Genomic DNA, 57,671 nt, shown 5'->3' with positions numbered 1-57,671 from the left:
GAAATCCAAATTTAAGAAGATACTTAGTTTCTTTGGTCCAGCTTATCTCATTAGCGTGGGGTATATGGATCCAGGCAACTGGGCTACCGATCTTGCTGGAGGAAGCCAATTTGGCTATACCCTGATTTGGGTGCTGTTGATGAGTAATATCATGGCGCTGGTGTTACAGAATCTATGCGCGCGCCTAGGTATTGTACGCGGTAAAGACCTTGCGCAGTGTAACAGAGAGACCTATCCTAAACGGATGAATTTTGTGCTCTATGTGCTTGCTGAAATTGCAATAGCAGCCTGTGATCTGGCGGAGGTTTTGGGAATGGCAATCGGTCTTAACCTCCTTTTTGGAATCGATTTGCTTTGGGGAGTAATGATCAGTTTTGCAGATACCTTCTTGCTGCTCTATCTGCAGAAGCTGGGGATGCGAAAAATGGAACTCTTTATCATTGGACTTATCGCGCTTATTGGCATGTGTTTCATGGTAGAAATGTTTTTGGCGAAACCTGATTTTGCAGAGGTAGCCACCGGATTTATCCCCAGTATCCCGAATAGCGCTGCATTATATATTGCCATAGGAATTATAGGTGCAACCGTCATGCCGCATAACCTGTATCTGCATTCGGCCCTGGTGCAAACGCGAAAAATTGACAGGAATGAGGTTTCTATCCGAAAATCGCTCAAGTATAACTTTTGGGATAGTGCCATCGCCTTGAACCTGGCCTTTTTGGTGAATGCGGCAATATTGATTCTTGCAGCCTCTGTTTTTCACAAGAACGGTATGCATGACGTTGCCGAACTTGAAGATGCTTATCACCTATTGGGCAACCTTCTTGGAACGGAATGGGCCTCAAAATTGTTTGCTGTTGCCTTGATTCTTGCCGGACAGAGCTCAACGGTGACGGGAACCCTAGCTGGACAGATTGTGATGGAGGGATACCTTCGCTTGCGGATTAGTCCGACCTTGCGGAGGATTATAACGCGGCTTTTGGCTATTATCCCGGCTGTATTGGTGATACTCATTTCGGGTGAAGGTCGCGTTGGTCAGCTGCTGATCTTTAGTCAGGTGATCTTGAGTATGCAGCTCGCTTTTGCCGTCATCCCGTTGATCCATTTTGTGAGCGATAAAGTCAAGATGGGCACTTTTGCCATTAAACCGCTAACGAAAGTAGCGGCTTGGCTGATCGCGGCCATTATCGCTGTTTTGAATTTTAAATTGGTATACGACGAAGTGGTCGGCTGGATTGGTGAGGCCAACAATATTGTAGTAACCGTATTATTGATCTTGGGAGCAGTGGGCTTGTTTGCCTTATTGATGATGACCGTATTATACCCTATTTTACTTAAATCAAAACCAACGGAGCTGGAGGTGCACCCACCATTTGAGGCTTTGCATTTTGAGCATAAGGGCTCTTTTAAGAAAGTAGTGATTGCATTGGATTTCTCAAATTCAGATCAGAAAGTAATCCAATATGCTTTACAGCTGTCGCACGAGGATACTTCTTTTGTGGTTGTACATATTGTTGAGAGTGCATCGGTAAAGTATACCGGAGATTCGACAGATGATTTTGAATCGCGTCAGGATTTGGAACGACTGAAATTGTATGCAGACTTTCTCTTGTCGAAAGGTCATCAGACGGAATATGAATTAGGTTACAATAACCGGATCAAGTGCATTGCTGAAATTTGTGAAAACTATAAAGCTGATCTGTTAGTTGTAGGCAGTCATGGACATAATGGGCTGAAGGATTTTGTTTTTGGTGAGACAGTTAACAAGCTACGGCATGCAGTGAAAGTACCTGTTTTTATTGCTCAATAGGTTCTCATTGACTATCTCAAAGAGTCTCTGTCTATTCACTGTAATTTTATTGCGGAAAAAGTGAGCGGGGCGATCGCTAAGTGCTAAATAATTCTTATTTTTGCGACATCAAATCAAGATATGAGCGACGCTATTAAACACGAGTGCGGAATCGCACTAATTCGCCTGTTAAAACCCTTATCTTATTATCAGGAAAAATATGGTACGCCATTTTATGGCATCAACAAATTGTACCTATTAATGGAAAAACAGCACAACCGTGGACAAGACGGGGCTGGAATTGCAACCATTAAATTTGATGTAAAACCTGGAAATCGTTACATTTCGCGTTACAGAGCTATGGGCTCAACTGCTGTGGCAGACATATTCGAATATGTACAGAAAAAATTTGCTTCTGTTCAGAAAGCATTTCCAGAGGAGTCAAAAGATACGCAATGGTTAAAAGATAACGTAAGTTTTACGGGGGAAGTACTTTTAGGACATTTGCGCTATGGAACGCATGGAAAGAACAGTATCGAAAGCTGTCACCCATTTTTGAGACAAAACAATTGGATGTCTCGTAATTTGGTGGTAGCGGGTAACTTCAACATGACCAATGTGGACGAATTGTTGCAACAGTTATACGAGTTGGGACAACATCCAAAAGAAAAAGCGGATACCGTAACCGTTTTGGAAAAAATTGGCCATTTCTTGGATGATGAGAACCAAGATCTGTTCGATCAATTCAAAAAAGAAGGTCATTCTAATATTGAGATCAGCTCGCTGATTGCTAAAAATATTGATGTTACCAAAATATTGAAGCGTTCGGCCAAAACGTGGGATGGCGGTTACACCATCGCAGGTATCTTTGGTCATGGTGATGCTTTTGTGATGCGCGACCCAGCTGGTATTCGTCCTGCGTTTTATTATCAGGATGAGGAGATCTTGGTGGTGGCATCGGAAAGACCGGTCATCCAAACTGCATTCAATATTCCTATTGGTGCTGTAAAGGAAATTAAACCAGGTCATGCCCTGATCGCTAAAAAAGATGGTACTGTATCCCAAGAGATGTTTAGACAACCCGTAGAACAACGTTCTTGTTCTTTCGAACGGATCTACTTCTCGCGTGGATCAGATGCTGATATCTATCAAGAACGTAAAGAATTAGGAAGATTACTAGTGCCTCAGGTATTGGAATCTGTCAAAAATAACATCAAAAATACCGTATTCTCGTTTATTCCAAATACAGCCGAAGTATCTTACTATGGCCTAATGGATGGTATCAATGCCTACGTTCGGGATTTTCAAAAAGAGACGCTATTAAATCGTTCAGAAAAGATTTCTGATGAGGAGTTAGATGAAATCTTGAGTATCAAACCTCGTTTTGAAAAACTCAACGTAAAGGATGCTAAACTGCGTACCTTCATTACACAAGATGCGGACCGTACCGATATGGTACAACATGTATACGATACGACTTACGGTATTGTAAAAGATCATGAAGATACCATCGTTGCCATTGACGATTCGATCGTTAGGGGAACAACGTTGAAACAAAGTATCTTGACGATCCTGGATCGTTTGAATCCGAAAAAAATTGTGATTGTTTCTTCTGCCCCGCAGATTCGTTACCCAGATTGTTACGGTATTGATATGTCACGTATGGGTGAGTTTGTCGCATTCGAAGCGGCAATTAATCTCCTCAAACAACGTGGTATGGCACATATTATTGATGAAGTTTATCAAAAATGTGTATTGTCAATGACCCAAGATGTTAATGAGATCGAGAATTATGTTAAAGCGATCTACGCACCGTTTACGGATGAAGAGATCTCAGAAGAAATTGCTCGTATTGTAAGACCTCACCACCTAAAGGCAGAGCTTGAAGTAGTTTACCAAACATTGGATAATTTACACAAAGCTTGTCCGGACCATAAAGGTGATTGGTACTTCTCGGGTGATTATCCAACACCTGGTGGAAACAAGGTTGTTAACAAAGCGTATATGAACTGGATTGAAGGAAAGAATGTAAGAGCATATTTCAGCAGCTAAGTTCAAAATTATATTAAAGAGGGATGCATTTATGCGTCCCTTTTTTTTTATATATTCGTACCAATTAGTGTCAATATCCTAAATTAAAAAACCAATTAAAGCAAGGGAAATTGCTGTCCGTAAATAAACCGATCATGAAGCATATTTTTAAGAGTCTCTATTTTCAAGTCATCGTTGGGATACTTGTGGGGATCATCTGTGGTATCTATTACCCTGACTTCGCTGTCAAGCTAAAACCATTGGGAGACGCTTTTATTAAACTGATCAAGATGGTTATTGCGCCATTGATTTTTAGTTCCATTGTAATCGGTATAGCTGGAATGCAGGATACGAAAAAAGTGGGAAAAATCGGCTTGACTTCCATTATCTATTTCGAGATCATGACCACGATTGCCCTGATTATCGGTCTGGTCTTTGTTAATTGGATACAGCCGGGGACCGGGATGAACGCCGATCCAGCGAGCCTTGATGTATCTTCGATATCCCATTACATCTCAGAATCCAAAAAACCACATGGTTTTATGGATTTTATCATCGGGATCATTCCAGATAATGTGATTGCTGCGGTAGCGTCGGACAACATGTTGCAGGTACTCGTTTTTGCCGTACTATTTGGGATCGGTATGACAAAAATCGGGCAGAAAGCTTCCGAGCCTGTCCTCCATGTATTGCAATCTTTTCTGAAGGTGCTCTTCTCCATTATCAAAATGATCATGTACCTGGCGCCAATCGGTGCAATGGGAGCAATGGGTTTTACGATCGGTAAGTTTGGGATCCAGGCCTTATCCAAACTCGGTATGTTGATGTTGAGCTTCTACCTAACCTGTTTTATTTTCGTGGTCATCGTGATTGGAGCGGTATTGTATTTTTATCTCAAGGTGAATGTTTTTAAGTTTTTAAAATATATCAAGGAAGAAATTCTGATTGTATTGGGGACTTCCTCTTCAGAGTCCGCATTGCCTGGAATTATGCAAAAAATGGAAGATGCGGGTTGTGCCAAGCCTGTTGTGGGTCTAGTTATTCCCACTGGCTATTCTTTCAATCTGGATGGAACAAGTATCTATCTGACCATGGCAGCGGTCTTTATTTCGCAGGCCCTCAATATGCATCTCAGCCTGGAGCAGGAAATTACCTTATTGCTGGTGTTGTTATTGACCTCTAAAGGTGCTGCAGGTGTAACAGGAAGTGGTTTCGTTACCCTCGCTGCGACCTTGCCTGTGGTTGGCCATGTACCGGTGGAATCTGTCGCATTGATCTTTGGTGTGGATCGTTTTATGAGTGAAGCAAGGGCGATAACCAATTTGATCGGAAATTCAGCCGCAACGCTGGTCATTTCAAAATATGAAAATAGTTTGGACGAGGATCTTTTGCATGAAAAGCTGGGATCTAAACGCGTATAATCGGTGAGCGGAATAGGTATAGATTGTATAACAAAGGTGCTATCCAAATTCTTTGGATAGCACCTTTAATTCAAAACCCTTCGGTATCTGTTAATTCTCTTTTTTTGTATTTTCTATATCTTGAGCCAGATCGATGGCACCCATTACTTTTTCTTCCAATAGCGCGAGCTTGATCACCTGCGACATTTCAGTCACATAGTGGAACTGCATATCTTTGATATAATCTTCCTTGATCTCCAGGATGTCTTTTTCATTGGATTTACACAGGATAATATCTTTGATGTTCGCGCGTTTTGCAGCAAGAATTTTCTCCTTAATACCGCCAACAGGCAATACTTTTCCGCGTAGCGTAATTTCACCTGTCATGGCTAGTTTTTCCTTCACTTTACGTTGGGTAAACAGCGATGTCAGTGCGGTGAGCATCGTTATACCAGCTGAAGGGCCATCTTTTGGAATAGCGCCTGCTGGAACGTGAATATGGATATCCCAATGGTCGAAAACACGATAGTTAATGCCGAAATCCGAAGCGTGGGCTTTCAGGTAGGCTAGTGCAATCGACGCAGATTCTTTCATGACATCACCCAAATTACCGGTCAGGCTCAAACGTCCTTTTCCTGGGCTCAGTGAAGATTCTATAAATAAGATATCGCCACCTACGGAAGTCCAGGCCAAGCCTGTTACGACACCGGCGACATTGTTATTTTCGTAGATGTCCTTATCAAATATTGGGGCACCTAGGATATCAAGTAGATCTTGTTCGTTTATACTTGGACTGTAATCCTTTTCCATGACAATACGTGTTGCAATACCACGTACGACGGAGCCGATCTTTTTTTCTAATCCGCGGACGCCAGATTCACGTGTGTAATCCTCAATAATCTGTTCGATGATCTTCGCTTTTAACGAGACGTCCTTGGATGCCATTCCATGCATTTCGCGTTGTTTTGGCAAAAGGTGTTTTTTCGCGATTTCGATTTTTTCCTCGATGGTATAGCCATTCACTTCGATAATTTCCATCCGATCCAATAGCGCAGGTTGAATAGAACTCAAAGAATTGGCTGTCGCGATAAACATCACTTTGGAAAGGTCAAACTCCATTTCCACATAATGGTCATAGAAATGTGTGTTTTGTTCTGGATCCAATACCTCCAATAAGGCCGACGAAGGATCTCCTTTGAAATCTGCGCTCATTTTATCGATTTCGTCCAGAATAAAAACCGGATTTGCTGCCCCTGCTTTTTTCAAGGACTGAATGATACGGCCCGGCATTGCGCCGATATAGGTTTTGCGGTGTCCTCTGATTTCTGCTTCATCGCGTACACCACCCAAAGCCATACGGGTATATTTGCGTCCTAAAGCTTTGGCAATGGATCTTCCCAAGGAGGTTTTACCCACTCCCGGAGGGCCTACCAAACAAAGAATAGGTGCTTTCATATCATTTTTTAATTTCAATACCGCAAGGTATTCAATGATACGTTTTTTTACTTTCTCGAGTCCGTAATGATCTTTGTCGAGCACTTTTTGTGCCTTGTTTAGATCAAAATTGTCTTTTGTTGTTTCATTCCAAGGTAGATCTAGCAAAAGCTCAAGGTAATTGAGCTGTACCGAATAATCTGCAGCAGCAGGATTGATCCGCGATAGCTTTTCGAGTTCCTTTGTGAAATGTTTTTCTACATCAACATTCCATTTCTTTTTCTTGCCCCGTTTTTTAAGCTCTTCCAGCTCAAGATCGGGCGTATTGCCACCCAGCTCTTCCTGAATTGTTTTGAGCTGTTGGTTCAGGAAATAGTCACGTTGTTGTTTGTCAAGGTCGACACGTACTTTATTCTGAATCTGGTGCTTTAGTTCCAACATCTGGATTTCTGTCGTCAGCAGTTCCAATAAAAGTTTGGCACGGTTCTCCACTTTGGGTATCTGAAGCAGTTCCTGTTTTCTGATCATTTCGACATTGATATTCGACGAAATGAAGTTGATCAGAAACGAGGGACTTTCAATATTTTTGATGGCTATACCAGCTTCACTAGGTAAGTTTGGCGAAAGTTGGATGATCTGCAGCGCCATTTCTTTTAAAGTAGAAATTGTCGCTTTAAAGTGCTTGGTCATCTTCGGTTTCGCTTCGTTGAATTTCTCCACACGCGCCTTTAAATAAGGTTCGGTTTCGACAATTTCCAACAAGTTGAACCGTTGTTTTCCCTGGATAATGACGGTGGTATTACCATCAGGCATTTGGAGTACTTTAATGATATGAGCTACAGTGCCCACTTTATTTAGTTCTTCAAATCCTGGGTCCTCTACAGTCATATCCTTCTGAGAAACAACACCAATAGTTTTGCTGCCTTTATAAGCTTCTTTGACTAATTTGATGGATTTATCTCGACCTACGGTAATCGGAATGACAACACCGGGAAATAATACGGTATTACGTAAAGGCAAAATAGACAATGCTTCTGGAATTTCAGCATTCGCCATATTATCTTCATCCTCTTGTGTAAGTAAAGGGAAGAATTCGGTATCCTCTGCAACGATTGGAATTGCTTGACTGAAATCAAAAGTTTCGAATTTGCTCATAGTATTTATTTTGTGTATTTGGCAGTCGCTGACATGTTGACGGCTGACTTTCAAATTTTAAGCTTCTATTATTGTTTCCCCTATATTGCAAGGGAAGTGCCAATTGCTAAAAGTGAGCAAAATTACAAATCTATTTTCTAGAATAGGAAAAAAAGGCAGGTTAAATAAAATTTATCTGCCATTTGTTGGAGAAATAGGCATAATAATTGTAATATTGGAATGTGAAAGGGCACCGATGGCAGTTCTTGCGTTTAAAGAAATCAATCGGCGGTTTTTTCAAAAATGTAGAAACGATCACACGTGATCATTAAAGAGTGAATATAAAAACGTAACTAGTTAGATATGAATTTAAAATCATTTAAATTGGGTTTGTTTACTGGGGTTTTTGCCTTAGTTGCTTTTAGCGCGAATGCACAACAACCAAAACAGGCTGAGCATAGCAACGCTAATGTGAGAATGGGGCAGAAAGCTCTTTTGGATGGTGATTTCAAGAATGCCGAGTCATACTTGACAAAAGCCCTACCTCAGGAAGGGAAAGATCCGGATGTATTATACATGTTGGGATATTCTCAATTTCAAAATGGTGATTATAAAAAATCAGCGGAGACTTTTGGAAAAGTAGTTGCATTGAACGGTAAAAATGCAAATGCTTTATATTTCAAAGCGAAAGCAACAAACAACCTCGCTACTCAATCCACAAACAAAACATCTGTTGCCAACAAAGAACAGTTATTGAAAGTTGCTATTGAGGATTATTCAAAAGCAATTGCCATTACGCCTACTGATTCGAAATTCTATCAAAATAGAGCGATTGCGAATCGTGATTTAGGTATCTTGATCGGAACAGCGGGTACGCCGAATTACAATAAGGCAATGGCAACTGACGCTTATAACAATGCAATCAAGGATTATGAAAAAGTGTTGAGCTTTGATGCATCGAAGAAAGATATTCAAACTGAAATCAAAAAAGCGAAAGTATATAGAGATAACTTGAAATAGTATCGCTATAAAAGTATACAAAAGGGAATGCCAACAGGCGTTCCCTTTTTTTGTGCCTGTTGGAATCGCTGTGTTAGCAATGAGCTGCTTTTCATTTAAACGGGCTGATTTTAGCCGTTTTTGTTTTGATAAATTTCAAACGAAATCAGCGCTGAGACTGTTCTTTTCCTAAATCAAAATGAATATTATGGAAACGAATCGATTGTCAAAGGAAATGCAGCAAATTTTAATCAGTCAGATGACTAAAGAAGCTGAGGCTGCACAGATTTATTTGGCGTTGGGCATATGGGCAGATGATCAGGGTTATGGCGGGATCGCCAATTTCCTTTATAGACATGCGCAGGAAGAGCGTAATCACATGACTAAGATTATGGGGTATATACTTGAACGGGGTGGTCGTCCTAGGATACAAGCTATCGCAGAGCCGCCAGCTGACCCACAATCATTGACCGAATGCTTTAATCGCGTTTTTAAACACGAAGTAGATAATACTGAAGCGATCTATAACATCGTCAATTTGGCGTTGGCGGAAAAGGACTGGGCAACATGGAACTTTGCGCAGTGGTTTGTTAAGGAGCAGATCGAGGAAGAGAAGTTAGCATTGGAATTAATTGATAAATTGAAAATCGCCGGTGGTGACCGCGCATCAGATGAATCCTTGTTCGCGTTGGATTCCTCGTTGGAAGCCATGCCCGACGAAGTGACTTTGGCAAGAGAAGCAACGGCAGATGATCCCAAATAATTGTAAAATAGAAGAAGGCAGGANNTCCTGCCTTCTTCTATTTTACTTTGTACTAATCTTAATCGATTCGTTTGTGCTAAGCTAAATTTACTTTATGCTCAATGGCATATACACACCGAAGGTGATGTTTCTACCCATGTTATAGACACCAAAGCTCGTGTCTTCCTGTGAAAGACGTCCTGGGCGCAATCGGCTCAGTGCATCGTAATAACGTTTGTTGGTCAAGTTCGAAGCTGCTGCAAATACTTTGAGCTGTTGCGATCCGAGATGTAATGTTGTACCGATCCCTGCGTTCAATAAGGAATACGAGTTTGCCGGGGTTTCGAAGGTTTCATCAATGCGGTTCTGTTTGAAATAATTGTCCAGACCCACAGAAACGTAGAAAGCATTCAAGCCGCTAATCTTAGGCTCAAGCCGCAAGGTATTGTGTACAACACCAGCTGGAATCAATGCAAGCGGTCTGTTAAATGTATTGTTCTGTGCATGGGTATAGCTAAATGTATTATCCAGGTGTATCCAGTTCAACAAATGAAAATTTAGACTTCCTTCGACACCGTAAAGATTGGCGTTGACCTGGCCATAGCGATATACGTCGTAGGTATGCGAATCACCATCTTCACCCACCACAGTTTTGGTATCGCCTTTTGTTGTTGAGGCATAGATAAAGTTGTGGATATAATTTTCATAGATTCCGATACTTCCTGTGACGATGCTATGTCCAAACTCCAAAGTAGCATCCGCTTGGTAACTTCGTTCAGGTTTCAGGTTTTCATTTCCCACTTCATAGCGGTAAGTCCCTTCGTGCACCCCGTTTGAGCCGAGTTCAGCGGGATTAGGGGCTCTAAATGCCGAACCCGCATTTGCTTTGAAATTGAGGTCTTCGCTGAAAATATGGGTATAACCAAGCGCTCCGCTCACATTGCTGAAACTATTTTTAAAACCGGCGAACTGCTCTTCGTCTTCAATAAAGAGCTGTTTGCCTTTGTTGTTAACGTAGTCATAGCGTAATCCGACGTTAAAGGTATTTTCGCCCCAGGTTTTCTTTGCATATCCAAAGGCGCCCAATTCCAACTGATCATAAGCTGGAATTAAGAATTCAACACCTTTATTTAGACTATGCTCCTGGCTTGCACTAATGCCAAATACATGTTGCCAGCCATTTTTTTCACTCAACGAATATTTTGCGTCAAGTGAATATGTATTCAGATCAAAGAATAAGGAAGGCGTTGCTTCTTCAAGTTCCCGACGTTGATTTTTTTGATAGCCCAGATCAAGTTTTAAACTACCGGAACCGATGACAAAGTTATTGTTAAGAGCCAGTTTGTAATGACGGATGTTCTGCTTGGGGAAGTCCAATGTACGACTTTTTGAGTTGATGTAAAGCGGGTCACCAGGTTCGGCATCGTAAAAGCCGATATTATTTTTTAGGTACGAAAAATTCAGATGAGAATAGCCCCATTGCTTGTTCAGCCCGAGCATACCACTGAAATTACTGTTGTTAAAACCACTATTGCCATATCGGCCTGCTGGCGTATTGTACGAATAGGCATTTTGATAAGAACCACGACCACGCCATACAAAGCCATTTTCATTGCCGGTAAGCATAACCGAACTATTGGTTAATCCGTTGTTGGTGGAGTAGCTGCTCAGTACTTCACCTTTAATTTGCCCTGCTGTAGGAACATTTGGTTCAAGCACATTGATGACCCCGCCGATAGCATCAGATCCGTACATCAAAGAGGCTGCACCACGCAGGACCTCCACACGATCCGGTTGATTTTGGTCGATCTCGATACCATGTTCGTCACCCCATTGCTGTCCCATCTGTTTAACACCATCACTCACGGTGACGACTCGATTATAACCGAGTCCCCGTATAACAGGTTTTGAAATACCTTGTCCTGTTGTGATCTGGCTTAGTCCGGGAACTTGTCGTGCTAGTGCATCAATCAGATTCGTTGCATTTCCCTGCAGTTCATCTTTGGAAATGACAGCTACTGAGGTACTGTTGCGACGGCTCTGTGAGGTGACCAATGTACCCGTAACGACGACTTCATTGGTTTCAATAATACTTTCTGTTAGGGCGAAATCAAGGGAAAGATTTTCCGAAGTGAGATCGACGGTCTTGACAACGGACTGATAGCCCAAGAAACGGACTTCAACCAAGTAGCGTCCACTTGAAGGAAGTGATTTGAAGCTGTAGTGACCTTGCTGGTCTGATGCGGTGCTCGAACGAAGCTGTTGCAGCGCTATTGTAGCGCCAGCAATGGGAAGATTCGTTTTCGCATCCGTTATTTTACCGCTGATTGTTGCGGCGAGAGCTGGAAATATGGAGAAATAAGTGGCAAGCATAAAAATGCAGCCTATAATTTTAAGTTTCATCTGTACGAATAATTTTTACGTATATAACATCAAGGAAAACAGCAGCCCAATAACTCATCGTATGAATTCTTGAGACTGTCGAGTTCTAAAAACTTGTATGAAGTCGTTTGTCGCAATAATGAGAAGAGTATATGAATGGCATTATTGGACTTATGTAAAAATTAAGCGATGGGGGGACCACGATTGCCAGAAAGCAGTGATCGAATAACTTGATCTCCGGTGATAAACAGTCCATATTCAATCTGCTGTGTCGGAAGTATTAATTCGTGCAGCGTAAAATGGAAAAGAATTTGTGGGTGTGAGTTTTGATCACAAATGGAGCACTTGGGATGATCCGTGTGGTGTTTTTTTGCAGGACTGTCTACGATACTGAGTGCAGTTTGCGTATGGGCATGGGTATACACAATGAACTGACCAATTAAGAAGGTCAATAAGAGCATTAATGCTGCGAATTTGTTCAATGAGATACCTTTCACGCTAAAACCACTATGTTTAAACCCACGTTTTCTCTTGAGTTATTTTGTTAATCAGATCAAAGGTAAGGAAAATATAATACAAAGCAATTGTGTTGCATTTATTATTTTGAACCGATTATCGAAAGGATGCGGTTGGGGATACCCGTCGGAAAAAAAAGTGTCTATCCAAAGATTAGATAGACACTTTGCATATGATCGATAAGGTTGTTTATTTTTTGGAAGGAATAAACTTGCCTTCAATTTCATATTGATTGGCATCCAAGCCTTGGACATCTTGAAATTTGACAATTCGATAAAGCGAGTCCGTATAATAGTCTAATTTTTCTTGACTATCGTATAAGGTATTTGTTATCTTTTTATCGATATGGATGTGTTTTACCTTTTCGTTGTTATCAAACTCGATGCGTAACTTTTGTATTTGTAGTTCTTTCTTTTTAGCTGTAAATTCTGTTACACAGTCTACAGCTTTAACTTCATACAGTGATGGATCGAAGTTTTTGCTGATGTCGGCAGCTTGAAAGGCGGAAAGTTCATTTTTCCAGTTGCTAATTTTCAGTTCCTTTTGTTCTTTTTCTCCATCTTTGTTGACAGATTTTAGAACCGAGGGGTTGAGTTGCTGAAGGCGATTGACCTCGGCAGTAAAGAATGAATCAACAGAAAATATGTCTGAATATTTTTGAGGACCTTTTGTCGCGGATGGAGATCCACAGCTCCAAAAAAGCAGCGCACTGCCCATAACAAGGGAAAGTGCTCTGCCACTATTTATAAGTAAATTATTATTCTGATACCAATACATTTCCTGTCATTTCAACGGGGATATTGACGCCTAAAAGCTGTAAGACGGTTGGGGCAATATCACCTAATTTACCATCTGCTATTTTCTTATACTGATCGTCAATCAAGATACATGGAACCAAATTGGTTGTATGTGCCGTATTTGGCGATCCATCTTCATTGACCATAAACTCGGAGTTACCGTGGTCGGCCAAAATAATAAAGGAGTAACCATTTTTAAGGCCTGTCTCAACAACCGTTTTTGTACATTGATCAACAGTTTCCACTGCTTTTATAACAGCCTCAAAAACACCCGTGTGACCTACCATGTCAGGATTCGCAAAATTCAGGCAGATAAAATCAGGTTGAAGTGTTTCCATATCGTTGACGATAGCTTCAGTAATTCCTTGAGCAGACATCTCCGGTTGAAGATCGTAGGTCGCTACTTTTGGTGATGGAACCAACAGGCGGTTTTCACCTTCAAATTGCTGTTCACGACCTCCTGAAAAGAAAAATGTCACGTGCGGATATTTCTCTGTTTCGGCGATGCGCGTTTGCGTTTTATGATTTGCTTCCAACACTTCACCCAGGGTATTGGTCAAGTTATCTTTTTGGAAGACCACCCTGACATTTTGGAATGTTTCATCGTAAGATGTCATAGTCACATAATATAGATCCAAGGGTTGTAGATCATATTCTGGAAAAGCCTTTTGTGTTAAAGCGATGGTAATCTCGCGGCCACGATCTGTTCTGAAGTTATAACAGAAGACCACATCACCTTCTTGGATTGTTGCTACCGGAGTACCGTTGGCGTCAACCAATGCGATTGGTTTCACAAACTCATCGGTTACACCTTCGTCGTATGATTTTTGGATCGATGCAACAAGGTCATTGGATTTTTCACCTTCCGCTTTTACTAAAAGATCGTATGCTAATTTTACACGTTCCCATCTGTTGTCGCGGTCCATGGCATAATATCGGCCTATTGCAGAGGCAAAAGTGCCCGTTGTCGTTTTTAAATAGTCTTGTAGATCCCTGACATAGCCAATACCAGAGTTTGGATCTGTATCACGGCCATCTAAAAATGCATGTATAAATACCTGGTCACTTGTCAAGCCAGCATGTTTTGCAGCATCACATAGGCCTTTTAAGTGCTTTGTATGTGCGTGTACACCACCATCGGAAAGCAATCCGATAAGATGTACCTTTTTGTTATTTTCTAATGCATATTTAAAGGCATCTTGAATGATCGGATCAGAATTGAAAACACCGTCATTGACAGCTTTGTGAATACGTCCCAATTCTTGGTAGACGATTCTTCCAGCGCCAAGATTCATGTGGCCAACCTCCGAGTTACCCATTTGTCCTGCAGGCAGTCCAACAGCTTCACCAGAAGCCTCTAAGCTCGAGTTTGGATAAGCTTCTAATAAATGATCTAAAAATGGGGTGTTTGCAGCTTCAACTGCATTTGATTTATCATGTTTTCCATATCCCAGTCCGTCTAGGATCATGAGTGCAACTTTTTTCTTATTCATCGTATAACAAAGATAATCTTAATTTTAGAATCTATCAACGCATCTTAAAAAGTTCCCTTGTTAATCCCTAATAATTTTATAGGTTTGTGGCATAGTTTATGTTCGGTAAAAACCGGAGCTACCTAATGATTGATATGGATGATAGAAGCTGTTCTATAATATGTTGAGCTATATGAAATTTTTAAGCTATTGCGCATTTATACTTATTACTAGTCTTTTTGTACACACTGTGGCCTTCGGTCATTATTTAAGAGAAGTGAATACAGCGGTAAAGGTAGCTTTGCCTGGTGATGATGATTCTTTAGGAAGTATTTCGGAGGAACTGAAATCATATTTGAAAGAAGGCAATGCAAAAAATATGGCCAAGTATTTTGGTTCAAACTTAACCTTGTCTATTTTGGGGGAGAATGGGGTTTATACAAAATATCAGTCTGAAATCATGTTGGGTACATTTTTCAATCAGCACAAACCCAAAACTGTAAAATTAACGCAAGCCAGCAATGCCAACAATGGCTATCAATATTTTACATTTACATTATCAACGGAACAAGCCAACTACCGTGTCTTCATTAAGATCGGCGTAGGAAATAATAACCATTCGATTGAAGAGCTAAGAATCGACAAAAATTAAAGCGGGCCACGTTTTTTTTATAAATCTATTTTTCGATTAAAAAATTATTCCACATCTTAGCCCAATAAATAGTATTTATGGAGAAGGAAATCAAGGATTATTTGGCCCATTTTGTAAAACAGGCTGTCGCAGAAGATTTGGGTGATGGGGATCATACCTCACTTTCTACGATTGAAACTGGAGCACAAGGTGAAGCCAAATTGATTGTTAAGGATAATGGTATTTTGGCCGGGGTTGAAGTAGCACAGGCGATTATTGCCTATGTTGATGATAGTTTGACCTGTGAGGTGTTTATCCAAGATGGAAGTCAGGTTAAAGTGGGTGATATTGCTTTTTATGTTAAAGGAAATATTCAAAGTATTTTGTTGGCCGAGCGTTTGGTGCTGAATGTTATGCAGCGTATGAGTGGCATTGCGACGACAACCCGAAAATATGTAGACCTTCTCAAAGGTACAGATACGAAAGTTTTGGATACACGGAAAACGACACCATTGTTGCGTGTATTGGAGAAAGAAGCCGTTCGTATAGGAGGCGGGACTAACCACCGTTTTGGTCTATTTGATATGATTTTAATTAAGGACAATCATGTGGACTATAGTGGCGGTATTGTACCGGCTCTAAAGCGCGCAAATGATTACAGAAAAAGCCTAAATAAACCGATAGAAATAGAAATTGAAGTCCGAAATTTTGCGGAGCTTGATGAAGTTCTTAACTTTGGCGAAGTGGACCGGATCATGTTAGATAATTTTTCACCGCAAGATGTAGCCAAAGCTGTTCAGATTATTGACCATCGATTCAAGACAGAGGCCTCAGGGGGAATAACTTTTGACACGATTCGATCGTATGCGGAGGCCGGGGTAGATTATATTTCAGTAGGCGCTTTGACACATAGTGTAAAGAGCTTGGATCTTAGTCTGAAAGCCAAATTAATATAAGAACTGATTTAATTAATGATATCGATTTATTTAGTAACTGCAGTATTACTAGCTTATTTGTTTGGGTCCATACCTACAGCAGTATGGTTGGGACAGGCATTTTATGGGGTAGATGTTCGTGAGTATGGTAGCGGTAATGCTGGGGCGACTAACACCTTTCGCGTATTGGGTCCTAAAGCGGGGTCGATCGTGATGTTTGTAGATATATTTAAAGGCTGGACAGCAACAAACCTCGCTTATTTAATCGAATTGGGGCAAAATACGAGCGATGTCCAATTTGTCAACTTTCAGTTGGCCTTAGGCGTTATTGCGGTATTAGGGCATTTATTTCCTGTATTCGCCGGATTTAGAGGCGGAAAAGGGGTGGCAACACTTTGCGGGATGATTCTCGCGATCCATACACCGGCTGCATTGGTCTGTGTTTCTGTATTTATCATTATCCTGCTGACCACACATTATGTTTCACTGGGATCCATTTCAGCGGGATTTGCATTTCCCTTTAGTTTGGCCTTTATTTTTAAAACAACCATACCCTCTGTGCTGCTTTACGGCATAGCCATCTGTATTCTGTTGTTAATTACCCACCAAAAGAATATTGAGCGCCTGTTAAAGGGGCACGAATCCAAGATTTATCTCTTCAAGAAAAAGGCTAAGGAAAAAGAATAGGCACAATAATTGTATTTGCTAAGTAAGATTTAATAATTATTGTGAAATATCCATATGGGAAGAGCGGAAACGCGATGAACAACGTTTGGATATTCCATATGACCATGGAAAGAAAAATATAGACATATGAACGGAATGTTAAAGTATTCGGCTATCGTATTAGCATGCGTAACACTGGCATCGGGGCTGTCAGGCTGTGCAACTTCAGCTGTTACCGGCAAAAAATATTTAAAATTAGTGAGTGCTGATCAGGTTAACCAGCAAGCAGCATTGGCTTATAAAGATTTTTTATCGAAGAATGGTGCTAAAGTGGTCACTGGAACTGCGGATGCGGCGATGGTAAAACGTGTTGGTAACAAGTTGGCAACAGCGGTTAATCAGTATTTGCAGAGTACAGGTCGCGCAAATCAATTTAACTTCAATTGGGAGTTTAATCTGGTGAAGAGTGACGACGTGAATGCATGGTGTATGCCTGGGGGTAAAGTTGCGGTATATACTGGAATATTACCAGTGACGCGTACAGAAGCAGGTTTGGCAACAGTAATGGGACACGAGATAGCACATGCTATTGAAGAACATTCTGTGGCTCAGGCTTCGAATCAGATCGCTTTACAGCTGGGAGGACAGATTTTAGGTTCAGCTGCAGGCGTATCTGGAAATAGCACGCTTGGTGTTTTTAACAATCTTTATGGATTAGGAGGCAACTTGGCGCAACTGAAATTTTCGAGAAGCGACGAATCTGATGCGGATGCAGCGGGTTTGATCATTATGGCTTTGGCGGGTTACAATCCCAATGAAGCTGTAGATTTCTGGAAGCGTATGGCATCGGGTAGTCAAAAAGGGCAGCCTGAGTTTTTGAGTACCCACCCGAGTGATGAGCGACGGATTGCGGATATTCAGAAATTGATTCCAAACGCAATGAAATATTATAAAAAATAAGGAGTCAATACAATAAAAAAAGCGGAGTATCCAAATGAATGGGATACTCCGCTTTTTTTCACTTTATTTATGGCTGTATTATACCCCAGCAAAAGCGTCACTGATCCCGAGTACGACTCCAACGACCAATCCCATAAAATTGAACGCAATGGTAATAATGACCATGATTCCAATGAATTTATAGTGTTTTTTGAGCGCATCTAAGCATAATTCCAATTGGATGCTGTCACGGTTTGCTATTGCTTTTTTTGCTTTGGATCCAAAATTATACAGGAAATAGATGGGAAGGCAGAAGAAAGCAAGAAATAAAAGATAAAGTACACCAAAGGTGGATAAAGCTCCTGCTGTTACATATTCGTCGGCACCGAGTGATAATGCACTGGCTCCGAAGATGAGGCTCACCATGGTTATGGCAGAGATCCCGATGAAAATAAAACAGACAATGGCCAGAAAGTTGGCCCATTTGGCCGCTGAAGCCAAGAAGGAGAGTCCTGCTGGAGACAGTTTAATGTCTGCAGGTTCTTGAAAAGAAGAATTTTGAATACCGTCTTCCATGAAGCATAAATTAATAGGTGTGCGAATTTCTGAAAAGTTCTCGGTTTTTGAAACATTTTTTATAGAAACCATCAGGCCTATAGAATCGTTTAGATTTTTTTGGTCAGAATAGGTTACAGTGGCTCAAATTTGACAAGAAACTGAGTTATTTAATAAAATTCTCGATTGACTGGAAATTAGCTAATTTTTTTTAAAAACTTAAATCTCAATTGGAAGAATGTTGTTACAAAAGAATTTTAGCGATTTGATGTGGAAAACTATTTTAGGTCGGTCCGTATGAGGGGATATGCTGGTTTAAAACATGTTATAACGTTTTTTTTGCTAATAAATTGTATGTTAATATAGTAATTTAGGGCTGTATTTTATGAAGTATGTGTGGTTTAGTGTGTTAAGTTTATATTAAGTCCTTTGTAATTTAAAATCTCTTAGTAATTTTGCTTAACATTTTTTAACAAATCACATTATATGAAAAGATCTTTACTCTTTTTCGCTCTTGTTATGGCCAGCTATGGTGCTGTACAAGCTCAGGTTACGACAAGTAGCGTTACAGGTATTGTAAAAGAAGCAAACGGCAGTCTAACTTCGGGTGCTACGATTAAGGCTACACATGTGCCATCAGGGACTGTTTATACAGGTTCGGCTAATGCTGCTGGTCGATTCAACTTAGCCAATATGCGTGTTGGGGGGCCTTACAAAATTGAAGTAACTTATGTTGGACAAGACCCTATTATCTATAATGATGTCTACTTACAATTGGGACAGCCATTTGTGTTAAATCCTGTTTTTGCAGATAAAAACACAACTTTGGAAGAAGTTACGGTTACGGCGCGCAGAGGTGCAACCAAAACTGGTGTTTCAACTATTGTAGGTAGAAAGAAAATTGAGGAAATGCCTGCTATTTCCAGAAGTATCACAGATTTAACGAAATTAAATCCCCAAGCGAACTCGCAAGGAGATGGTTTCTCGTTTGCTGGAAGAAATAGTTTATTCAATTCATTGACATTGGATGGTGCCCAAATGAATAATGCTTTTGGCTTATCCGCTCTTCCAGGTGGACAAACAAATGCACAACCGTTTTCTTTAGATGCGATTGAGTCTATTCAGATCAACCTTTCTCCTTATGACGTAAAACAAGGTGGTTTTACTGGAGCAGGTGTCAACGCGATTACAAAATCTGGTACGAACACAGTAACTGGATCGGCTTACTGGTATTTCAAAAATCAAGATCTTCAAGGTTATAAAGTTGATGGCGAGAAATTACCGAAAACAGAATCATATAAAAATAATCAGCTTGGATTTAGCGTTGGTGGTCCCATCATTAAGAATAAATTATTCTTTTTCTTAAACGGTGAAACGACTAAACGTACTACGCCGGGCTCTAATATCCTTGCGAACCGTGGTACTGGTGGAGCAAATGAGTCAAATGTTAAAGCGTCTGATTTAGATTTAGTTAAGAAAACTTTAATGGATCAATTTGGTTACGATCCAGGTGTTTATGAAGGATTTAACAATGAGCAAAAAGCGAATAATATTACGGCCAAAATCGACTGGAATATTAACGAAAAGCATAAATTTACCCTTCGTTATAACCACTTAGATTCCTATAGAGATATTAATCCAAGTGGATCCAATAGTAATAGAGGGCGTGGTCCAAGTACCACCTCGATGATTTTCTCCAATTTACGTTATCGTCAAAACAACAATATCAATTCCATTACTGCCGAGTTAAATTCGACATTCAATAGTAAGTACGCAAATCAGATTCAAGTCGTTTATTCGGCATTTAGAGATTTTAGAGATCCTCTAGGAACTGCATTTCCAACTGTTGATATTGAAAACGGAAGTGGCGCAAACTACATTTCATTCGGACAGGAACCATTTTCTGGATTAAACAAATTGAATCAAAATTTATTCAGTATCACTGATAACTTCAATATTTTTGCTGGTGCACATACATTCACCTTTGGTGGGTCATTGAACTATCAAAAATATAGTAATTCTTTTGCGCAGTTTGTAAGTGGTCAGTTCCGTTATAAAAATATGGACGATTTTATAGCTGCTGCTAAAGGTGATAATACCATACAACCTTCGCAGTACCAATTAACTTATTCTGTCGTTGCAGGAAATGAAAGACCTTCAGCTGATTTCAGTATGATGCCAATTGCGTTATATGCACAAGATGAATGGTTTGTAAAACCAAATTTTAAATTGAGCTATGGCGTGAGAGCTGATATTCCTGTATATACAACAGATATCGTCACTAATGAAAAAGTATTGGGGATGACTTTCGCGAATGGTGAAAAATTAGACGTATCTCGTTTACCGAAAGCTAGAGTATTGGTATCACCAAGAGCAGGATTTGATTGGGATATCAGACAAGATAGATCTTTTGTATTGCGCGGAGGAACAGGTATTTTTACAGGTGGTGTCCCAGGGGTATGGTTAACGAACCAAGCTGGCCAAACCGGTATGACGTATGGAAATATTTTAGAAAATATTAAAGATGGACCGGTTAATAGACCATTTAATCCAGATCCTAATGCTTACTTGCCTGCTGATCGTAAGAATCCAGCAACTTATGAAATCGACGTGACTTCGAGAGATTTCAAGATGCCTCAAATTTGGAGATCCAATCTCGCTGTTGAATATAGCTTACCATGGGATATGAAAGCTACTTTAGAGGGGATTTATACCAAATCGATCAATGAGGTTTACCATAGAGATGCAAACTTGTCAGATCCAAAAGGAACCTTTTCCGGTACAGGAGATACGAGAGCGTATTGGTTAGCCTCTGGTAACGCAAGACAGATCAATCCATCTATTACACGTGCCATTGTTTTAGATAATACTTCTAAAGGAAATGCTTACAGTCTTACTGCGCAGTTGGAAAAACGTTTTGGAAAATATGGTGATGCAATGGTAGCTTATACTTACAGCAGCGCTAAAGATATTACTTCAAATCCTGGTTCTCAAGCAAACTCTGCCTATACAGGTAATGCCATTGTAAGCAATCCAAATTCTCCGGTATTGGCTTATTCAAGCTTCATGGTTAGAAATAGAATAATTGCTGCAGTAAATATTAATTTCAATATTACGCCACAATTACCTACAAGAATAGGTTTAGTGTATGAAGGTAGACCATACGGTGATACTTTTGGTGCAACACGATTTAACTATACAGTTAGTGGAGATATTCTTAATGGAAGTGGACGTTTTTCAAATGTTTTAATGTATGTGCCTAAAGACCGGGCAGATATCGCTTTAGTTGATATTGTGGATTCTAAGGATAAAACGAAAGTTCTTGAAACTGCAGATGCACAATGGACACGTCTTGATGCTTATATTAATCAAGATAAATATCTAAGCACAAGAAGAGGCCAATACGCAGAACGAAATGGTGCTGAATATCCATGGATGAATCGTTTTGATATTCGGATTATGCAAGAATTGTCTAAAGTATTAAAGACAAAAGACAATCACAGGTTGCAAGTTTCATTTGATATTATCAATGTTGGTAACTTATTGAATAGCAAATGGGGTGTTACGAAAACACCTAATATTACCAACTTTATGCAATATCAGGGTGTGGCTAACAATAAGCCTACTTATACTGTTAGCCAAAATCTTAAAGAGCAGACTTTCAGAAATAATACGGGTATTGATTCCAGATACCAAATGCAGTTAGGTATTCGCTATATCTTTAATTAAGTTATACCAACCTAATTTAAATATTAGTAAAAAATCCCCAATCTATTTAGGTTGGGGATTTTTTTATACTCTTTCATTGTCTTAAGATGGCGAAGGAATTTATAGGATTTTCCGGTCCTATCCCTCTGAATGGATGAAGCACGGATAAAGCACTCCCTAAGCACGGATATAGCACTGTAATAGTACTGTTTACGCAACGGTTGCGTAAGCCTATAGAAAAAAGAGAAAAGTACAATAAGCGTGCTTATCCAGTATAACTAAACTGCCGAAAAGAACCCTGCTAACTTTCGGGATACACTGTGTAAGCAAAGTAACGCGACACGGATGGGATCCATTACCAATTTCTCCACCTAAACGATCAAAAACTACCCCCTTCAAACAGACTGGCTTGCTGATATTTGGGTTATAACTTAATTATAAACCCGACTGATGATGAAGCAGTTCTGTATGTCCATACTCCTGGGGATTGGCGTCTGCATGTCTCTTTGTGCTTTCGCACAAAGCACAGACCTGGTCAATTGGCCAAAGCAGGCTGATCCCAGATTAATAGGTGATCTCGTCGCTCAACGTTTTGTGGCGAGTCCACATAATAGTTTTAAACCGCCAGCTCCGCCCAGAAACATTACGTATCCCGAAGTCTGTGCCTGGTATGGGGCATTGAAATACGCCGAAGTGAGCAACAATAAGACCTTATTGGAACAATTGACCCAACGCTTTATGCCTTTATTCGGCGCCGAAAAACATCTTGTTCCACGTCCTTGGCATGTGGACTTCTCCGTTTTTGGGACGGTGCCACTGGAACTCTACTTACAAACAAATGACCAGCAATTCAAGACGATGGGAATGCGTTTTGCAAATGCGCAATGGACTATTCCGATTGACTCCCCGCAGGTGGTCAAAGACAGTTACCAGAAATTTCTCGATAAAGGTCTTACCTGGCAGACCCGCTACTGGATCGACGATATGTATATGATTACCATGATTCAATCCAAAGCTTTTCAGGTGACGGGAGATCAACAGTATATGGATCGGGCAGCACATGAAATGGTGGTCTACCTCGATACCATTCAAAAAGAAAATGGCCTTTTTTATCACGCACCTGATGCGCCTTTCTTTTGGGGGCGCGGCAATGGCTGGATGGCTGCGGGAATGAGCGAACTGCTCTCTTCATTAAAGAAGGACAATCCCAATAGACCCAAAATATTGGCTTCATATCAAAAGATGATCACGAGCCTAAAGCAATATCAGCGACCAGATGGTCTGTGGGGTCAGCTAATTGATAAACCTGAATCTTGGGTGGAAACTTCGGGTTCAGCCATGTTTACTTATGCGATTATCATGGGCATAAAAAATGGCTGGCTCGACGCAAAGGAGTATACGCCGATCGCACGTAAGGCATGGATTGCTTTGACAGGCTACATTAACAAAGACGGTGATATCAGCAACGTCTGTGAGGGTACCAACCGAAAAAATGATTACCAATATTACCTCGATCGACAACAGAAAACAGGGGATATGCATGGGCAGGCACCCATACTTTGGTGCGTGTATGCTTTACTAAAAAAATAATCAGCTATGATGAGATTATGGACAATTTTGCTGGTATTGTTTGCGATAAAGGCTCCCGCACAAAGCATTCGCTTTCAGGAACAATACCCTGGTGTATGGAAAGGTATATTTGGAAAGCCGGATACATATACTTTGCTCGGTGCAGCCGGAGCAAAGCCCCGAGCGGAAACGCTTGAACAGCTGCAGTCTGTTGACTTTCCCTTACCCAAGATGGATGTGCATGCCGAACTTATAGATGGCAAAACCTACCTACGGTTCCCACTGGAAAAAAACGAACAGATCTACGGATTGGGACTTAACTTTCAGACGGTACATCAGCGGGGCAAGATTCTTAACCTGCATGTCGACCATTACGGTGGTAAAGATAATGGGCGAACTCATGCACCCGTTCCGTTCTACGTCTCTTCCAGAGGTTATGGTGTATTGATCAACTCAGCTCAATATTTAACCTATTATGTTGGAACAGGCGTACGGAAAGATGCAAAAGTCCCCGCAGAAGTAAAAGACCGCAATACCGATAAAAGCTGGAATTCCCGACCTTACTCGGATGCCGTCGAGGTGTATGTGCCTACGGAAGGGGCCGAAGTGTATGTCTTTGCCGGTGTCAACGCGCTTGATGCAATAAAGCGCTATAACCTCTTTTGTGGTGGTGGTGCCTTGCCACCGAAGTGGGGGCTTGGTTTCACACAACGCGTGCAGAAGCTTTATACAGCGGCGGATGTTGTTAAAGAAGTGGCCGAATTTGAGGAACATGGCTTCCCACTTGATTTTATCGGCCTCGAACCGGGCTGGCAGTCCAAGGCTTATCCCTGTTCATTTGAATGGGATAAAGGACGTTTTCCAAATCCGGCAGCCTTGGTAAAAACGCTGGCTGATAAAGGTGTTCGGCTAAACCTCTGGACTAATCCCTATGTCTCACCCGACGCTCCCTTTAGCAAATCTATTGAGCCTTTTACAGGATCTCATACGGTGTGGAATGGGACTGTTCCTGATTTAAATCATCCGGATGCAAAGCGTATCCTCGCAGACCAGCTGAGCCGATCACAAATCAATATCGGAATCAGCGGCTATAAGATTGATGAGGTCGATGGTTACGATTACTACCTGTGGCCAGATATGGCCAAATTTCCCTCGGGCATCAGTGGAATTCAAATGCGACAAACCTATGGCGTGCTTGCACAGAAATTGACCGACAGTCTATACCGTCAGCAGAACAAACGAACGTTTGGACTTGTACGGGCATCCAATGCCGGCGCCAACAACATGCCCTATGTGATCTATAATGACTACTATAGCCATCAGGATTTTATTACCGCGCTGGTCAATAGTGGCTTTTGTGGCCTGCTGTGGACGCCAGAAGTTAGGGGTTCCAAGACGGGAGAAGAATGGTTGCGCCGTTTCCAGACGGTTGTGTTTTCACCAATGGCCATGATCAATGCCTGGTCCAGTGGAACAAAACCATGGTCTTTCCCCGAAGTGGCCGACAAAGTGAAATACTATGCGCAGCTGCGGATGGAATTGATGCCTTATCTCTACACTGAATTTGCAAAATACCATTTTGAAGGTACGCCCCCCTTCCGGGCCATGGTACTGGAAGATGGATTCCAGGGGCAGACAAATTTGACCGTGGGAAACCAAGACCTGGAAACGAACCCCTATTTGGAAGCGGTAAACAGGGAGGTAAAAGATCAATATATGTGTGGTGAATATCTATTGGTTGCTCCCTTGTTTACGGGAGAATCTACTAGAAAGGTGCTGCTGCCCAAGGGCAACTGGTACGATTTCTATTCGGGACGTTATGTCGGCAATGGAGAGGAAATCGTCGCCAAACCCGAAGACGATCGGATACCTGTGTATGTGAAAGATGGTGGCATCATCCCGATGACAACGGCACGGCTTCATGCGCCCACAGTTGGTGAAAAAGTCAATTTGATCATTCGGCATTACGGGGAAAAGGAAGGGCTGTACAACCTATATGATGATGATGGCGTAAGTTTCGACTATGACAAGGGTGCTTATTCCTGGCGGCGGATACGTTTTAAAAGAAATGCGCTTGGCAAATTGGAAGGGGATATCTCAACGGCAAGCAAAAATAAACCAAATACGGTAGGTACTGTTGCATTTGAATTGATGGGGCAATGATGTTGTTTTAAACAGTAATCCATGTTTTAAGCTTCTGAAAAACATTTTTTACCGCTAAAAAGACCAAAAAATACACTCTTTAACCTCGGGGATTCACTGATATTTGAGGTAACTAATTATAAAAAATAACCAATTTATTAAATGCATGGCCGGCTTATCGATCATCTTCTCATGATAGACAATCGCCATAAAAACTGATTTATTATGATAAAAAGTATCACAAAAATGGGGTGCTTTGTACTCTTCCTGTTTCTTGCTATGGGGAGTATAGGCTTACCGGTCTTTGCCCAACAAAACATGCGGCTTTCAGGAAAGGTGACCAACAAAAAGGGAGATGCACTGCAGGGAGTCACTGTTCGTATCAAAGGGAAAAGCCAGGGCACAAGTACAGATGCTGCGGGGAAGTATCAGCTGGAGGTTGCCCCATCCAGCACCCTTGTCTTTAGTCAGGTGGGGATGAAAGAGCAGGAGCGCGCCGTCGGTAACCAGCGGCAACTTGATGTCACGCTGGAAGATAGTGACAATGCGCTGGACGAGATTGTTGTCACGGGCTATGGTGGTGTCGCAAAGAAACGTGACCTCACGGGAGCCATCTCTTCCGTCAATGCTAAGAAAATCGAAGAGCGTCAGCCCATTAACCTTTTCGATGCCTTACAAGGGCAGGCTGCCGGGGTGCTTATTGTCAATGACGGTGGTGGGGCACCCGGAGCGACAGGATCTATTCAAGTGCGGGGAACTTCGACTTTGAATGGTGGAAATGGCCCCTTATATCTGGTCGATGGGGTAATTAACCCTGATGGTGCAACCATAAATCCGACAGATATCGAGAATATCGAGGTGCTCAAAGATGCGGCTTCTGCATCCATTTATGGATCGCGTGCAGCCAATGGCGTTATCCTCATCACAACCAAGCGCGGATCAGAAGGAAAACCCATGGTTAATGTTAACTACAACCATCTTTTTGGACGTCTAGCTCATTACATCCCCGTAAGCAACTCTGCAGAAGTGAGGGCTTTCCGATATATCCAAGGCCTCAATACCAATACGGATTCCATCAACCCAAGTTTCAATTCCGATAACGATTTACAAAGGCTCTTGTTGGGGAATCTGGCACAGAAGAAGGAAATTAAGGTGAGTGTTTCCGGTGGTCAGAAAAATCTCCGTTACTACAGCAGTTTGAATTATCTGGATGATAAATCGATCATCTTGAATAGTTACGCCAAACGTTTGCAGTCACGCATCAATGTGGAATATCAGTTTTCATCCAAGTTGAAGTATTCCAACAATATTTCATTTTCCTGGCAGAAAGGCAATACAATTCCGATCGGCAATACGATAAGGGTTGTGATGGACCGTCCAGCATATTCCTTGATTTACTATCCTGATGGTTCTTTAACAAGCTACATTGGTTCGAAACGTAATCCTGTAGCCAACGCTTTGTTTGAGAAAAATCTGGATGAAACCTATTCTGGGCAATTTAACAATCAGTTGGATTATCAGATCAGGGATGACTTAAAGTTCACAACCTTGTTCAATGCACGGTTGGACAATTTACAGAATACCCAATTCTCACCGCGTTTTCTTTCGGCAAACAAGGATCAGAATAGCGGAACAAATGAGTTTAATAAAACGTTTACCTGGGAGTTTCAATCCTATCTGAATTATAATAAAACTTTTGCGCAGGATCATAATGTCACAGCCTTATTGGGCTTCAGTTCGGATCGCAGACGTTATGATCGTTTTCACTCCGAATATATGAATAGCGTCAATGAAGAAGTGTTGGTAACTTTTCCGGATTACCTGACGCCTTCAAAAACCTATACCACGGCAACAGCCAATGCTTCTGCTTCTATTTTTAGCCGGATTGGTTACAATTACAAAGGACGCTATCTCGTTCAGGGATCCTATCGGAGAGATGGTTCATCGCGGTTCGGAGCGACAAATAAATGGGGAAACTTCCTCTCGGCATCTGCTGCATGGCGGTTTTCGGACGAGAATTTCATGAAATGGGCCAAGCCGGCATTGGTAGATGCTAAACTACGGTACAGTATCGGTCAACTTGGAAATGACAAAGTAGGCGATTATGAATCGTATACGAAAGTGGCCTTTGGCGGGTCTTATAATGGTGTCGGCGGAGCTGCATTGACCAGTACATTCGGAAATAATCGGATCAAGTGGGAAACAACCACCCAGAATAATGTGGGGCTAGATCTCACCTTCTTAAACGGTCGATTGGGATTTACGGCAGACTATTATGTTAAAACGACAACCGATTTATTGTATCCGCGAGAGCTTGCCAAAGAAACCGGATATGCCAAAGTGAATGTCAATTTAGGAACAATCCGCAACCGCGGGATGGAATTTGTGATCAGCGGAAAACCAATAATGACGCGTGATTTCAGCTGGGAGGTGAATGGTAATATTTCCTTTGAACGGGGTAAGATTGTGAAGCTGGCAGATGGAATACCATTTTTTCCGGGTAATAAATGGTACGCGGAAGAAGGTGGCCGTATCGGAAATTTCTACGGCTGGCGCAATTTAGGGGTTTACGCCTGGGATGAGTCCAACGCTTATAATGACAATTGGGAGAAATTGACACTTGTCCTAGACGATCAGGGGAAACCGATGTATCGTGATGGAAAAGCGGTATATACATTCAATGGTAACGATTATCAGGGAATAGTACACCAGCTCTATGCGCCAGATGGTAAACTCAAAGGGGGGGATGCTGAATGGCTGAACAACAAAAAGGATAGTTTGATCAATGACGAAGATCGCATGATCCTCGGCAACGCGACACCTGATTTCTATTTTGGTTTAATGCAGACCTTTAGATACAAAAGATTTACCCTAAATGTACTCTTTAATGGTTCCTTCGGCGGTGAAGTTTACAATGCCTTGCTGCAACGTCAAAATTACCCGACCAATACCGGGGCAGGTTCGCCGGACATGGTCTATAACGTATGGCGCAAACCCGGAGATGTGGCCAAATACCCAAATTATGTGGAGCGAAACAACCGCGGAAATATGAAAACGAACCAGAATAGCCTCTATATCGAAGATGCGACATTTGTTCGTTTGTCAAGTGCACGGCTAGCCTACACCTTCGATCCGCAGTTGATCAATAGGTTGAAAATGAAAGGACTTACTGCCTTCGTTTATGGAAGCAACCTGTTGACGTGGACCAATTACCGGGGTTACGATCCTGAATTTAGTACAAACAATCCGCTGACACCGGGTGAGGACGATAGCCGTTACCCGAGGAGACGGGAGTTTGGATTTGGCGTAAACATCAATTTTTAGCATATATCTTTTAGGGTGAGTCCCGTCTGAAGGATGGGATAGATAAAATATTTTTGACATGAAAACAAAGATCTTAGCACTGTTACTGCTATCAGCTACGTTGGGAAGCTGTAACAAATTCTTGGAAGAGAAACCGCTGGCCGAAGTTGCACTGGATCAGCATTATAAAAACTTATACGATGTGCAGGCCGCAATCGCTGGAATGTATAGCGCCTTTCAGCTCGAAATGGTTGGTAAGGGTAATTATCAGGATAACAAAGACAATTACCTCGAAAAATACCTGTATTGGGGCGAGTATCGTGCCGATAACTTTGACCGGGCGATCAGCTATACCAAAGACTATGTGGACGAGATCGTATTAAATAGCCTTACGCCAACCAATCAGTTTTCAGACTGGAGCGGGCTCTATACCACCATCGGGCGTATCAATAACAATATCAAGTATATTCCAAAGGCAGCAGAACTGGATAGCCGTATTACTCCGGAGATGCTGAAGGATTATCTCGCGCAGTGTTATGCCCTTCGAGCCATGTGTTATTTCTATCTCGTCCGTGTGTGGGGCGATGCTCCGATATGGCTTGAACCCTATGAGGATGTGCAGCAGCCCGCTGCCAGTCCACGTGAACCGAAAGATAAGCTATTGAACGAGGTCATTATACCGGATCTGGAAAAAGCCTATTCTCTGGTCGATAAAGACGCGAAAAACCCCCTATGGACCATCGGAGGGGCAGGAATATGTGCGATCATGTCGGATGTATATATGTGGAAAAAGGATTATCAAAATGCAACAAAATGGATAACACGTCTTTTTTTGACAAAGTCTCCTACGGGTGTAGGTTATGCCGGAACCAATGAAAGCAATTTGCAGGATGGCGCAAGCTGGAAAACTATTTTTGTCAATCCAACTTCCAGTAAAGAAACGATTTGGAGCATCCATTGGGACTACTTAAAAAATGGCTGTGCCTGTATGCAGACCTCATGGTCGCCTAACAACAAGCAGATTGTCGTCGATGAAGAGGTGTGGGCAAGCTGGTTTCAGCCGCAGACGACCACTTCGCCGAGTCCTGATATCAGGCCACAGCAGACTTTAGATGTCTATTTTGGGTTGCCAAGCAACAAGCGAGATCGATTTATCAAGTGGTATCCCACGGATGCGAACCCAACCAAAGCTGATCCATGGCCTGTGACAAACCAGGCACTTCCAGTTTATTTAACCATGTACCGCCTGAGTGACATGTATCTTTTGTATGCTGAAGCGTTGAATGGCTTGGGTGATCGCGCCAATGCCCTGAAATATTTAAACTTTGTCCGCAAGCGTGCGCGCCTGCCACAATATGATGCAAATGATGCCACTATTGCGACAAGCTACCAGCTGGAAACGGCGATTTTGGAGGAGCGTCGCCTGGAACTTTTTGGCGAAGGTAAAAGGTGGTTTGATCTGGTGCGCACCGGACGTGTAAAGGACGTGATGGATCCCATCTTAAAACGTAGACAGGAAGAAGCGGGTAATTTGGAAAAACCTGGATTTTTAGATCCAACAAACAGAGTGTATTGGCCTATTCACCGGAATGTTCTAAACTCCAATAAATCATTGGTTCAAAATCCCGGATATACAGATTAATAGAAGAATTTAAATCAGAGCGTCATGAAAAGAATGTTTAAGACCAAATGGACCTATAGCGCTATCATCGTAGTAAGTCTATTAATGACAAGTTGTTCACTTTTCGATTTGGAACTGCAAAAAGATTACGATTACCAACATAAAACTTTAGATCCCAATATCGGGATAAGTGCACGAAAATTTTTGGAGAACCGATCTTACGAAACAGTGGAAAATCCAACAGATACGGTTTTCAAATGGATGCGGAAAGGCTTAGAATATGCTGGTATCCCTTTGGAAGAATTTGAAAAGACAGATCGAACCTTTATTTTTTTGCATAATGATGGCATAAAGACCTGGGATGTGAAAACGAAAAAAGTAACTGCAGGCCTCTTTTTTGACTTTCCAGTTGTGACCGGGGTGGACGAAACAGGCAAGCCAATGACGAGACCGGCGACAAAATGGGAAGACTACAGTAAAGAAGATGTCCGTAATTATTTCCTTTACCTTATGCTGGAAGGGAATTACAACTTTGATAAGCTGACCATTGAAAACACCAAAGCAAAGACCATGCTTCCTGCCAATACTGTTGCCAGTAAAAGTTCGCTGCTGGGCTACATGAATGAAGGTAAAGGTTTTGATCAGGAAGGGATGATGGTCTTACGCCTGGTCAATAACAGTGATTTGGCGCCGATTCAAATAAACAATAAAACAACCAATCGGTCCGGGGGATACATTGTAACTAATGGCGTGGTTCATGTCTTTGGCAGCAAAGGAAATACCACCGTTTATCCATTTGCGGGAGCACTTTAACAAAAGAACCTTTTAAACAAATTTAAATATGATCAAAAAGAATTCAGTTATTGCTTCACTTCTGCTGCTATTGGCGGTAGGAACGAGCTGTGAGAAATCGCCCGCCGAAAAACTCACTTTAAACAGTATTGCCTGTGTGCAATGCCACACCATTCAGTCTGCAGCAGATCTTCAGGCATTGAGCTTACAGCCCGGAGACACGGTTATTATGAAGTCTGGGCAATGGACCGATCAGGAATTGACCTTCAGTGCGCAGGGAACAAAACAGCAGCCCATTGTACTGATGGCAGAGCAGCGTGGAGCTGTTATCATGAAAGGTACTTCTTCCGTTAGTATCACAGGACAGTGGCTTGTTGTGGACGGACTCGTATTCCAGGAAGGGTATACGACAGGCAAAAATGTGGTGGATTTTACTTCTTCCTCTTCAAACTGTCGCCTTACCAATACATCGATTGTGGACTATAATCCGCCGGCAGCAACGACCGACTATCGTTGGGTATCGATCAATGGTTCCTACCATCGGGTCGACCACTGCTATTTAAAAGGAAAAATCCATCAGGGCCCGACCATGGTTGTATGGGGGACCAGTAAACCAATGAAACACCGCATCGATCATAACTTCTTTGGCGAGCGTGCTGCGGTACCGGACAATGGCGGTGAAACTATTCGCATTGGCACCAGCGACTGGTCGATGACCAGTGCACTGACAACCATTGAAGATAATATTTTTCAGCGCTGTAACGGCGAAACGGAAATCATATCCAATAAGATGGGGGCCGATACGATCCGCAACAACTATTTTTATGAAAGTCAGGGAACCTTATGTCTGCGGCATGGCAATGGATCTGCCGTTTATGGCAACTATTTTGTCGGTAATGGCAATAGTGCTGCCGGTGGTATTCGTATCATAGGTGAAGACCATTTGGTCTATAACAATTACTTCCAGAATATGGCCGGTACGGGGCAAAAAGCCGCGTTGGCGATTATGGACGGCGTGCCAAATTCGCCGCTAAGCGGGTACTTTCAAGTCAAGCGGGTGAAAGTTGTGGCCAATACAATGATTAAATGTAAGCAGTCATTTGATATTGGTTCGGGAAAAGGAGGAAATAACCGGACATTAGCGCCAACGGATGGGCATATCGCAAATAATGTGGTATCCCAATCGGCTCAATCAACGATGTTAACCTTTACCGATCAACCGGTCAATTTTGTTTATCAGGGAAACATTGTTTTCGACGTGCCGACAAGTCAGCAACTGCCGGCTGGATTTACCCGAGTTAATCCGCAGTACACACTGACAACAGATGGCATCTATGAGCCATCAAACAGCAGCCCTGTATTGGGTTCTTTTGTGGGAAATTATCCTTTTGCGGCAGCCGCAGATGCGGGAGCTCCTAAACTGGATACAAAACACCGCGATCTGCTGAAAGCCCAAAATATAGGACCTGTATTTATGACCGGTCTGGGGAGCAGTTTGGTCATTAATCCTTAAACGAATGTAAATCATATTTTATGCGGGGAATAAACGATTTATTCCCCGTTTTCTTTGCCGTAAATATTGCTTGTATTTACAGCATATAATTATGAGATCAATGGAAACATACGGTTACCAACGTATACCTAAAAACAATTTTCAATCGGTTTTTAGACAGTAATCAGTCAGTGTTTATTCAGTCTTCACTGAGCAAGCACTGAACAATCACTGAACAATCACTGTCTAAAAGTAGAACTTGTCCACTATCTGATCTTAGTTTGCGGCAGCTATAATATCTTTCAGCGGAATGGCTGATGTTCAATGAATTCCTGTTGCGCAACTGGAGCTACTATGGCCTTATTGAAAAGATTAAATACAAGGCCAAAATGGTTGGTATTAATATCATTATTGAATAAAATTAATCCATCTTTTCTCCACGATAAAACTTACTCCAAGCATCGCGTGCATAACCGTTGTCTACGTATTCAAAAGTAGAAGCACTTGCCTCTTTTAACTCCTGACCGCGATAGAAAACGGTCCAGGAGTCTTTTGCATAACCTCCCGCAAGCGCTTTAAATGTAGATGGCGAGGCACCCTTAACTTTTACCCCTCGATAGTAAACATTCCAGGCATCCTTGGCATAACCGTCGTTGAGGTATTCAAAGGTTGAAACAGAAGCCTCTTCCACTTTCTGATTTCGGTAAAAAACAGACCAATCGTCCTTCGCATATTGCCCTCCGAGAGACTGCAAGGAAGTCGCTGTAGGCTTATCATTCTTTTCGCCCCGATAATAGCTTGACCAAGTATCTTTTGCATAACCCCGACCAAGGTTTTCAAAGCTGGAGGAGTTGGCTCCTGCAATTTCTTTGCCCAAATAGTAGACTTTCCATGCGTCTTTGCTGTAACCATTTCCCAGCGTCTTGAAGGAAGACGCTGTCACATTCGATAAGGATCTGCCATAAAAATAGACCTTCCAGGCATCACTAGCGTAACCGTCACCCAGTGACTGAAAAGTAGAAGGACTTGCATCGGCTACAGCTGCCCCCCGAAAATAGACTTTCCAGTTGTCTTTTGCATAACCATCACCTAAGAACTGAAAAGAACCGGCATTGGCATTGACAATTTCTTTACCACGATAGTAAATACGACCGCCAATTTTGGCATAGCCGTCTCCCAACTGGTCTTGATGGATATAGGCACTGCTATTTTCGTATTTGCTATTATCAACATAGACATCGCTGGCAGAGCCAAGCAGAAGAAGGGCGAGCATGGTTTTGAAGGAAATAGCTAGTATCATATCGCGTTTGGAATAAAATAGAAGAATTCTTGTTTGTGTACGTGTTAATGAGACCGCAATATAAGGTAAAAGTTTAGTTGCCGATTGATTTTTTGCAGATAATACGCAGTGTTTTTTCCTGCGTTCTTTGGTATTTCTTTGCCTATTCTTTGGTACTTCTTCGCTCCTGCTAGGAGATTACCTTGGTATTGGTTTGCTCTTTCTCTGCTTATTCTCTGCTTATTCGTTGCTGTTTCTCTGCTGTTTGATTGGTGTTTGTTTGCCGTTTCTTTGGTGTTTTTTCGCTGTTTCTCTGCTAAAATGGTAACTAAAGAGCAACCAGTCGGCAAAGAATAGGCAAGCAAGGGGCTAGTAAGCCCCTAAGCATACCTTAAGCGAAAACGACCAATCACCCTAGAGAAGGCAAATGCGATCGCAAAAATGCGGTCTATGGGATACAAGGTTGAATAGAGGACACTTATTTGGTCGGCTGTAAGTGTATTTCGGGAAAGGAGTAGCTGGAATCCTGGACCGTGGTAAACAGGGAATAATCGGTGTAATCCGGAACGGCTATATTCAGGAGATAGCTGCCCTTTTTTATCACCTGTATTTTAAATTCGCCATTGCTGTTTCTAACGGTATCCCGACCTAATAAAGCCAAGGGTTCCCTTTCCTTATTGGACGCATAGATTTCAATAATAAAATACCCAACGGGGTTATACTGATGGTCAACCAACCGACCGGTAATACGGTAAGGTGGAGTGGTAAATAGCCCATACAGTGAACAAGAGAGTAGCAGTAGTTTTAGCATATTTTTCCATTGTGTAGCTCGATAACATACAGGTATCCAGTTGATAAATCTTAAAACAGCGATCGTCGCCTCACGATTGGAATGACGATCTATGCAAAGGTAGCCTGCTGCGTCATTGAATAAATATCACAAGTTTATGAAAAACTATCATTTTGCATTTTCTGCTTGTATGCGGAAGGAGATAAGCCCGTCAGTTTTTTGAAAAATCTGGAAAGATTATTAGGATCGCTGAAATGAAGTTCAAAGGCAATTTGGGCGATAGACTGTTCATCCGATAGAAGCTGCTGTTTGATTTCCTGTATTTTTCGGTGTTGGAGGAGGGTGATTGGACTATGTCCGGTATAGGCTTTGATTTTGTGATTCAGCTCATTGCGATGTATTTTTAGTAAACTAGCATATTGGTTGCAGTTCAGGTTGGAGTTGATCTGCTCTTCCATGAGCATTTTAAATCGAGTAAGTAAATTGCTGTTCGCGCTTTCGCTGGCTATATGGTGAAACGCACGAAATAGCCGGTCCAGTCGGAGCAGAATACTGGCAAGTAATGCGCGAATCATATTGGGGCTGTCAGATCGGAAAGCTCCGATTTCAAAAACAATTTCGGAGAGCATGGACTTTAACAACTCAAAATCGCGGACAGTCGCAACAATATAAGGCGCAAATGAATAATTGTAAAAATAGGGGAGTTTGTATACCAGTGTTTTATCCTGAAAGAAAGATTCCAAAAACTCGGGTTTAAAGATTAAATGAAATCCTTTGACACCGTTTTTATCAAAGTCACACTGCTTAATTTGATTAGGTGAAGCGAATAAGATTGTGCCTGGGCATAATTCGATACGTTTTTCATTGGTATATGCGACCCCGTTTCCCTGTTCAAAAAACATGATCTCAAAAAAGTTGATGGTGTGCGGACCAGCCTCAAAAATTAGATCGGTATTGTCCTCGAACCGATGGGCATCCATCGCTAAGGGAAAGCCGTATTTGCTGTCGTCAAAATCAAAATAACGCATAATAGTGTCTTCAAACCAATAGGAAACGCCTAAGCGTTAAAATCGCAATGAATAAATATAATAGTTTTTCTGGATATTGCTTTACAGGGAAAGAAAGGTTCTATCTGGGCAGTGCTTTGGCCACTGAAGGAAAAAACACGGATTCTGTCATACCGAGGTCAATGATCGGTGATCTAAGTCCTGTTATTTGGTAAAGCAGTATATTTTTTGTATATTGCTGGTTATGAGTTTTAAAGAAAAATTAGAGAACTGGCGCACGTCAATCAATCGCGCCGATAGTGGTGAGGAATTGTATATTTTGCTTTTGAACTACAAAAAGTTTATCAACAAAAATTGGGTGGACGATTTTGGAGATCCAGGCAACTGGAAATCGGAATTAAATCAGGTCATCAGCAAAGTAAGAAACAAGGTGGATGTAACAGATATCAGCGCCTGCCAAGATTTATCGTCCTATCAGGACGATGCCCGGCAGACCGCACATTCACTCAATCATACCTTAAAATATCATCACTCATTGACAAAAGGGTAGGCTAGGCCTACCTTTTTTTTGTGATCAGAATTTTCCAAATTATCGACGAAGCGGGATGTATTATCAGCCATGATAGTATATCCCGCTTTATTTTTCCCCTATTTCCGCGAAGTGAACAGTAGCCTACAGGACAGCTAAAACACACCATAAGAACCTACTATTTGAAAAAATATTTGTGGATGTCGGAAATTGTTTCTACTATTGTATAGTAGTATAGAATAGTATAGATTACTAACCACTGTACTACAAACAAATAACCAATCTATAAGAAGACCAATTTATGATCTACCACATGTATTACCAAATCTGTAAATGGCAGCGATGTAGTCTTGTCTTCCTTTTTCTTCTGTTAGCGGGCTTCGCAAATGCGCAGTCCAAATCATTTGAATTAAGAGGAGTTGTATTGGATAGCGTCGGACATTTACCTATTTCCAATGTTACAGTCGCTTTTGTGGGAAAAAGTGCTGCTGTATCAACGGATGCTCAGGGACAGTTCCTGATCAAAGATGTACACCTCAACGATCAGCTTGTCCTGACTTCGGTCGGATTCGACCGCAAGACTGTTCAGGTCACCAGCACCAATCGTATGACCATCTTTCTGTCCTCATCAAGCTCGAACCTGGATGAGGTGACCGTTGTCGCATACGGCACGCAAAAGAAAACGAGTATGGTCGCTTCGATCACCTCGATCAATCCAAAAGAAATTAAAGGCCCTACCTCCAATCTGACCACCATGCTGGCAGGTCGGGTAGCGGGTTTAATTGCGTATCAGCGCAGTGGTGAACCCGGCAACGACAATGCCTCGTTCTTTATTCGCGGTGTCGGGACCTTCGGCGCCGGAAAGAAAGACCCCCTGATTCTTATCGATGGGATGGAATCGAATACAACAGCTTTGGCGCGGCTTCAGCCCGATGATATTGCTGGTTTTTCGGTGCTGAAAGATGCGGCGGCCTCTGCATTGTATGGTGCCAGAGGTGCAAATGGTGTGGTGCTAGTCAATACCAAAAGTGGCATTGTCGGAAAAGCAAAATTTAATGCACGTTTTGAAAACTCGATTTCTACCAATACCCGAAACTTCCAATTTGCCGATAACATAACTTACATGAACCTGGCCAATGAAGCGGTATTGACACGTAACCCGAGAGGAACATTACCGTATGACCAAAATAAAATCGATCATACCGCAAGGGGAGATGATCCGTTACTTTATCCAAACAATAACTGGATCGATCAATTGATTAAAGATTATACCAACAATCAGCGTTTCAATTTTAACGTCACCGGGGGCGGTAACCTCGCACAATATTATGTTGCGGGTACTTTTAACAATGACAGGGGAATTTTGAAATCGGAAAGTGGTAATAATTTTGATAATAATATTAACCTCAAAAATTATTCGATACGATCCAATATCACCTTAAATATTACGCCGACAACCATTGGAATTATCCGTACTTCCGCACAGTTTGACGATTATAAAGGGCCGATCGGTGGCTATGACGATTGGGGCAATTTGATCAATGGGGGACAACGGGTATTCAAAGAAGCGATCTGGTCCAATCCCGTGATGTTTCCCGCAGTTTATCCAGCTTCTTATGCGCCTTTCACAACACATCCACTTTTCGGAAATAACTTTATACCGATGACAAAGACCTTGTACAATAACCCCTATGCCAAGATGGTCAACGGCTTTCAGGAATACAACAGTTCGACAGTCAATGTGCAACTGGAGCTGAAACAGAACTTTGACTTTATCACAAAAGGCCTCTCAGCACGTCTAATGGCTTATACACAACGGTACTCGTATTTTTCGGTGCGCAGAAGCTTTGAACCCTTCTACTATAATCTATTGAAAATACCGGGTACAAACAATACCGTATTGAGCTTACTGAATGAAAACCAGGGAACGGAATACCTCGACTACAGTCAAGGGGATCGGATACAGAATACAACGACCTATGGCGAATTTGCGGTCAATTATAACCGGACCATTGGAAAGGATCACGACATCACGGGTATGCTCATCGGTATCATGCGCAATTACCAGACAGCAAATGGAGGTAATTTACAGGCCTCCCTGCCGGCACGTAACATTGGTGTTTCTGGACGGGCAACGTATGCGTATAAAAATAAATACCTTTTTGAAGCGAACTTTGGTTACAACGGTTCCGAGCGCTTTTCCAAAGATAAACGATTTGGCTTTTTCCCCTCTTTTGGGGTAGGCTGGAACCTCCAGGAAGAGCCGATGTTTGAGTTTATCACACCGGTGGTATCTCGTCTGAAATTGCGCGCAACCTATGGTTTGGTGGGTAACGATCAGATCGGTAATGAGCGTGATCGGTTTTTCTATTTATCGCAGGTCAATCCCAACGATCCTGGGAAAGGTTTTTCCTGGGGAAACCTTTGGGATTATACCCGGCCAGGTTATTCCATATCACGTTATGCCAACCCCAATATTACCTGGGAACGCGCCAAAACATTTGATGCTGGTTTTGACCTGAACCTTAAAAATGGATTGGGTGTCGTCTTTGATTACTACAACTCCAAACGTAGTGATATCTTAATGGTGCGCTCTACCATTCCGACGACTTCAGGTTTTCAGGCTGATATCCAATCCAATATGGGCAAGGCGGAGAGTAAGGGATTTGACCTGGCCTTGGATTATAACAAATCATTTGCAAACACCTGGTGGACGCAGTTGCGCGGCAACATGACTTATGCGACCAATCGTTTATTGACTAATGAGGAACCAAATTATCCAGCTAATTTATCTTACCTAACGCATTTGGGCTATCCGCTTAAACAGCAATATGGATTGATCGCCGAACGCTTATTTGTGGATGATATTGAAGCCGATAACTCGCCATTGCAAAATTTTGGTGGCGCATTGAAAACAATGGGCGGCGATATCAAATACCGCGACATTAATGGCGATGGCAAAATAACTGATCTGGACAAAGTGCCTATCGGTTTTCCTACCGATCCAGAAATTATCTACGGTATGGGATTCACGGTCGGTTTCAAAGGGTTTGATGTGAGTGCTTTCTTACAGGGCTCTGCGCGCTCTTCTTTCTTTATCAATCCCGGAAATATCACGCCTTTCGCCATCAATGGTCCTTATCAAAATGGTCTATTAAAACAGGTGGCCGATAGTCACTGGTCGGAAGATAATCAGGATATCCGTGCGTTCTGGCCTCGGCTGACCGATGGATTCAATAACAACAATAATCAATTTTCGACCTGGTGGATGCGCAATGGTGCATTCCTGCGCCTAAAATCCGTGGAGCTGGGTTATACGGTGCCAAAGAAAATTCTCGATCGCTGGAAGATGTCCAATATCCGCATTTATACCAATGCACTGAACCTCGCGGTATGGAGCAAGTTTAAAATGTGGGATCCTGAAATGGGCGGTGATGGCCTGGGGTATCCAGTTCAGGCGGTGTACAATATTGGGATCAATGTGGGATTATAAAAAACAATGTATCATGAAAAAATTAACTGTATATAAAGCGATGGTGGTGTCAGGTCTATTGTTTTTTCAATCCTGCAGCTATCTGGATGTCGTACCCGACAACGCCCCGACAATAGACAATGCCTTCACCATGCGCAGTGAAGCCATCAAATATTTGGCAACTTGCTACTCTTATTTGCCCAATGATGGCGAACCGACTATAAATCCCGCTTTTATGGCAGGCGATGAGTTTTGGTTGGATTACCCAACGCGGAGTATCAATGGGACCAACTGGAATATTGCACGTGGTAACCAAAGTGTCACTGATCCATATGTCAACTACTGGGACGGACATATAATCAATAATGTGCGCGAACGATCGATGTTCAATGCCATTCGGGACTGCAATATTTTTTTGGAGAATATTCAAAATCCCGAAAAGGTACGCGATATGACGCAAGATGAACGTACCACCTGGGAGGGTGAAGTCCTGTTCTTAAAAGCGTATTACCATTTTATGCTGATGCGTCATTATGGCCCTATCCCAATCATGGATGTCAATGTACCGGTTACTGCTCCGATCGAGGAAACGCAGGTAAAACGTCAACCGATTGACCAAGTGGTTGACTATGTCGTTAAGGTGCTGGATGAAGCAGCGACGAAATTGCCAAATGCCGTGCAGTCGCCAGTAACTGATCTGGGGCATATCACAAAACCGATTGCTTTAGGCATCAAGGCAAAAGTCCTGTTGTATGCAGCGAGTCCATTATTTAATGGCAATGCAGACTATGCGAGCTTTAAAAATGTGGACGGCACCTTATTTTTTAATCCGAGCTTCCAGGCCGAGAAGTGGCGTAAAGCAGCGCAGGCCGCAAAGGAAGCGATTGCCGCCTGTGAAGAGCTTGGTATGACGTTGTACGAATTTCCAACACCGGTACGTCCACTGTCCAATACCACAATGGTTCAGATGAGCATTCGTAACGCTGTGACGGAAAAATGGAACCGCGAGATCATCTGGGGGAATTCGAATTCGCGGACCTGGCAGTTGCAGTACTCGTCGATGGCCCACATCGACCCAAATAATGCCGGCAACAACAGCGTCAACGGTACCTTGGCCCCGACAATCAAAATCATTGAACAGTTTTATACGAAAAACGGGGTGCCGATGGATGAAGACAAAACCCTGGATTTTAGCAATAAAAATCAATTGCGTGCCGGAACGCATGACGAACGCTTCAACAACATCGAAAATTACCGAACAGCACGTTTGCATTTTGACCGTGAAAATCGTTTCTACGCTAATGTGGGCTTTGATGGTGGGGTTTGGTATATGGAAAATAGCCCAAGTCAGACAGACGAAAATACCTGGACGACGCAGCTTCGTTTAGGCTTATTTGGCAGTGGGGTTTCTGTGCCGATCACAACTTATTATCCAAAAAAGCTGGTCAACTGGAAATTTGCCTTTAAAGATGGAAACAGCTCACATATCGAAGAGTATCCTTGGCCTATGCTGCGGCTTGCCGACCTGTATCTGATGTATGCCGAGGCCTTAAACGAAAGTGAGGGCCCTGTAGCCGATGTATTCCTTTATCTTGATAAAATTCGCAAGCGCGCCGGTCTGGAAGGGGTGAAAGAATCCTGGGCAAAGTATGCATTCAATAGCGCTAAACCGACGACAAAAGAAGGGCTCCGTGCAATCATACAACGTGAACGTAATATTGAGATGAGCTTCGAAGGTTCCCGTTTTTGGGATCTGCGGCGCTGGAAACTTGCTGCGCAGGAGCTCAACAAAAATATCACAGGCTGGGACCGCAATCAGGATAAGGATCATCCGGAACTTTTTTATCAGGAACAGACCTTCTATCAACAACGATTCGTGGCACCGAGAGACTATTTTTGGCCGATTAAAGAAGCTGATCTGTTGGTCAATCCAAATTTGGTACAAAATCCAGGTTGGTAATTAGCGTATTAAATTGAAGAAAATCATGAAAAAACGAATATATCGCAATAGTATCTATGTCATGGCCGGTTTGCTTTTTCTGCTGCTCGGCTGTAAAGAGGAAAAAGGCTGGACCTTAATGGAGGACGACCAGACCAAACCTGGAACAGTACAGCATCCGTCGGTGGTCAACGGCTATGGACAGGCAACGATACATTACAGCCTTCCGGAAAATGAGAATATACTCTATGTCAAAGCCGAATACGTGATGGCGAGTGGTGCCACCCGTGTCGTCAAATCGTCTACCTATACCAATGAAATCTTAATCGATGGGTTTCCGGATACCAAACCGCAAACCGTTAAACTGTATGCAGTGAGTAAAGCTGAGGTGGTGTCGGATCCCGTAGATGTCATTGTTGAACCGAAGACGCCGATCTTTAACCTGGTGTTTGGGGAGATGAAGGTAACGGCTGCCTTTGGCGGTATCCGCATTACCTCAACCAATAAGGAAAAAGGAAATGTGGTGATCGTACCGATGGTAGACTCACTCAACAATGGGGAGTACTTACCCCTGGACAATTATTATGGACAGGATTCCATTATTCTTTATAATGTCCGTGGATTGAAATCCAAAGAAATGAAGTTCGCATTTTATGTCCGTGATCGTTGGTTAAATAAGTCCGATACGCTCTACACTTCGATTACGCCATTGGAGGAAAATCTGTTTAACCGGCAATTGTTTACGCCATTACGTTTGCCGGGGGATGCGCAAATCCTCTATGGCTCCATGGACAATCTATGGGATGGCAATCTCAATACGAGCAAATGGCCAAGCTTTTATACGGTAGAGAATGCCGAGATACCACAATCGGTGACTTTCTCGATCGGGAGAGAAGCAAAACTAAGTCGTGTTGTAATCTTTCCGAGAAGGGAAAACGGATTCTACGATAAGGGCAATTTACGTGATTTTGAGATTTGGGGAAGCAATACGCCGAATCTGGATGGCTCTTGGGAGTCATGGACCAAATTGGCTACCTGTACAGTCCGTAAGCCATCGGGAACACCGTCGGGAACAAATACCAATGCCGACGAAGTGTATGGTACCGCTGGCTGGTCATTTGATCTACCGGAAGATGCTCCGAAATACAAGTACCTGCGCATTCGCAATCTGCGCAATTGGCGGGGAAGTTATTTTATGCAGATTAACCAGGTTCAGGTTTGGGGCGTTTATTAATCAATTTAAAAAGCAAAAGTTATGAAAAGATATATCGTATTGCTGTCCTTATTTATCGTGGCGCTGTTGGCAGCTTGTTCCAAAATGGATGAGTTTACCGAGCACACGGATGGGAAAGCAATTATCTACCCGGCAAAGTTGGATTCGATTAGAGTTCGTTCGGGAAAATACCGTATCCAGGTAGAAGGGGTCTATAGGGCTTCCTCGGGTGTTTCTGAGCTACGTATCTATTGGAACAGTAAGCAAGATTCGATGAAAATACCGGTCAAACTGACGGGTAAGGTCGATACCGTGCGTTATTTAATCGACAAACTGCCTGAAGGACCCATAAATTTAGAAATTCGTAGTGTGGATGCCGCAGGACGCTTTTCTGTTCCGACCTATGTGGTGGGGAATGTGTATGGCGATCGTTATCGCGAAGGACTTTACCAACGTGTGGTACTCGAACAGAATTTTATTGTTGGACAGCAACTGCAATTGGGTTTACAAAATGTATCAGAAACCATGGGCTTTGATGGACTGCGTATAGCGTATAGAAATTGGGATGGTGGCACCACAGATACCGTCGTTCGCGCTAAAAATCAGGATGAAAAGATAGGTCTTCAACGCTATCTTCCGGGTGCCGAAGTTTCCTATCGTACCGTGTTCAGACCAGATAGTTCGGCGATTGATACCTTTATGGTCAAATCGACCAAATTGGCTATAAAAAAGGATAATATTACGCCTTGGTACCTGCAGAATTACAAAACACCATTTACAGCGACGGTCTATGACGGTAACCGCTGGGGAGTTTTGGACAATTGGATCACCAATGCCGCCATGAAAAACCACAACGGTTACGGTGGTTTTGGATCGGATGATGGCGGTGTAGTCAACATTGAAGCCGGCTGGGGAGCTCCGGCTATCGTAAATGGAAAAATAGAGCAAAAAGTAACCTTATTGCCCGGTAAATATCGTTTTTTTTGTAACTTATCCTGGACAAATTATGATCAACCGCCAGCAAAACTGGTTGTTAGCAAAGCAAATAGCGGCATTCCAGATCTTGAGCAGATTCAACAGGCAATGGCCCATGCTGATGTTAAATCAGATGGTGTTTATTTTGAAATCAAAGAAAAGGTGACGGTCAATATAGGGATGCTGGTCAATTTTCAACCCGACCATTACATGAAGATTAACGCGTTTCAAATCAATTTACAATAATATCAAGCAGAATGAAGACAGTTATTTTCGCACTAAGTTTTATGCTATGTACTTTCATGGTATCCGCGCAGCCTTTTCAGGTCAGGAAAAACGGGATAACATTAACGTACGATAAAGCGCATGGAACGTATTCCTTAAGTAAAGATCAAGTCGCCTATATACAACAAGCAAGTGCCTATTGGGCACTTGCTAATGGACAAAAAATTAGTACGGATAAATTGACAGGGCCCCGCAGCGTGACCGAAAAGCCCATTCAGGACAATTTGGGCAAAGGTATGCAGTATACCATTTCGGTTAAGACCCAGCAGGGCATCACATTGCTGCAGCATTTTTATTTCTACGACGGGATAGATGGTGTTATCCTGGAACTGGAAGTTAAAGGTAAAAACCTGGCCAGCAATGAACTTGTGCCTATTTGGTCAAACACTTCGGTCGCCGGTCTGGGGAAATCCTTATATCAGCTGGCGGTTCCTTTTGATAACGATACCTTTATTTCCTATGAGAACAATGCCCTTGCAAGGGATAGTAAGCATAGTGCCGAGGTCGGCGTTGTGTACGATAAGGACAGCGGCAAAGGTCTTTTGATTGGTTCATTGGATCAATCTGTTTGGAAATCGGGCATTGCTATCCAAGGGGCACAAGGACAATACAGTCACCTCGCTGTAAGGGCAGGCTTTACGGATGTGAATATCACACGTGATTCCATGGCGCATGGGGCCGTCAAAGGCGATGCGATCCGTTCCCCAAAATACCTGGTATCCTGTGACAAGGATTGGCGTACTGGACTGGAAAACTATGCCAAGATCCATCGGAAACTGTCGCCGGCCTATGTGAAATCTTGGCAAGGAGCAACACCGGTTGGTTGGAACAGCTGGGGTGTCATCCAGGAAAAATTGAATTTTAAGAATGCTACGGGCACCGCAGACTATTTTGCCAAGGACATTCCTTATTTCCGCAACGCTGATGGTGAAGCCTTTATTGATTTGGATTCCTTTTGGGACAATATGACGCCGGGAGGGATGTCTGGAGATTATACACAATTGAAACAATTTGTACGTTATTGTGACTCCCTGGGACTTAAACCAGGTGTTTATTGGGCACCCTTCACGGATTGGGGGCATGGAAGTGGCCCCGACCGCAAAGCCGAGGGGAGCCAGTTTACCTTCGGACAGCTCTGGACCAAAACCCAAAAAGGCTACCACAATTTAGATGGCGGTCGGGCTCTTGATCCGACGCATCCCGGTACGTTGGCTCGTATGGATGTAATCTTAGGGAAATTGGTCGACTGTGGTTTCCGTATGATCAAAGTTGATTTCCTTTCTCATGCAGCAATCGAATCCACAGGTTTTTACGATCAGAAAATTCAGACGGGTATGCAGGCTTATGCTGTGGGGATGAAACATCTCGTCGACGTGCTGCAGGGGAAAATGTTGATCTACGCAGCAATTTCTCCTTCCTTGGCGACAGCTCAATTTGCACACATGCGCAGGATAGCCTGCGACGCCTGGAAAACCATCGACCAAACACAGTATACTTTAAATAGTGTGAGCTACGGTTGGTGGCAAACTTATCTTTATGATTTTATCGATGCCGACCACCTTGTCTTTCATGATGAAAGCCCAGAAGTGAATAAGGCAAGATTGCTTTCAGGTGTGGTAACGGGTACCATTATCCTTGGCGACGACCTCTCCAAGAAAGAAAACTGGCAGTCTAAGATGAATCACTATCTGCAGGATCCCGAAATTTTAAAAATTATAGCCGATGGTAAAAGTTTCCGTCCTGCAGGATTTGTCGAAGGAAAAGCGGCAAATACGTATTATTACAAAAAGATAGGAACAACGCTGTATGTGGCGGTATTTAATTACCATACAGCCCCAGCAACGATAAATATAGATTTTAAACAGATTGGCCTGATGCCAAATACAACATATAAGGCCGTGGAGCTATTTGAAAAAACAGCGCAGGAATTTACTGCTAAAAATCCCATTGCCTTTGAGCAAGCAGGAGCAAAATTACTTAAGATTGCTCTTTAGTTAATAATAACATATGAAGATAACCAAAGAAGAACAGTTTAAAGCGTTGATCGATCGGATCAAACGATTGGAAGCTTTAAACGGGCTTTCGAAACATGAATGTATTGTGCAGGGCGTATTGGATGCTATTGACGCCAGTGAATTGGAGGTACATTCCAGTTTACCATCCGTCAATAACCTGATTCAATACCTCGGCTACGCTCGGGAAACTTTCGCCAAAGCTTACCGCGACCTGATCGCCCATGGCGTGGTGGAATCCAAAAATAGAAAAGGATATTTTGTCGTCAGCAATAACACCCAGTTGAAACAGAAAGTTGCCGTGTTGCTATATGCTTACGATACTTTTCAGGATACTTTGGTGTCTGAATTACGGGCCAATCTTCCGGAAGAAGTGACGGTCGACCTTTTTTTCCATCACAACAATATGGAAACCTTTGAGGATATCTTTAACCGAATACAAGGTCGCTATACGGTGTATATTGTTGCGCCGATTGAAAATGCCGATTCTGAACGTCTGTTACGCAATATTCCGGTATCAAAACTATTGATTATCGATCGGCTGATGGATCTGGGCGCGGAATATTCTTATGTTTCTCAGGAATTTGAAGAAGCGACTTACGCCGTGTTTCAAGAGCTCCATCCAAAGATCAAAAAGTATAAGGAAGTGATCTTCTATTTTAGGGAGAAAACAGCCGAACCCAATGAAATCAAAAATGCTTTCTTACGCTTTCTGAAAGACTATAAGCTAAAAGGACGTATCGAAAAGCAATACCATGTGGGCGATCTAAAAAAGGGGAAACTGTATTTTACCATTCATAATCCGGAGCTCTATCAGATGTTAAAAGAGGTGCTTCAAAAGGGCTGGATTTTGGGTGAGGATCTGGGGATTTTATCCCATAATGATGATGTCATTAAGGAGATTATCAGCGGTGGTATCACGACCTTTTCGACGAGTTTTGCACGGATTGGTTCCGAAGCCGCCAAGTTTGTGCTCGAAAGAACAGTGATTCGGGAAGTGGTGCCGACAACATTGGCGGATCGAGGCTCGGTATAAAAAGGAAGTTTTACGATGATAATTTTTAGTTTTTGTCTTTTTACTGGCTTGGTTGCGTTATGGTCTTTATGGAAATTTAAGACCACCTATTCCACCACGCTTAATGGTTTCTTTCTGGCCGGAAAGAGCAATAGCTTTTGGATGGTAGGTTCGGCCTTGCTGTTGACAAACTTGAGCGCCAACCAGTTTATCGGTGAAAACGAATCGGTTTATATCAATAATCTTTCAGTCATCGGCTGGGGCGTTAGTTCGGTTGTGGCCATGCTTTTGGTGTCGGAATTTCTGCTGCCAATTTATTTTAAGCATGGCTTTCGGACGGTTCCGGATTTCTTGGCACTGCGATTTGACAGCAAAACAAAAATGCTGGTTTCGATCCTCATCTTAATTGGTTATATCGTCAATTTGCTGCCTCCTGTATTGTACGGTGGAGCCTTGAGCCTGGCGACCATGTTTGATGTTCCGGGGCTCTTACATATTACGTACTGGCAGAGCATCTGGCTGCTGGTATGGGCCTTAGGCGTGATCGGTAGTTTATACAGTATTTTGGGTGGTCTCAAGCTGATCTCCTTATCGGATTTAAGTTTGGGTTTATGTCTGTTTTTACTTGCGGTGCTCATTCCTGTCTTTGCGCTTTGGCACCTGGGGGCTGGGGATGTCTGGTCTGGCCTGGCGCAGCTACTGCATGAAAAAAAGGAACACCTTAATGCGGTTGGCGGAAAGCATGATGCGGTCCCATTTTCGACCTTATTTACCGGGATGCTGCTGATCAATTTCTATTACTGGGGGATGGAACCCTATATTGCACAGCAGGCCCTAAGTGCTAAGAATTTAAAGGAGGCTCAAAAAGGGATGACCTTGGCTGCAGGTGGTAAGCTCCTTATGCCCTTGCTGATCAATCTGCCGGGACTTTTGGCTGTGCATCTGTTGCCGCATATACAGCCTACGGCTTCTGTTTTTCCGAAACTTATTGTTTTAATTTTCCCCGATATCCTGATCGGTTTTTCCTTGGCCTTGGTCTTTGGTGCGGCGATGACAACGTACACCGCCGGGCTGCAAAGCTGCGGCAGTTTATTTATTTTTAATATTTACAAACCCTACCTGGCTTATAAAAAGAGACCATACAGTGAAAAGGAATTGGTGCGAAAAGGGAAATTGTTCGAGTTGATCATTTCAATTTCAGCAATGTTTATTGCCCCTTTTATCCTTTTTGCCCACGATGGATTTTATACCTATTTGCAGACCGTATCGGGTTTATTTAATATGCCCATTTTCACCATTATGATCTTGGGGATCTTATCCCGCCGTGTGACACCGCGCATGGCACAGATTGGGCTGTTCTTGTACATGTTCAGTTATTTTTTTCTGGTGTTTGTCTGGAAAACAGAATTGCATTATCTCCATCTATTCGCGGTGCTTTTTTTGCTGATTTCACTGCTTATCTGGGGAGGAAGTAAATTGAGCCAACCCGATTATCGGTCAACGTATCAATTTGAATTTTCCGGCCAGCATAAAGAAGCCTATTGGAGAGGCCGCTATGGCGTGGGGGCAATGCTGATTGTCCTGATGATTGTCATCTATCTTATTTTTTCACCCTTGGGCATTGCTCAATAAAATCGTATAAACTGCTATGTTGATGCACACAAAAATGAAATACGTTCTCTTAATACTTTTGACTATTTGTTTTGGCACTTCTTACGCCCAACGGTATTATCTCTGGGATGATCGACCTGCAAAAGATTGGATGACCGAAGCTTATCCGATCGGAAATGGACGAATAGGAGCCATGATCTTTGGCGGTGTTCAGCAAGAACATATTCAATTTAATGAAAATAGCCTTTGGACAGGTGATGAACAGGAAACAGGGGCCTACCAGGCTTTTGGTGATCTTTTTGTTCGCTTTGAACAAGGGGGCGATTCATCGTATTCTTCTTACAGCCGAAAGTTAAACTTAGATAAAGGGCTGCATGAAATAGCCTATCAGCAGGATGGACAGCAGATCAACCGGCGCTATTTTGCCAGTCAGCCCGACCAAGTTATGGTATTTGAGTATACAAACAGTAAAAAAGGTAAACTCAATGCCCAGATTGTACTTCAGGATGCACATGGGCAGGCGGTAGAGGTGGCGGATGGTAAGCTTGCGTTTCAGGGAATGCTCGACAATGGCATGCGCTATGCCGCGCAGGTACGTGTGCAAATCGTAGGTGGTTCACTTTCCAGAACAACAGATGAAAAAGGACGGGCTGTCCTTAGCGTAAAATCTGCCGATCGCCTTGTTCTGCTGCTGAGTGCCGCAACTGATTATGCCAATACTCGGGCCACCAAATGGAAGTCGGCCGAAGAACCGATGACGGTCAATGAACGTAATCTGCAGCAAGCGGAAAAATATAGCGTAAATAAGCTGTTGGCACGGCACCTTGCAGACTATACAGCGCTGTTTAACCGGGTGGCGCTTGATCTCGACCATAGCCAGCTGGACAGTAAGCAAACAACAAAAGTGCTGTTGGAGGCCTATAAAAAACAGCCGATCCCAGCTCTTGAAGCACTGGTCTACCAATATGGACGTTATCTCCTGATCAGTTCTTCCCGAAAAGGCGGTTTGCCTGCAAACCTGCAGGGATTGTGGAACAACAGCAACAATCCACCATGGCGCTCTGATTACCATTCCAATATCAATGTGCAGATGAATTATTGGCCTGCGGAAGTGGCCAATCTGAGTGAGTCGGCCTGGCCTTACCTCGATTATATCAATAGCATGCGTGCCGTGAAAAAAATAAATACACAAAAGGAATTTCCGGGCGTCAGGGGCTGGACTGTAAAGACCGAAAATAATATTTTTGGTGGGGAGAGCTTTCTTTGGAATACGCCGGGAAGTGCCTGGTATGCGCAGGCACTGTGGGAACATTATGCTTTTAACAAAGACGAGAAATACCTACGCGAATTTGCGTATCCGATTTTAAAAGAAATAAGTGAGTTTTGGGATGATCGTCTGGTTCGAAGAGCAGACGGAACTGTGGTGGCGCCAAAGGGCTGGTCGCCGGAACATGGACCCAAAGAGGATGCCGTGAGTTATGACCACCAAATTATTTACGATCTCTTTAGCAACTACATCCAGGCAAGCACAATTTTGAAGTTGGACGCCGATTACCGTAAACATATCACGGCACTTCGCGATGCGCTGCTCAAACCCAAAATCGGCAAATGGGGACAGCTGCAGGAGTGGGAAACGGATCGTGATGATCCGCAGGATAAGCATCGCCATGTGTCCCATCTCTTTGGTCTTTATCCCGGTAATCAATTCTCTGTTTTAAAAACACCGGAACTGGCCAAAGCTGCACGAGTTACCCTCACCGCGCGTGGCGATGAATCCACGGGTTGGTCTATGGCCTGGAAGGTGGCTTTTTGGGCCCGCTTGCAGGATGGGAATCACGCCTATAAAATCCTGACCAATTTCATTAACCTCGTTGGCGGCGATGGTATTGATTACAACAATGGCGGTGGCGTTTATGCCAATCTTTTATGTGCCCATCCACCCTTTCAGATCGATGGTAACCTGGGCTATGTGGCTGCTGTGAGTGAACTATTGCTGCAATCGCAAACGGATGTGCTGGAATTACTTCCTGCACTGCCTGATCGCTGGTCGGCCGGGACGGTCAAGGGGCTCAAAGCCCGGGGCAATATACACATTGACATGATGGAATGGAATAACGGCAGCATTACGCAGCTCAGCCTTTCTTCGCCGCAAGATCAAACGATTCAGGTATTGAGTCCTTCCCAATTGGCAGGTCTAAGCCCACAGCAGGAAATCAATGGTAAATACCTTTACAAGATTCAATTGAAAGCAAACAAAATAGTCAAGTTCGTAAACAAATCCTAAATCTATTTATATATGCCAACCCATCATTTTAAACATGTTGTACTCGGGCTTTTGATGACCCAGGGGCTTGTCCATTTGGAGGCACAGGCGCAGTCCAAACAGATTCCTATTGAAACCAGATCGAATGCCCTCGTGTTGGAGTACGATTCCACGAAAACACTGAAAATGCTCTATTACGGTGAAAAATTGAGTGATTCAAAAGAGTACTCGACCATTGCAAGCGGTTATAGGCAATTGACAGATTATAGTGGCCTCTCCAACGCAGCTTATACCCCTTCAGGTTCAAAAAACCTACTGGAACCGGCCATCAGTGTCGTTCATGCCGATGGTAACCGCTCCCTGGACCTACGCTATGAAAAGCATGCGGTGAAAAACGTTGATGCGAATGTCAAACAGCTTGATATTACCCTAAAAGATCCGGTATACGATATTTATGTCGTTTTACACTACAAATCGTTTTTGAATGAGGACATCATTGAACAGTGGGCAACCATCCAAAATAAGGAAAAGAAAGTCGTCACGCTGGAAAAATTTGCTTCGGCCAACCTCACCCTGCGCTCCAACGCGTATTGGCTACGGCAGTACCATGGCGACTGGGCAAAAGAAATGCAGGTGGACGAGGCTCCGTTAACACATGGCATTAAAGTGCTGGACAGTAAGCTCGGAACACGGGCGAATTTATTCCAGCCACCTTCCTTTATGGTGTCACTGGGTAAGGCTGCATCCGAAGATGAAGGAACAGTATTGATGGCAAGCCTGGGGTATAGTGGAAATTTTAAGGTGGATTTTGAAGTGGATTACCTCAATAACCTACGTATCATCGCCGGAATAAATAACTATGCTTCCAATGTAAAATTAGCCAGCAACCAGGAGTTTACAACACCCAAGTTGATTTATACCTTATCGACAAAGGGAAAAGGCACCGCCTCCCGAAATCTGCACAATTGGGCCCGTAAATATCAGCTGCTGGATGGAAATGGCGAACGCCTGACTTTACTCAACAATTGGGAGGCGACCTACTTTGATTTTAATGAACAAAAATTAAAAGGTTTACTCCAGGATACCAAGAAATTAGGCGTAGATCTATTTTTATTGGATGACGGCTGGTTTGGAAATAAATATCCGCGTAACAGCGATCACTCCAGTCTGGGAGACTGGCAACCAAACCGGACAAAACTGCCCAATGGTATCGCGACACTCGTGGAAGAAGCAACCAAGCAGGGGGTTAAATTCGGTATCTGGGTAGAACCTGAAATGGTTAGCCCCAAATCCGAACTCTATGAACAACATCCGGATTGGGTTGTCAAACAGCCACAGCGGGAAGAACATTACTTCCGCAATCAGTTGATCCTGGATCTGACAAACCCCAAGGTGCAGGATTTTGTTTTTAATATACTGGATGATCTTTTTACCAAGAATCCATCTTTGGCATATATCAAATGGGACTGCAATGCGGTTATTTACAATGCGCATTCTGCATTTTTAAAGGATCAGGGGGCATTCTATATCTCGTATGTGGAAGGACTGTATAAAGTCCTTGAACGTATACGTTCGAAATATCCGAAAGTGCCGATGATGTTATGTTCAGGCGGGGGTGGTCGTGTGGACTATGCGGCACTTCGGTACTTTACCGAATTTTGGCCTTCGGACAATACAGACCCTTTGGAGCGTATTTTTATGCAGTACGAGTATTCGTACTTTTTCCCGGCAATCAGCACTTCAAACCATGTGACTGACTGGGGAAAACAGTCCCTCAAATTCCGCACGGATGTAGCCATGATGGGCAAACTGGGTTTTGATATTGTGGTGAGCCACCTGAAAGAACAGGATCTGTTATTCTGCCAGCAGGCGGTAAAGAATTACGACGCGCTTAAAGGAACAATATGGCACGGGGAGCAGTATCGTCTGGCCGATCCAAGTGAAGGTGACTTTGCCGCCCTCAGCTACGTGAATAGCCAAAAAACAGAAGCTGTCGTCTTCAACTACCTGGTCAATAACCGCTATGGTATCGGAACAACCGATCCTGTCCGTCTAAAAGGACTGGATGCCCAAAAGCAATATCGGGTGGAGGAAATCAACTTGTATCCGGGAACCAAGTCGAGCTTAGGCCAGGGACAAACCTATTCGGGCGACTACCTGATGAAAGTTGGGGTAAACCCTGACCTGAGTAGCAACCGTCCCAGTGTTTTACTGAAAATATCGGCACTTTAAAAAAAATAAGAGTGGCATATCCGAAGCGCTGACTTCAACAGTCTGGACTTCGGATGCGCCAAATGTATAAACCCAATTGAGCAACAAACTCAAAAATCATGATAAAACCTAAACAGTATAAACGGACTTTGTTGGCCCTGCTACTCAGCGTTGCCAGTGGATTTTCTGCCCTACAGGCCAAAGTACAGCTGCCGGCTTTTATTGGCGACAATATGGTACTACAGCAGAAAGAAAAGGTCAAGATCTGGGGAACTAGTACCGCAGTTGGCAAGGAGCTTAGCGTAAATACCAGCTGGAACAACAAGAGCTATCAGGTTGAGGTCGATCAGCAAGGAGGCTGGCAAGTCTATCTGGAGACGCCAAAATACGGTGGACCCTACCAAATTACAATCAACGATGGTGATCAATTGATCCTAAAGAATATTTTGATCGGTGAAGTCTGGTTTTGTTCAGGACAGTCAAATATGGAAATGCCCCTAGCGGGCTGGGGTAAGATCAATAACTTTGAGCAGGAAATCAAAGCAGCCAACTTTCCCAATATTCGTATTTTGCAGATTCCAAAAGCTACGGCCAATCAACCTACCACAGCAGTGAAGGTGGAGTCCGGTGGATGGAATGCGGTGACACCAGAACGTATTCCGGAGTTTTCGGCTACGGCCTATTTTTTTGCACGGGAAATCTACGAGAAAACAGGCATTCCCATTGGGCTGATCCACTCTTCCTGGGGCGGAACAATCATTGAAGCCTGGATGAGCCGGGAGGCACTTTCACCTTTTTCAACCTATACGGCGGCCATTGAGAAAATTCAACGTCCGGATGCACAGGAAATCTATGCGGAAGATCTGGCCGAATGGAATCGCGTCGCCGAACAGCAGGATCAGGTGAAGACAGCAACGCAGGGCGAGTGGTTTGCACCACAATTGGATAAAAGCAGCTGGTCTACGATTACAATTCCGAGTTTTTTTGACAGTAATCTATTTCCGGGAATGGATGGTGTCGTTTATTTTGGCAAAGACGTTGAACTACCGGCACATTGGCAAGGTAAACCTCTTAAGTTGATTTTGGGATCAATTGATGACAACGACATCACCTATGTGAATGGTACAAAGGTGGGCGAGACTGTCGGCTACGATCAGATCCGGAAATATACTGTTCCTGCAACAGCCAACAATGGCAGCCTATTGCATATTGCTGTTCGCGTATTTGACGGAGCCGGCGATGGCGGAATATATGGCGGTACAGAGCAGCCGCGACTGGAAGGACCAAATGGCGAAAAGCTATCTCTCGTGGGAGACTGGAAATGCAAAGTGGGTTATGATCTGGCGAAGCTGCCCACAAAACCTAACGCCATGGAAGGCCCTAATAGGCCTACTGTGCTCTACAACGCCATGGTGAAGCCTTTTGTGGATTTTAAGATAAAAGGCGCCATTTGGTACCAGGGAGAAAGTAACGCGGATTCAAAAGACGCTCCCTATCAGCATCTGCTGCCCGCACTGATTCAGGACTGGCGCAAGCAATGGAACAATGAAAAGATGCCTTTTTATTTTGTTCAACTGGCCAACTTTAAGGCGAAAAGTTTAACACCGCAGCCTTCTTCATGGGCGAGATTACGGGAAGCGCAGCGCCAAACACTCAAATTGCCTTATACAGGTATGGCTGTTATAACGGATATCGGCGATGCTCAGGATATTCACCCCAAAAATAAGCAGGATGTCGGTAGAAGGCTTGGCTGGATCGCAACAGCGCAGCTGTATGGCAAAAAAATCCCTTATTCGGGCCCGGTTCTCGCGCATTGGACGACAAAAGCTGCAGAAATGCAACTTAGCTTTAATCCCATGGGCAAAAAGCTTGTGCTGAAAGGAGCGGATAAACGCAATGCTAGCTTTACTATTGCTGGTGCCGATCAGGTCTTTTATCCTGCAGAAGTCAAACAGGTCGGAAATAAGTTGATCGTATCTGCCAAAGAAGTACCGTCACCCGTCGCGGTGCGTTACGGATGGGCCGATAACCCGGATTTGGTACTCTATAACGATGCTGGATTACCCGCTTCTCCGTTCCGTACCGATAGCTGGGATAAATAACCGATGTAAACCATCCCCTTATGAACCATAATTGGAGAGCCTATCCTATACGTAAGAAGTAATTAGAAAATATCGCGTCTAAACGAATTATGATTATGCAATTTTTTGCATGATAAGGGATCTCTTTGCCCCTAAAATATTAATCAAGAACTATTTTATACATAACTACAGTAAACAATGAACACAAAAAAGACAAGACAGTGGCCCGAAAAACGGGTGTCATTTGTTCCAGAAGTCAGTATTATGGCACTTTGTCTTTCGATTGCGGTACCAACTGCGGGGTCTGCAAAATCGTTATGGACAACAGCTGGCCGATTACCGGAGAACACACCGCATGCGGCATATAATAAATTAGGCATGTTTCAGCATGCTGTGAAAGGAAAGGTAAAGGATAGCGATGGAAAACCGATTGAAGGCGTTACAGTAAAGGTTAAAAATTCGGCTGTAGAAACAAAAACAAACGGGTTGGGCGACTATGAATTCAAGTCCGTCGATGTCGGAGCCGTCCTGCTGTTTTCATCCGTGGGTTTTGAAACAAGGGAGGTCGTTTTCAATGGCAACGGCCAACAATTGGATGTTGTGCTAAATAACTCATCTTCAAGTTTAGAGGAAGTCGTTGTCGTTGGTTATGGTACGCAAAAGAAAGTAAACCTAACAGGTGCCGTGGCTACAGTGAGCGGCAAAGATATGATCAAACGGCCCGTTGTCAATACAGCTTCCATGCTGCAGGGCGCAATACCGGGCGTACAAATCAACCAGGGCTCGGGAGAACCAGGCAATGAAGGTGTATCCATCCGCATTCGTGGTAAGGGAACTTTTAGTGGTGCCGGATCGGATCCTTTGGTGTTGATCGACGGTGTACAAGGCAAATTTTCGGATGTCAATCCCAATGATATCGAAAATGTCAGTGTACTTAAGGATGCGGCATCTGCAGCGATTTATGGATCCCGCGCGGCAAATGGTGTTATTTTGATCACCACAAAACAGGGGAAATCAGGGAAAACAACCGTTCAGTATGACGGTAATGTGGGTATCTATAAGCCTACGAAAATGTTTGATCTGATCACTAATTCGGCGCAGTATATGGAATTATACAATGAAGCGCGTAAGAATTCCAATCTCAACGATGGCCTATATCCCGCCGATGTGATCGCTGCCTATCGCAATAGCAACGATCCTGTAAAATATCCAAATACGGACTGGTTGGGGCTTATTTTCCAAACTAAACCGACCTACACGCATAATCTTGGTATCCAAGGGGGAAACGAGAAGACAACCTTTAATGTTGGTTTGGGCTACGTCAATCAGGATGGAATGATCAAAGGTTTTAACTACGACCGTTATTCCGCCCGGCTCAATCTGACGACCAAAATCTCGGACGGGATTAAATTCGGAACAAATATCTTGCTCAAAACAGGACATACTGAATCTATTCCGGGTGGATCCAAAGACTTGTTCCTGTCGGCCATGTCGCAGGCGCCAACCTATGGCCCATTTTTGCCGGATGGTAGCGGGCGATATACGTACAAAGCTTACGACTGGGAGTACAACAATAAAAATCCTATGGCCGTATTGGATCGGAAATTCACCTACAATACCGATGATTATGCGGCTAATTTGCAGGCCTGGATGGAAGTACAACTGTTTAAAGGTCTTTCCTGGTACACCAAAGGTGCCTATAACTTCAATATGGATAAGTACAAGGATTATAAATCGACCTTGGATGAATATTACTACCACACGGGTACGCTGGGAACAACATTGGATCTTGGCAAGGGCCTTACAGATCAGGATCAGCAAACGATATACACCAATTTATTTACTTACCTGAACTACGATCGTGCGTTTGGGGCCCACCACCTCAAAGCGCAGGCCGGATATAGTATTGAAAAAAGTAAGTATACCTACCTCCAGGGCTT

At 43.0% G+C, this 57,671-nt stretch carries 37 protein-coding genes (2 of these 37 running past the window's edge); 28 read left to right on the top strand and 9 right to left on the bottom strand.

Annotated elements, in window-relative coordinates; translation table 11 throughout:
- The 3 genes from B3P16_RS08035 to dctA all read left to right on the top strand — a co-directional run.
- On the top strand, positions 1-1,810 hold the 3' portion of the coding sequence (locus B3P16_RS08035) for an Nramp family divalent metal transporter (RefSeq protein WP_112375766.1). It extends 68 nt beyond the left edge of the window; the window shows 1,810 of its 1,878 coding nt (coding positions 69-1,878); the start codon falls outside the window, past its left edge; the stop codon is at positions 1,808-1,810.
- A gap of 120 nt (positions 1,811-1,930) precedes the next feature.
- The gene (locus B3P16_RS08030) at positions 1,931-3,841 is read left to right on the top strand and encodes a class II glutamine amidotransferase (RefSeq protein WP_286753274.1); all 1,911 of its coding nucleotides are present in this window, start codon (positions 1,931-1,933) and stop codon (positions 3,839-3,841) included.
- A 134-nt stretch (positions 3,842-3,975) separates the two neighbouring features.
- The gene (gene dctA, locus B3P16_RS08025; RefSeq protein ID WP_115047427.1) at positions 3,976-5,241 is read left to right on the top strand and encodes a C4-dicarboxylate transporter DctA; all 1,266 of its coding nucleotides are present in this window, start codon (positions 3,976-3,978) and stop codon (positions 5,239-5,241) included.
- A 90-nt stretch (positions 5,242-5,331) separates the two neighbouring features.
- On the opposite strand, the gene lon is transcribed toward dctA, so the two are convergent.
- Positions 5,332-7,809 (bottom strand): endopeptidase La, encoded by a 2,478-nt coding sequence (lon, locus tag B3P16_RS08020; protein ID WP_286753276.1) that lies wholly within the window; start codon positions 7,807-7,809, stop codon positions 5,332-5,334.
- 342 nt (positions 7,810-8,151) lie between these two features.
- On the opposite strand from lon, the gene B3P16_RS08015 reads away from it, so the two are divergent.
- Together B3P16_RS08015 and B3P16_RS08010 are read left to right on the top strand one after the other, a co-directional pair.
- Positions 8,152-8,808, top strand: a complete 657-nt coding sequence (locus B3P16_RS08015; RefSeq protein ID WP_112375771.1) for a tetratricopeptide repeat protein — start codon at positions 8,152-8,154, stop codon at positions 8,806-8,808.
- A 187-nt stretch (positions 8,809-8,995) separates the two neighbouring features.
- Positions 8,996-9,550, top strand: a complete 555-nt coding sequence (locus B3P16_RS08010; RefSeq protein ID WP_286842317.1) for a ferritin — start codon at positions 8,996-8,998, stop codon at positions 9,548-9,550.
- Positions 9,551-9,637: 87 nt separating this feature from the next.
- Here the strand turns inward: B3P16_RS08010 and B3P16_RS08005 are convergent, their stop codons facing one another.
- The 4 genes from B3P16_RS08005 to gpmI form a co-directional block, all read right to left on the bottom strand.
- Entirely contained in the window at positions 9,638-11,932 is a 2,295-nt protein-coding gene (locus tag B3P16_RS08005) for a TonB-dependent receptor (protein ID WP_286842315.1), read from the bottom strand.
- A 161-nt stretch (positions 11,933-12,093) separates the two neighbouring features.
- Positions 12,094-12,393 (bottom strand): hypothetical protein, encoded by a 300-nt coding sequence (locus tag B3P16_RS08000; RefSeq protein ID WP_286842312.1) that lies wholly within the window; start codon positions 12,391-12,393, stop codon positions 12,094-12,096.
- Positions 12,394-12,616: 223 nt separating this feature from the next.
- A complete protein-coding gene (locus tag B3P16_RS07995) occupies positions 12,617-13,204 on the bottom strand; it encodes a hypothetical protein (protein ID WP_286842309.1) in 588 nt (195 codons plus the stop codon).
- The gene (gene gpmI, locus B3P16_RS07990; RefSeq protein ID WP_286842306.1) at positions 13,185-14,717 is read right to left on the bottom strand and encodes a 2,3-bisphosphoglycerate-independent phosphoglycerate mutase; all 1,533 of its coding nucleotides are present in this window, start codon (positions 14,715-14,717) and stop codon (positions 13,185-13,187) included. Before gpmI ends, B3P16_RS07995 begins: the two co-directional genes overlap by 20 nt.
- Before the next feature lie 172 nt (positions 14,718-14,889).
- On the opposite strand from gpmI, the gene B3P16_RS07985 reads away from it, so the two are divergent.
- The 4 genes from B3P16_RS07985 to B3P16_RS07970 all read left to right on the top strand — a co-directional run bounded on the left by B3P16_RS07985 (position 14,890) and on the right by B3P16_RS07970 (position 17,888).
- Positions 14,890-15,348: a DUF4783 domain-containing protein gene (locus B3P16_RS07985; protein WP_286753281.1), complete on the top strand. Its 459-nt coding sequence runs from the start codon at positions 14,890-14,892 to the stop codon at positions 15,346-15,348.
- A gap of 77 nt (positions 15,349-15,425) precedes the next feature.
- Positions 15,426-16,283 carry a carboxylating nicotinate-nucleotide diphosphorylase gene (gene nadC / locus B3P16_RS07980; RefSeq protein WP_286842305.1) on the top strand — a complete coding sequence of 286 codons (858 nt, stop codon included), beginning with the start codon at positions 15,426-15,428 and terminating at the stop codon, positions 16,281-16,283.
- Between the two features lie 15 nt (positions 16,284-16,298).
- Entirely contained in the window at positions 16,299-16,949 is a 651-nt protein-coding gene (plsY, locus tag B3P16_RS07975; protein WP_046674998.1) for a glycerol-3-phosphate 1-O-acyltransferase PlsY, read from the top strand.
- Positions 16,950-17,075: 126 nt separating this feature from the next.
- Positions 17,076-17,888 (top strand): M48 family metallopeptidase, encoded by an 813-nt coding sequence (locus tag B3P16_RS07970; protein ID WP_046674999.1) that lies wholly within the window; start codon positions 17,076-17,078, stop codon positions 17,886-17,888.
- Positions 17,889-17,966: 78 nt separating this feature from the next.
- On the opposite strand, the gene B3P16_RS07965 is transcribed toward B3P16_RS07970, so the two are convergent.
- Positions 17,967-18,443 carry a hypothetical protein gene (locus B3P16_RS07965; RefSeq protein ID WP_046675000.1) on the bottom strand — a complete coding sequence of 159 codons (477 nt, stop codon included), beginning with the start codon at positions 18,441-18,443 and terminating at the stop codon, positions 17,967-17,969.
- A 465-nt stretch (positions 18,444-18,908) separates the two neighbouring features.
- On the opposite strand from B3P16_RS07965, the gene B3P16_RS07960 reads away from it, so the two are divergent.
- The 7 genes from B3P16_RS07960 (at position 18,909) to B3P16_RS07930 (ending at position 33,070) form a co-directional block, all read left to right on the top strand.
- Positions 18,909-22,151, top strand: coding sequence for a TonB-dependent receptor (locus B3P16_RS07960; protein ID WP_286753283.1), 3,243 nt, complete (start codon positions 18,909-18,911; stop codon positions 22,149-22,151).
- A 429-nt stretch (positions 22,152-22,580) separates the two neighbouring features.
- On the top strand, positions 22,581-23,720 hold the full coding sequence (locus B3P16_RS07955) for a glycoside hydrolase family 88/105 protein (protein ID WP_286842300.1): 1,140 nt from the start codon (positions 22,581-22,583) through the stop codon (positions 23,718-23,720).
- Between the two features lie 6 nt (positions 23,721-23,726).
- Positions 23,727-25,862 carry a TIM-barrel domain-containing protein gene (locus tag B3P16_RS07950; RefSeq protein ID WP_286842297.1) on the top strand — a complete coding sequence of 712 codons (2,136 nt, stop codon included), beginning with the start codon at positions 23,727-23,729 and terminating at the stop codon, positions 25,860-25,862.
- Positions 25,863-26,066: 204 nt separating this feature from the next.
- Entirely contained in the window at positions 26,067-29,165 is a 3,099-nt protein-coding gene (locus B3P16_RS07945) for a SusC/RagA family TonB-linked outer membrane protein (protein ID WP_286842296.1), read from the top strand.
- A gap of 58 nt (positions 29,166-29,223) precedes the next feature.
- Complete coding sequence (locus B3P16_RS07940; RefSeq protein WP_286842293.1) at positions 29,224-30,786, top strand: RagB/SusD family nutrient uptake outer membrane protein; 1,563 nt, start codon at positions 29,224-29,226, stop codon at positions 30,784-30,786.
- Positions 30,787-30,810: 24 nt separating this feature from the next.
- Positions 30,811-31,578, top strand: coding sequence for a hypothetical protein (locus tag B3P16_RS07935; protein WP_286842290.1), 768 nt, complete (start codon positions 30,811-30,813; stop codon positions 31,576-31,578).
- A 28-nt stretch (positions 31,579-31,606) separates the two neighbouring features.
- On the top strand, positions 31,607-33,070 hold the full coding sequence (locus B3P16_RS07930) for a polysaccharide lyase 6 family protein (protein WP_286842289.1): 1,464 nt from the start codon (positions 31,607-31,609) through the stop codon (positions 33,068-33,070).
- A 400-nt stretch (positions 33,071-33,470) separates the two neighbouring features.
- Here the strand turns inward: B3P16_RS07930 and B3P16_RS07925 are convergent, their stop codons facing one another.
- The 3 genes from B3P16_RS07925 to B3P16_RS07915 all read right to left on the bottom strand — a co-directional run bounded on the left by B3P16_RS07925 (position 33,471) and on the right by B3P16_RS07915 (position 36,146).
- Complete coding sequence (locus B3P16_RS07925; protein ID WP_286842286.1) at positions 33,471-34,349, bottom strand: DKNYY domain-containing protein; 879 nt, start codon at positions 34,347-34,349, stop codon at positions 33,471-33,473.
- A 457-nt stretch (positions 34,350-34,806) separates the two neighbouring features.
- Positions 34,807-35,139 carry a hypothetical protein gene (locus tag B3P16_RS07920; protein WP_286842283.1) on the bottom strand — a complete coding sequence of 111 codons (333 nt, stop codon included), beginning with the start codon at positions 35,137-35,139 and terminating at the stop codon, positions 34,807-34,809.
- Between the two features lie 134 nt (positions 35,140-35,273).
- Complete coding sequence (locus B3P16_RS07915) at positions 35,274-36,146, bottom strand: AraC family transcriptional regulator (RefSeq protein ID WP_286842280.1); 873 nt, start codon at positions 36,144-36,146, stop codon at positions 35,274-35,276.
- 223 nt (positions 36,147-36,369) lie between these two features.
- Here B3P16_RS07915 and B3P16_RS07910 point away from each other — a divergent pair, with 223 nt between their 5' ends.
- The 12 genes from B3P16_RS07910 to B3P16_RS07855 form a co-directional block, all read left to right on the top strand.
- A complete protein-coding gene (locus B3P16_RS07910; protein WP_286842278.1) occupies positions 36,370-36,675 on the top strand; it encodes a hypothetical protein in 306 nt (101 codons plus the stop codon).
- A 280-nt stretch (positions 36,676-36,955) separates the two neighbouring features.
- Complete coding sequence (locus B3P16_RS07905) at positions 36,956-40,147, top strand: SusC/RagA family TonB-linked outer membrane protein (protein WP_286842276.1); 3,192 nt, start codon at positions 36,956-36,958, stop codon at positions 40,145-40,147.
- A 13-nt stretch (positions 40,148-40,160) separates the two neighbouring features.
- The gene (locus B3P16_RS07900) at positions 40,161-42,086 is read left to right on the top strand and encodes a RagB/SusD family nutrient uptake outer membrane protein (protein ID WP_286842275.1); all 1,926 of its coding nucleotides are present in this window, start codon (positions 40,161-40,163) and stop codon (positions 42,084-42,086) included.
- 25 nt (positions 42,087-42,111) lie between these two features.
- A complete protein-coding gene (locus B3P16_RS07895) occupies positions 42,112-43,299 on the top strand; it encodes a DUF5000 domain-containing lipoprotein (RefSeq protein WP_286842274.1) in 1,188 nt (395 codons plus the stop codon).
- Positions 43,300-43,320: 21 nt separating this feature from the next.
- A complete protein-coding gene (locus B3P16_RS07890) occupies positions 43,321-44,499 on the top strand; it encodes a DUF4998 domain-containing protein (protein WP_046675011.1) in 1,179 nt (392 codons plus the stop codon).
- 11 nt (positions 44,500-44,510) lie between these two features.
- Positions 44,511-46,532 (top strand): alpha-galactosidase, encoded by a 2,022-nt coding sequence (locus B3P16_RS07885; protein WP_286842273.1) that lies wholly within the window; start codon positions 44,511-44,513, stop codon positions 46,530-46,532.
- 13 nt (positions 46,533-46,545) lie between these two features.
- Entirely contained in the window at positions 46,546-47,586 is a 1,041-nt protein-coding gene (locus B3P16_RS07880; protein ID WP_286842272.1) for a GntR family transcriptional regulator, read from the top strand.
- 15 nt (positions 47,587-47,601) lie between these two features.
- Positions 47,602-49,197: a solute:sodium symporter family transporter gene (locus B3P16_RS07875; protein ID WP_286842270.1), complete on the top strand. Its 1,596-nt coding sequence runs from the start codon at positions 47,602-47,604 to the stop codon at positions 49,195-49,197.
- A 34-nt stretch (positions 49,198-49,231) separates the two neighbouring features.
- Positions 49,232-51,460 carry a glycoside hydrolase family 95 protein gene (locus B3P16_RS07870; protein ID WP_286842269.1) on the top strand — a complete coding sequence of 743 codons (2,229 nt, stop codon included), beginning with the start codon at positions 49,232-49,234 and terminating at the stop codon, positions 51,458-51,460.
- A gap of 12 nt (positions 51,461-51,472) precedes the next feature.
- Positions 51,473-53,671: an alpha-galactosidase gene (locus B3P16_RS07865; protein ID WP_286842268.1), complete on the top strand. Its 2,199-nt coding sequence runs from the start codon at positions 51,473-51,475 to the stop codon at positions 53,669-53,671.
- Positions 53,672-53,769: 98 nt separating this feature from the next.
- Complete coding sequence (locus tag B3P16_RS07860; RefSeq protein WP_286842267.1) at positions 53,770-55,752, top strand: sialate O-acetylesterase; 1,983 nt, start codon at positions 53,770-53,772, stop codon at positions 55,750-55,752.
- A gap of 177 nt (positions 55,753-55,929) precedes the next feature.
- Positions 55,930-57,671, top strand: the 5' portion of a protein-coding gene (locus B3P16_RS07855; protein ID WP_286842266.1) for a SusC/RagA family TonB-linked outer membrane protein. 1,429 nt of this gene lie beyond the right edge of the window; the window shows 1,742 of its 3,171 coding nt (coding positions 1-1,742); the start codon lies at positions 55,930-55,932; its stop codon lies off the right edge, out of view.

Source organism: Sphingobacterium sp. UBA7631 (genome assembly GCF_002483935.1).
Taxonomy (GTDB): Bacteria; Bacteroidota; Bacteroidia; order Sphingobacteriales; family Sphingobacteriaceae; genus Sphingobacterium; species Sphingobacterium multivorum.
This window is presented reverse-complemented; position numbering and strand designations above follow the sequence as displayed.

Bases quoted from the DNA above. Each gene is read 5' to 3' on its own strand.
- B3P16_RS08030 (WP_286753274.1), top strand. From the start codon at position 1,931: ATGAGCGACGCTATTAAACACGAGTGCGGAATCGCACTAATTCGCCTG.
- dctA (WP_115047427.1), top strand. From the start codon at position 3,976: ATGAAGCATATTTTTAAGAGTCTCTATTTTCAAGTCATCGTTGGGATA.
- lon (WP_286753276.1), bottom strand. From the start codon at position 7,809: ATGAGCAAATTCGAAACTTTTGATTTCAGTCAAGCAATTCCAATCGTT.
- B3P16_RS08015 (WP_112375771.1), top strand. From the start codon at position 8,152: ATGAATTTAAAATCATTTAAATTGGGTTTGTTTACTGGGGTTTTTGCC.
- B3P16_RS08010 (WP_286842317.1), top strand. From the start codon at position 8,996: ATGGAAACGAATCGATTGTCAAAGGAAATGCAGCAAATTTTAATCAGT.
- B3P16_RS08005 (WP_286842315.1), bottom strand. From the start codon at position 11,932: ATGAAACTTAAAATTATAGGCTGCATTTTTATGCTTGCCACTTATTTC.
- B3P16_RS07995 (WP_286842309.1), bottom strand. From the start codon at position 13,204: ATGTATTGGTATCAGAATAATAATTTACTTATAAATAGTGGCAGAGCA.
- gpmI (WP_286842306.1), bottom strand. From the start codon at position 14,717: ATGAATAAGAAAAAAGTTGCACTCATGATCCTAGACGGACTGGGATAT.
- B3P16_RS07985 (WP_286753281.1), top strand. From the start codon at position 14,890: ATGAAATTTTTAAGCTATTGCGCATTTATACTTATTACTAGTCTTTTT.
- nadC (WP_286842305.1), top strand. From the start codon at position 15,426: ATGGAGAAGGAAATCAAGGATTATTTGGCCCATTTTGTAAAACAGGCT.
- plsY (WP_046674998.1), top strand. From the start codon at position 16,299: ATGATATCGATTTATTTAGTAACTGCAGTATTACTAGCTTATTTGTTT.
- B3P16_RS07970 (WP_046674999.1), top strand. From the start codon at position 17,076: ATGAACGGAATGTTAAAGTATTCGGCTATCGTATTAGCATGCGTAACA.
- B3P16_RS07965 (WP_046675000.1), bottom strand. From the start codon at position 18,443: ATGGAAGACGGTATTCAAAATTCTTCTTTTCAAGAACCTGCAGACATT.
- B3P16_RS07960 (WP_286753283.1), top strand. From the start codon at position 18,909: ATGAAAAGATCTTTACTCTTTTTCGCTCTTGTTATGGCCAGCTATGGT.
- B3P16_RS07955 (WP_286842300.1), top strand. From the start codon at position 22,581: ATGATGAAGCAGTTCTGTATGTCCATACTCCTGGGGATTGGCGTCTGC.
- B3P16_RS07950 (WP_286842297.1), top strand. From the start codon at position 23,727: ATGATGAGATTATGGACAATTTTGCTGGTATTGTTTGCGATAAAGGCT.
- B3P16_RS07945 (WP_286842296.1), top strand. From the start codon at position 26,067: ATGATAAAAAGTATCACAAAAATGGGGTGCTTTGTACTCTTCCTGTTT.
- B3P16_RS07940 (WP_286842293.1), top strand. From the start codon at position 29,224: ATGAAAACAAAGATCTTAGCACTGTTACTGCTATCAGCTACGTTGGGA.
- B3P16_RS07935 (WP_286842290.1), top strand. From the start codon at position 30,811: ATGAAAAGAATGTTTAAGACCAAATGGACCTATAGCGCTATCATCGTA.
- B3P16_RS07930 (WP_286842289.1), top strand. From the start codon at position 31,607: ATGATCAAAAAGAATTCAGTTATTGCTTCACTTCTGCTGCTATTGGCG.
- B3P16_RS07925 (WP_286842286.1), bottom strand. From the start codon at position 34,349: ATGATACTAGCTATTTCCTTCAAAACCATGCTCGCCCTTCTTCTGCTT.
- B3P16_RS07920 (WP_286842283.1), bottom strand. From the start codon at position 35,139: ATGCTAAAACTACTGCTACTCTCTTGTTCACTGTATGGGCTATTTACC.
- B3P16_RS07915 (WP_286842280.1), bottom strand. From the start codon at position 36,146: ATGCGTTATTTTGATTTTGACGACAGCAAATACGGCTTTCCCTTAGCG.
- B3P16_RS07910 (WP_286842278.1), top strand. From the start codon at position 36,370: ATGAGTTTTAAAGAAAAATTAGAGAACTGGCGCACGTCAATCAATCGC.
- B3P16_RS07905 (WP_286842276.1), top strand. From the start codon at position 36,956: ATGATCTACCACATGTATTACCAAATCTGTAAATGGCAGCGATGTAGT.
- B3P16_RS07900 (WP_286842275.1), top strand. From the start codon at position 40,161: ATGAAAAAATTAACTGTATATAAAGCGATGGTGGTGTCAGGTCTATTG.
- B3P16_RS07895 (WP_286842274.1), top strand. From the start codon at position 42,112: ATGAAAAAACGAATATATCGCAATAGTATCTATGTCATGGCCGGTTTG.
- B3P16_RS07890 (WP_046675011.1), top strand. From the start codon at position 43,321: ATGAAAAGATATATCGTATTGCTGTCCTTATTTATCGTGGCGCTGTTG.
- B3P16_RS07885 (WP_286842273.1), top strand. From the start codon at position 44,511: ATGAAGACAGTTATTTTCGCACTAAGTTTTATGCTATGTACTTTCATG.
- B3P16_RS07880 (WP_286842272.1), top strand. From the start codon at position 46,546: ATGAAGATAACCAAAGAAGAACAGTTTAAAGCGTTGATCGATCGGATC.
- B3P16_RS07875 (WP_286842270.1), top strand. From the start codon at position 47,602: ATGATAATTTTTAGTTTTTGTCTTTTTACTGGCTTGGTTGCGTTATGG.
- B3P16_RS07870 (WP_286842269.1), top strand. From the start codon at position 49,232: ATGAAATACGTTCTCTTAATACTTTTGACTATTTGTTTTGGCACTTCT.
- B3P16_RS07865 (WP_286842268.1), top strand. From the start codon at position 51,473: ATGCCAACCCATCATTTTAAACATGTTGTACTCGGGCTTTTGATGACC.
- B3P16_RS07860 (WP_286842267.1), top strand. From the start codon at position 53,770: ATGATAAAACCTAAACAGTATAAACGGACTTTGTTGGCCCTGCTACTC.